55 protein-coding genes and 1 pseudogene (1 of these 56 only partly in view) are annotated in these 57,522 nt (G+C 58.7%); 26 read left to right on the top strand and 30 right to left on the bottom strand.

The genetic code is table 11. The features are described from left to right. From PH558_RS32305 to PH558_RS32290, 4 genes are all read left to right on the top strand, one after another. Nucleotides 1-480, top strand: the 3' portion of a protein-coding gene (locus PH558_RS32305) for an ornithine carbamoyltransferase (RefSeq protein WP_285208321.1). Its footprint begins 393 nt before the window's first position; 480 of the gene's 873 nt are visible here — the last part of the coding sequence; its start codon lies beyond the left edge, outside the window; its stop codon occupies nt 478-480. A 72-nt stretch (nt 481-552) separates the two neighbouring features. Then, nucleotides 553-993 (top strand): hypothetical protein, encoded by a 441-nt coding sequence (locus PH558_RS32300; RefSeq protein ID WP_285208320.1) that lies wholly within the window; start codon nt 553-555, stop codon nt 991-993. A 77-nt stretch (nt 994-1,070) separates the two neighbouring features. Further along, complete coding sequence (locus tag PH558_RS32295) at nt 1,071-1,496, top strand: DoxX family protein (protein WP_174718636.1); 426 nt, start codon at nt 1,071-1,073, stop codon at nt 1,494-1,496. A 743-nt stretch (nt 1,497-2,239) separates the two neighbouring features. Then, on the top strand, nt 2,240-2,755 hold the full coding sequence (locus PH558_RS32290) for an HIT family protein (RefSeq protein ID WP_285208319.1): 516 nt from the start codon (nt 2,240-2,242) through the stop codon (nt 2,753-2,755). A 459-nt stretch (nt 2,756-3,214) separates the two neighbouring features. On the opposite strand, the gene PH558_RS32285 is transcribed toward PH558_RS32290, so the two are convergent. Then, nucleotides 3,215-3,751, bottom strand: coding sequence for a hypothetical protein (locus PH558_RS32285; RefSeq protein WP_285208318.1), 537 nt, complete (start codon nt 3,749-3,751; stop codon nt 3,215-3,217). Nucleotides 3,752-4,672: 921 nt separating this feature from the next. Here PH558_RS32285 and PH558_RS32280 point away from each other — a divergent pair. The 4 genes from PH558_RS32280 to repC all read left to right on the top strand — a co-directional run bounded on the left by PH558_RS32280 (nt 4,673) and on the right by repC (nt 9,283). Next, the gene (locus tag PH558_RS32280; RefSeq protein WP_095437216.1) at nt 4,673-5,149 is read left to right on the top strand and encodes a ProQ/FINO family protein; all 477 of its coding nucleotides are present in this window, start codon (nt 4,673-4,675) and stop codon (nt 5,147-5,149) included. Nucleotides 5,150-5,620: 471 nt separating this feature from the next. After that, nucleotides 5,621-6,814 carry a plasmid partitioning protein RepA gene (gene repA / locus PH558_RS32275; RefSeq protein WP_069610191.1) on the top strand — a complete coding sequence of 398 codons (1,194 nt, stop codon included), beginning with the start codon at nt 5,621-5,623 and terminating at the stop codon, nt 6,812-6,814. A 4-nt stretch (nt 6,815-6,818) separates the two neighbouring features. After that, nucleotides 6,819-7,820 carry a plasmid partitioning protein RepB gene (repB, locus tag PH558_RS32270; protein WP_095437215.1) on the top strand — a complete coding sequence of 334 codons (1,002 nt, stop codon included), beginning with the start codon at nt 6,819-6,821 and terminating at the stop codon, nt 7,818-7,820. Between the two features lie 155 nt (nt 7,821-7,975). After that, nucleotides 7,976-9,283, top strand: coding sequence for a plasmid replication protein RepC (gene repC / locus PH558_RS32265; protein WP_285208317.1), 1,308 nt, complete (start codon nt 7,976-7,978; stop codon nt 9,281-9,283). A gap of 481 nt (nt 9,284-9,764) precedes the next feature. Here the strand turns inward: repC and PH558_RS32260 are convergent, their stop codons facing one another. From PH558_RS32260 to PH558_RS32230, 7 genes are all read right to left on the bottom strand, one after another. Continuing rightward, nucleotides 9,765-10,772 (bottom strand): hypothetical protein, encoded by a 1,008-nt coding sequence (locus PH558_RS32260; protein WP_095437213.1) that lies wholly within the window; start codon nt 10,770-10,772, stop codon nt 9,765-9,767. 361 nt (nt 10,773-11,133) lie between these two features. Beyond that, on the bottom strand, nt 11,134-11,850 hold the full coding sequence (locus PH558_RS32255) for a hypothetical protein (RefSeq protein ID WP_095437212.1): 717 nt from the start codon (nt 11,848-11,850) through the stop codon (nt 11,134-11,136). Between the two features lie 175 nt (nt 11,851-12,025). After that, entirely contained in the window at nt 12,026-12,655 is a 630-nt protein-coding gene (locus PH558_RS32250) for an exopolysaccharide biosynthesis protein (protein WP_095437211.1), read from the bottom strand. A 48-nt stretch (nt 12,656-12,703) separates the two neighbouring features. Beyond that, the gene (locus PH558_RS32245) at nt 12,704-13,015 is read right to left on the bottom strand and encodes a hypothetical protein (protein WP_095437210.1); all 312 of its coding nucleotides are present in this window, start codon (nt 13,013-13,015) and stop codon (nt 12,704-12,706) included. A gap of 68 nt (nt 13,016-13,083) precedes the next feature. Next, nucleotides 13,084-14,067, bottom strand: a complete 984-nt coding sequence (locus PH558_RS32240) for a TerC family protein (RefSeq protein WP_095437209.1) — start codon at nt 14,065-14,067, stop codon at nt 13,084-13,086. A gap of 172 nt (nt 14,068-14,239) precedes the next feature. Then, the gene (locus tag PH558_RS32235) at nt 14,240-14,956 is read right to left on the bottom strand and encodes an SAM-dependent methyltransferase (RefSeq protein ID WP_095437208.1); all 717 of its coding nucleotides are present in this window, start codon (nt 14,954-14,956) and stop codon (nt 14,240-14,242) included. Nucleotides 14,957-15,095: 139 nt separating this feature from the next. Continuing rightward, entirely contained in the window at nt 15,096-15,575 is a 480-nt protein-coding gene (locus tag PH558_RS32230; protein WP_095437207.1) for an Lrp/AsnC family transcriptional regulator, read from the bottom strand. Between the two features lie 324 nt (nt 15,576-15,899). Between PH558_RS32230 and PH558_RS32225 the strand changes: the two genes are divergently transcribed. From PH558_RS32225 to PH558_RS32210, 4 genes are all read left to right on the top strand, one after another. Further along, complete coding sequence (locus PH558_RS32225) at nt 15,900-17,654, top strand: alkaline phosphatase (protein ID WP_095437206.1); 1,755 nt, start codon at nt 15,900-15,902, stop codon at nt 17,652-17,654. Nucleotides 17,655-17,728: 74 nt separating this feature from the next. After that, nucleotides 17,729-18,193 carry a hypothetical protein gene (locus tag PH558_RS32220; RefSeq protein ID WP_113228464.1) on the top strand — a complete coding sequence of 155 codons (465 nt, stop codon included), beginning with the start codon at nt 17,729-17,731 and terminating at the stop codon, nt 18,191-18,193. 4 nt (nt 18,194-18,197) lie between these two features. Further along, complete coding sequence (locus tag PH558_RS32215) at nt 18,198-18,884, top strand: ABC transporter ATP-binding protein (protein ID WP_095437204.1); 687 nt, start codon at nt 18,198-18,200, stop codon at nt 18,882-18,884. Then, nucleotides 18,881-20,167: an ABC transporter permease gene (locus tag PH558_RS32210; RefSeq protein ID WP_285208316.1), complete on the top strand. Its 1,287-nt coding sequence runs from the start codon at nt 18,881-18,883 to the stop codon at nt 20,165-20,167. Before PH558_RS32215 ends, PH558_RS32210 begins: the two co-directional genes overlap by 4 nt. Nucleotides 20,168-20,173: 6 nt before the next feature. On the opposite strand, the gene PH558_RS32205 is transcribed toward PH558_RS32210, so the two are convergent. After that, nucleotides 20,174-20,731 carry a winged helix DNA-binding protein gene (locus PH558_RS32205; RefSeq protein WP_095437202.1) on the bottom strand — a complete coding sequence of 186 codons (558 nt, stop codon included), beginning with the start codon at nt 20,729-20,731 and terminating at the stop codon, nt 20,174-20,176. A gap of 112 nt (nt 20,732-20,843) precedes the next feature. Here PH558_RS32205 and PH558_RS32200 point away from each other — a divergent pair, with 112 nt between their 5' ends. Further along, nucleotides 20,844-21,962 carry an LLM class flavin-dependent oxidoreductase gene (locus tag PH558_RS32200; RefSeq protein ID WP_095437201.1) on the top strand — a complete coding sequence of 373 codons (1,119 nt, stop codon included), beginning with the start codon at nt 20,844-20,846 and terminating at the stop codon, nt 21,960-21,962. 65 nt (nt 21,963-22,027) lie between these two features. Here PH558_RS32200 and PH558_RS32195 read toward each other — a convergent pair whose 3' ends face one another. From PH558_RS32195 to PH558_RS32170, 6 genes are all read right to left on the bottom strand, one after another. After that, a complete protein-coding gene (locus PH558_RS32195) occupies nt 22,028-23,095 on the bottom strand; it encodes an ABC transporter ATP-binding protein (RefSeq protein WP_095437200.1) in 1,068 nt (355 codons plus the stop codon). 32 nt (nt 23,096-23,127) lie between these two features. After that, nucleotides 23,128-23,982: a carbohydrate ABC transporter permease gene (locus PH558_RS32190; protein ID WP_285208315.1), complete on the bottom strand. Its 855-nt coding sequence runs from the start codon at nt 23,980-23,982 to the stop codon at nt 23,128-23,130. After that, on the bottom strand, nt 23,972-24,898 hold the full coding sequence (locus tag PH558_RS32185; RefSeq protein ID WP_113409554.1) for a carbohydrate ABC transporter permease: 927 nt from the start codon (nt 24,896-24,898) through the stop codon (nt 23,972-23,974). The genes PH558_RS32190 and PH558_RS32185 overlap by 11 nt, the downstream gene beginning before the upstream one ends. Before the next feature lie 76 nt (nt 24,899-24,974). Further along, the gene (locus tag PH558_RS32180; protein ID WP_285208314.1) at nt 24,975-26,189 is read right to left on the bottom strand and encodes an ABC transporter substrate-binding protein; all 1,215 of its coding nucleotides are present in this window, start codon (nt 26,187-26,189) and stop codon (nt 24,975-24,977) included. An 86-nt stretch (nt 26,190-26,275) separates the two neighbouring features. Continuing rightward, entirely contained in the window at nt 26,276-27,061 is a 786-nt protein-coding gene (locus PH558_RS32175) for a DUF4037 domain-containing protein (protein WP_113409404.1), read from the bottom strand. A gap of 46 nt (nt 27,062-27,107) precedes the next feature. Next, on the bottom strand, nt 27,108-28,427 hold the full coding sequence (locus tag PH558_RS32170; RefSeq protein ID WP_113409403.1) for an alpha-L-fucosidase: 1,320 nt from the start codon (nt 28,425-28,427) through the stop codon (nt 27,108-27,110). Between the two features lie 203 nt (nt 28,428-28,630). On the opposite strand from PH558_RS32170, the gene PH558_RS32165 reads away from it, so the two are divergent. Further along, a complete protein-coding gene (locus tag PH558_RS32165) occupies nt 28,631-29,638 on the top strand; it encodes a LacI family DNA-binding transcriptional regulator (protein WP_113409402.1) in 1,008 nt (335 codons plus the stop codon). Between the two features lie 242 nt (nt 29,639-29,880). After that, on the top strand, nt 29,881-32,085 hold the full coding sequence (locus PH558_RS32160) for a DUF1217 domain-containing protein (protein ID WP_285208313.1): 2,205 nt from the start codon (nt 29,881-29,883) through the stop codon (nt 32,083-32,085). A 17-nt stretch (nt 32,086-32,102) separates the two neighbouring features. Here PH558_RS32160 and PH558_RS32155 read toward each other — a convergent pair whose 3' ends face one another. Together PH558_RS32155 and PH558_RS32150 are read right to left on the bottom strand one after the other, a co-directional pair. Continuing rightward, nucleotides 32,103-32,879 carry an SDR family oxidoreductase gene (locus PH558_RS32155; protein WP_285208312.1) on the bottom strand — a complete coding sequence of 259 codons (777 nt, stop codon included), beginning with the start codon at nt 32,877-32,879 and terminating at the stop codon, nt 32,103-32,105. Between the two features lie 52 nt (nt 32,880-32,931). Continuing rightward, on the bottom strand, nt 32,932-33,825 hold the full coding sequence (locus PH558_RS32150; protein ID WP_285208311.1) for an aldose 1-epimerase: 894 nt from the start codon (nt 33,823-33,825) through the stop codon (nt 32,932-32,934). Between the two features lie 378 nt (nt 33,826-34,203). On the opposite strand from PH558_RS32150, the gene PH558_RS32145 reads away from it, so the two are divergent. From PH558_RS32145 to PH558_RS32125, 5 genes are all read left to right on the top strand, one after another. Next, a complete protein-coding gene (locus tag PH558_RS32145) occupies nt 34,204-35,187 on the top strand; it encodes an arabinose ABC transporter substrate-binding protein (protein ID WP_069610212.1) in 984 nt (327 codons plus the stop codon). Between the two features lie 71 nt (nt 35,188-35,258). Next, nucleotides 35,259-36,764 (top strand): L-arabinose ABC transporter ATP-binding protein AraG, encoded by a 1,506-nt coding sequence (araG, locus tag PH558_RS32140; protein ID WP_285208310.1) that lies wholly within the window; start codon nt 35,259-35,261, stop codon nt 36,762-36,764. 16 nt (nt 36,765-36,780) lie between these two features. Continuing rightward, nucleotides 36,781-37,737: an L-arabinose ABC transporter permease AraH gene (gene araH / locus PH558_RS32135; RefSeq protein ID WP_069610214.1), complete on the top strand. Its 957-nt coding sequence runs from the start codon at nt 36,781-36,783 to the stop codon at nt 37,735-37,737. Between the two features lie 119 nt (nt 37,738-37,856). Next, complete coding sequence (locus PH558_RS32130; RefSeq protein ID WP_285208309.1) at nt 37,857-38,627, top strand: FadR/GntR family transcriptional regulator; 771 nt, start codon at nt 37,857-37,859, stop codon at nt 38,625-38,627. Nucleotides 38,628-38,833: 206 nt separating this feature from the next. Further along, nucleotides 38,834-39,217 carry a YybH family protein gene (locus tag PH558_RS32125; protein WP_285208308.1) on the top strand — a complete coding sequence of 128 codons (384 nt, stop codon included), beginning with the start codon at nt 38,834-38,836 and terminating at the stop codon, nt 39,215-39,217. 38 nt (nt 39,218-39,255) lie between these two features. On the opposite strand, the gene PH558_RS32120 is transcribed toward PH558_RS32125, so the two are convergent. Beyond that, a complete protein-coding gene (locus PH558_RS32120) occupies nt 39,256-40,539 on the bottom strand; it encodes a cystathionine gamma-synthase family protein (protein ID WP_095437194.1) in 1,284 nt (427 codons plus the stop codon). A 331-nt stretch (nt 40,540-40,870) separates the two neighbouring features. Here PH558_RS32120 and PH558_RS32115 point away from each other — a divergent pair, with 331 nt between their 5' ends. Further along, complete coding sequence (locus PH558_RS32115; RefSeq protein ID WP_095437193.1) at nt 40,871-41,650, top strand: class I SAM-dependent methyltransferase; 780 nt, start codon at nt 40,871-40,873, stop codon at nt 41,648-41,650. Nucleotides 41,651-41,751: 101 nt separating this feature from the next. Here the strand turns inward: PH558_RS32115 and ppk2 are convergent, their stop codons facing one another. Then, nucleotides 41,752-42,666, bottom strand: a complete 915-nt coding sequence (ppk2, locus tag PH558_RS32110; protein ID WP_095437192.1) for a polyphosphate kinase 2 — start codon at nt 42,664-42,666, stop codon at nt 41,752-41,754. A 97-nt stretch (nt 42,667-42,763) separates the two neighbouring features. Continuing rightward, nucleotides 42,764-43,552: a 3-hydroxybutyrate dehydrogenase gene (locus PH558_RS32105; RefSeq protein ID WP_095437191.1), complete on the bottom strand. Its 789-nt coding sequence runs from the start codon at nt 43,550-43,552 to the stop codon at nt 42,764-42,766. Nucleotides 43,553-43,757: 205 nt separating this feature from the next. Here PH558_RS32105 and PH558_RS32100 point away from each other — a divergent pair, with 205 nt between their 5' ends. Beyond that, nucleotides 43,758-44,504 (top strand): acetoacetate decarboxylase, encoded by a 747-nt coding sequence (locus tag PH558_RS32100; RefSeq protein ID WP_015343520.1) that lies wholly within the window; start codon nt 43,758-43,760, stop codon nt 44,502-44,504. Nucleotides 44,505-44,540: 36 nt separating this feature from the next. Continuing rightward, the gene (locus PH558_RS32095) at nt 44,541-45,698 is read left to right on the top strand and encodes a patatin-like phospholipase family protein (protein ID WP_095437190.1); all 1,158 of its coding nucleotides are present in this window, start codon (nt 44,541-44,543) and stop codon (nt 45,696-45,698) included. Nucleotides 45,699-45,812: 114 nt separating this feature from the next. Here PH558_RS32095 and PH558_RS32090 read toward each other — a convergent pair whose 3' ends face one another. After that, nucleotides 45,813-46,430 carry a CGNR zinc finger domain-containing protein gene (locus PH558_RS32090; protein WP_095437189.1) on the bottom strand — a complete coding sequence of 206 codons (618 nt, stop codon included), beginning with the start codon at nt 46,428-46,430 and terminating at the stop codon, nt 45,813-45,815. A gap of 164 nt (nt 46,431-46,594) precedes the next feature. Here PH558_RS32090 and PH558_RS32085 point away from each other — a divergent pair, with 164 nt between their 5' ends. The 3 genes from PH558_RS32085 to PH558_RS32075 all read left to right on the top strand — a co-directional run bounded on the left by PH558_RS32085 (nt 46,595) and on the right by PH558_RS32075 (nt 49,026). Beyond that, entirely contained in the window at nt 46,595-47,281 is a 687-nt protein-coding gene (locus PH558_RS32085; RefSeq protein ID WP_285208307.1) for an alpha/beta fold hydrolase, read from the top strand. A gap of 56 nt (nt 47,282-47,337) precedes the next feature. Further along, complete coding sequence (locus PH558_RS32080) at nt 47,338-48,180, top strand: alpha/beta fold hydrolase (protein WP_095437187.1); 843 nt, start codon at nt 47,338-47,340, stop codon at nt 48,178-48,180. Between the two features lie 75 nt (nt 48,181-48,255). After that, nucleotides 48,256-49,026 (top strand): SDR family oxidoreductase, encoded by a 771-nt coding sequence (locus PH558_RS32075; RefSeq protein ID WP_285208306.1) that lies wholly within the window; start codon nt 48,256-48,258, stop codon nt 49,024-49,026. Nucleotides 49,027-49,046: 20 nt separating this feature from the next. Here PH558_RS32075 and PH558_RS32070 read toward each other — a convergent pair whose 3' ends face one another. From PH558_RS32070 to PH558_RS32030, 9 genes and pseudogenes are all read right to left on the bottom strand, one after another. Then, nucleotides 49,047-49,946, bottom strand: a complete 900-nt coding sequence (locus tag PH558_RS32070; protein WP_285208305.1) for a hypothetical protein — start codon at nt 49,944-49,946, stop codon at nt 49,047-49,049. A gap of 135 nt (nt 49,947-50,081) precedes the next feature. Continuing rightward, a complete protein-coding gene (locus tag PH558_RS32065) occupies nt 50,082-51,779 on the bottom strand; it encodes a GMC family oxidoreductase (protein WP_095437184.1) in 1,698 nt (565 codons plus the stop codon). Between the two features lie 3 nt (nt 51,780-51,782). Next, nucleotides 51,783-52,511 (bottom strand): SDR family oxidoreductase, encoded by a 729-nt coding sequence (locus tag PH558_RS32060; protein WP_285208304.1) that lies wholly within the window; start codon nt 52,509-52,511, stop codon nt 51,783-51,785. A gap of 143 nt (nt 52,512-52,654) precedes the next feature. Beyond that, entirely contained in the window at nt 52,655-53,377 is a 723-nt protein-coding gene (locus PH558_RS32055) for a ParA family protein (protein WP_285208303.1), read from the bottom strand. 299 nt (nt 53,378-53,676) lie between these two features. Continuing rightward, entirely contained in the window at nt 53,677-54,558 is an 882-nt protein-coding gene (locus PH558_RS32050) for a hypothetical protein (protein ID WP_285208302.1), read from the bottom strand. 189 nt (nt 54,559-54,747) lie between these two features. Next, nucleotides 54,748-55,830, bottom strand: a complete 1,083-nt coding sequence (locus PH558_RS32045) for a protein-glutamate methylesterase/protein-glutamine glutaminase (protein ID WP_285208301.1) — start codon at nt 55,828-55,830, stop codon at nt 54,748-54,750. A gap of 5 nt (nt 55,831-55,835) precedes the next feature. Beyond that, the gene (locus PH558_RS32040; RefSeq protein WP_285208300.1) at nt 55,836-56,687 is read right to left on the bottom strand and encodes a CheR family methyltransferase; all 852 of its coding nucleotides are present in this window, start codon (nt 56,685-56,687) and stop codon (nt 55,836-55,838) included. Nucleotides 56,688-56,699: 12 nt separating this feature from the next. Beyond that, complete coding sequence (locus PH558_RS32035) at nt 56,700-57,209, bottom strand: chemotaxis protein CheW (protein ID WP_095437180.1); 510 nt, start codon at nt 57,207-57,209, stop codon at nt 56,700-56,702. Next, a pseudogene (locus tag PH558_RS32030) lies at nt 57,210-57,522 on the bottom strand (methyl-accepting chemotaxis protein); the annotation flags it as partial.

Below are 57,522 nucleotides of genomic sequence, written 5' to 3'. Positions count from 1 at the left end.
CCTTGCGAAACGCTTGGGGATCTTGCCTACATCAAGAGGGTAAGAGGAACGCTTGATGGCCTCAAGGTTGTCGGAATTGCGCCAGACGCCAATATATTGAGATCATGGGTCGAGGCATCACGATCGATGCCGATGCAGGTCGTTCAGGTCTATCCAGAGCGCTGGCACCTCACTGACCCGGACCTTCTGAACTCGAATTTTGAAAGCAGCACGGACATTCACCATCTGCTCGATGCGGACGTCATCATTACCGATTCATGGCCAACGGACACAGAGGAAGATGCGTTGGCCGAGTATCGGGTGTCGGCTTCGCTTCTCAACGAAGGAAAGCAGGGCGCTATCTTTTTGCCGTGCCCGCCAGTCACGAGAGGTCAGGAACTGACGGTGGATGCGATGCTGCATCCAGCCTGCCAAAGCCGAGTGGCCAAGGCATTTTTGCTTCACGCGCAGAATGCCTTGATGGAGTGGATGACTTCGTAATTGCCGATGCGGCATGTCTGGCGATACGATGCAGCTGTGTAACCCAAATCCTGAAAATCGGAACCGCGGACAATGATCTGGTTTGATGCCGCTCTTGAAAAGCATGCGGACGATGATTTTCTGCGGCGTTCCATCGCGGCCGTCCTCGGTATCGATACTGACAGCGTGGACGTAATCCACGACATAGCACAAATCGCGGATATGCCGGCAACATGCCTCGTGACGTCGGGATCTTTCGATGACTATTCGCAGATCATCAGCATCTATCACTCCAATGACCTGCCCCCGCCGCCCCTTCTGGACGCTGCCAGCCAACTAGCACGACTGCTCCAGAGATCGCTCCTGGTTGCCAACGACGAGACAACGAACCCCTATTCTTTCATTCTGATATCCGGCACCGGAGAACCTTCCGTCGTTCTGGTGGATCCGGACGCACTGGACGAGAACGATCGCTATGTCATCACTAGCTATACTTCTGGCACGAGTGGACGATCGCCGGAGGCAGGCAAATAATTTCCATTCTCCTTGTCGGAATCACCCTCGGTTGGCCGTCCTTGGACTATCAACCGCGTCAACCTGGAGGGAATATCGTGGAAAACGCTCAATCAATTTGGCAGACTGCCGCCGTTCTCGTCGCACGCCTCATCTTTGCCGCCGTCTTCGTTATGGCGGTCTCGTTCAAGTTTATGGATATGGGCGCGACCGCGAGCTACATCGCCGCCGCCGGCTTCCCGTTTCCATTATTCCTGGCTTGGTGTGCCGCAATCCTTGAAGTGCTGCTTGCCGTTGCTTTCTTGACCGGTGCTTTGTTCGTCCCGGCGACGCTCGTTGCAGCCGTTTATGTCATCTTCCTTGGTTTCTCATTCCATGGTCCGGCCCGCTGGGCCGGCAACCAAGCTGAATTCGGCTTCTTCGTGGATCACTTTGTTTTTGTAGCCGGACTACTCTTCGCCGCCGTAAATGGGCCGGGCAGCGTGCTTGCCATAAGATGGGCGCCCTGGTCGGACAGGATATGACGTAGCTTCAGCATGATCTGAAGCTTGCCGCACCATTTCCTTTTGAGGGCAGACGGGTAAGTACGCTAGCGCAAACTTGCAGCACTGCGGTTGCATAACGAGGCACTAGCAGCTTAGAACTCTGCTCGACGAACCGATGCTGTGATAGGTGGAGCAGATTTGGAGGCATAAATACGCTTTCCAGATTATCCCACATAATTCGCGAGATGGCGCCACCCCGCGCACTTTGAGGCCTCGTCCCGTTTAGCAAGCCTACCTTTTAGGCGAAGCGAACTATCCACACGATGAGGAGCATGTCGATTAGCAATGCAATCACCAAAAGGAGGCTTATGAGCTTTCGTCGCTCTATCGTCTCCCTGGATTCAATTTTGAAAGCCGCTTTGTAAGCGTTTTCGGTGTCTCGGTCACTCACTGGTCTAATAGAATTTCGAGGGCGCGTCATATTGACGAGGCCGCATGTGACGAAGATGAAAAATAATAGTAGATAAGGGGCCATCTCTAACACAGCCTTCTGCTGTTCAGCCACCTGCAATTTCTCATTAGATAAACAGGTTTCACTATCCATCGCAATTGAAAGCCGCCTGCACAAAGCGAGGCGTTCTGCATTGTCAGAAATTTGCCCCACTTACGTTGCTGCGTACGTTGAGCAGAATGGGTGGCATTGCCGGCGCAACTTCATAACCTGAATTGATGCGCTAGATTGAAAACCGATACGCTGCCGAGCAACAGGGCGGAGGTTCGGAATGAACGACCGACAACCATTTGATCTGAAGGCCTATGTGCACGACAGCGAAACAAAACCATGCTTCATCTGCGGCTTGGTCAGGAATGATCCCTCTTGCTTTCATCACCGCGTTTTTGATGACCGCGAGACGATTATCTTTTTGAGCAAGTACCCAACACTGCCTGGTTACTGCCTTGTCTGCCCGAAAGAGCACCGCGAGGATTTGGCTCAAGATCTGTCGACGGAAGAATATCTCCGATTACAGGAAAAGGTGCACCTGTTGTCTCGCGCTCTGAAAAAGACGTTTGACGCCGAGCGAATTTACGTACTTTCACTCGGCAGCCGACAGGCCAACAGCCACTTACATTTTCATGTCGTCCCCTTGCCTGCAGGTGTGCCGCTCCAGGAGCAGCAATACCATGCTTTGATGGCGGAGCACGGGGTTCTGCGTATAGCTGATGACCAAATGGAGCAAATGGCGCTGCGGATCGCGGAAGCCTACCATTCTGAGCTGACCGCCATAGTTCGACTTTAGGCTTCCTATGGAACTTGCGGTTCAAAGAGATAATAGCGGTTTCCTGTGACATATCTGCGATGCAGGGTGGGAAATCTTGGCCTTAAAGGATGATCGTCAGATTGGCCCAGCCACCAATTCGGTCAGCGGTGGTATTTTGGGTCCGTCGGCTTCCAAGCCGAAACGATCACCCTTTCTGCTCCACATAATGATGCTGCGGCCCAGAAGCTTCACACGACAGGTTTCACAATAGCTTGAGATTATGGTTAATACTTCGCCTAGCCGAAGCTATATAAGATTTTGCTTCCGCCACACGCCAGCATCCCTGCAATCGGGTTTGAGCGGAGACCGAATACTGAGATATCGAACCAAAGGCCGCTTCGGAGCAGCAGATTGCAGCTCTCATGGCTCCTCTTCCGCGAAAGACCACATGCCGCTTCCAACCGCGGGCAAAGCAGCGGCGCCATGCCCTGGCGCGCACTACTTCGGCAGTGATTGCATGCTCTTCATGGCTTCGAGGTCTTCATGCGAGACGAACTCGCAGGCCAGCAGGGTCTTGCCTGGGAAGGCCGCGGATTCGCGGGCGACCACGGACACCACTCCCATCTCGGCCGCGGGCTGCTCAGCCTTGCGCAAAGCGCGCCCATATGACTTCGTTGCGGTGCCGAGGAGATTGCCAAGCCCATCCGGTGTCAGGTGATAGGTCTTGGCCAGATCGTCCGCCCGCAAGCCCTCGACTAGAATGCCGAAGCTCGTTCCGGCGAAGACGATTTCATTCGTCTTGAAGCCTTGGCGACCGAAGTCCGCAGACATTTTGTAAACGGCAGCCGTCATGAGCGAGGTATCCGCCTTCGCGAACTTTTCAGCCTCATCATACATCTTTGTCGCGCTGGCAGTCGAGTAAGGCGGCTTGCAAAGGGCGGCATCGAAGAAGGAAGCTTTGTCGAAAGCAAACGCACTCGAACCGAGCGTAAATGAAACAACGACGCCCAGTGAAAGGGATGTTGCTATGTTCAAGAAGACCTCCCCCCAATGACTGACGAGCCGTTCGAACTTGGATCGTGTCGGCCGTGCTGCTGTATCTACCGCTACGATCGCCGCCAGCCAAGCCGCCCCTAGCAACTATCTCCAGATTTTTTAGCGGGCTCACAGATTACATGACGACGGTCGCGGAATGTGCTTCCACCTGCGAAAGCCGCACCTTGATGTAGAGCAGCTCTCTTCAATGTGCTGAAGGGCGCCGGTTTGGCTTAACGACCCAAGACGAGATTTGCCGCGTTCCCGCTCGATACCCGCCCCTGCCCTCGATGGCTTCATTCTCGCAACCGCTTCTCCATCTGCAGCATCCCTCAAATACGAATGCACCCTCGCTGCCTTGCCGATGAAGGATGCTACTGGGCGCCAGAGAATGGCAATGGAGAGCCTAGGACATTTGAAGCCAACAGCTGGTGTGGAGCAGCGAAGGCCAACCTATGCAATACTCTGTTACACCACGCTGTGCGGACCATTCGAAGGACGCAGCTTCAGCAGGCAGCCTGAACAACCGCAAATATAAGGAGTACTGTCGACCCGCCGCCGGTTGGCCGCCACTAGCTCCGCTAGCATTTGGTTTGCAGCCGCCCGGATAAAGGCCCCTCCCCCGTGAGACACAACAGCCCGCGCAAACCAGAGCCCTGCGACATTTTCGCAGGCAGCTTGTTACAAATTCGGGATTGAGGGAAGATGCGCCGCGTACGCGCTACCTATCGCGGCTTCGCGAAAGCTAGCCGTCCAACTATAAAAATCTCGTTAACCAAAAACTTGCTGCAGGCTGCACCATCTCATATATGAACGTCGGCTTGGCGTGAGGGCGAACAAGCGGGACAGATTTCTTTGCCATCCCGTCAAAATCACTTCACAATCAGCCCGTAATGGAATTGCACGCAGAGGAACGATTTGATGGAAGAACCTTGGACAACCAATCGCGAGCCGATCGTGGCGACCGAACTCGATGTCAAAAAGGCAGCCGCGATCAACACGCTCTTGCTTCGCCCCATCGCTATCCTACCCGTCAAAGCTGGCGATCCTATCCGTCCTTTTGCGCTTGGCCTCTGGAATGAAATCCGTCCGCTTTTGAAACCTGACGTGCCGGTCATGTCTCTGCGTCGCTCCACCAGCGCGTTTCTGCACTCAAAACGATATTATCATGCCTGCGCCCAGCCGGATTCCATGCGGCACGATCTCGCCGGCAATCCCGTTGAGCCGCTTTCGGCCGAAGACAGGCTTGCCGCACAGCAGCGCCTGATCACACTGCGCCAAACGCAGGCCAAGGCTACGGCCCAACGCGAAGAGCCGCCACCACCGCCAGCTTTGAGCAAAGCAGAACTCATTCGAGCCTCCCTCCTCGGCCGACGCTCCGATCGCGCCGCCCGCTGATGCGCCTGGGCGCATCACCTCATACCCCTCCCTGCCTCCATTGTAACGACCGTAATGGAAACGCTGCACCCTTGGCGTGGTAGTGCGGCGATGCGATTGCCGGCAATTCCGGCTGCGTCCGGGTAGTCCGCGGACTACCGATCTATCAAGCTTCATTCACGAAGTGACACTTTTGGACGCGATCATTCCAGAATCCTAGCCGGTCTTCAGCAAAAAGTGGTCCGCGGACCACTCGCCGTTCGTCCATGACCCTCGGGATGCGAATCGCTATCCAGATCGGCCCTACCTAAATCGCCGGAACAGTAAAGCGGCATCGGATCAAATGTCGCTGCACGCTGTTGATGCGTAAAAACGCATCAAAAACTGCCTTTTATCTAAGCATTTGTAAAACGGACACGAATCGGAGCATATTGTAACTGCGTAGTTCAGTAGCATTCTGTCACAATTGCGCAGTTAATTGGGAAAATAACCATGCAGCCGAGTCTCGTGCTACAAGAAGATCAAGAACACCTTCCAACGCTTCTGGCGACAGATGCGCAGGAATTGTCTTATCAGCTCCAGCAACATCAGGCAAAGATCTTCCCGCCTCAGTCACAGAAAACTATGCGGATGTTTTCGCCGGCCGAAGCTGCAGCTTTCATCGGCATCGGTGAGGGCTATCTTCGCCAGATCGCAGCCGAAGGCCATGGACCAGACCCGCTTTCCAATGGACGCCGCCTTTATGCTGCCGAAGATATGGACCGCATCCGCAAGGTACTGGATGAGCGTAACGGGACACCCAAATATGTTCCCTGGCGCAGAGGATCGGAAAAGCTCCAGATCATCTCGGTCATGAATTTCAAGGGCGGTTCAGGCAAGACCACCACTGCCGCCCACCTCGCCCAATATCTGGCGCTGAGGGGCTATCGCGTGCTGGCCATCGATCTCGATCCACAGGCCTCCTTGTCTGCCCTCTTCGGTCATCAGCCGGAACTCGATGTCGGTGAAAATGAAACCCTCTATGGCGCCATCCGCTATGAAGAGCCGCGTCCAATCGCCGATATCGTCCGCTCGACCTATACGCCGAATCTGCATCTGATCCCCGGCAATCTCGAGCTCATGGAGTTCGAGCACGAAACGCCGCGCGCAATGGCGGCAGGTCGCGCGGAGACCATGTTCTTTGCTCGCATTGGTGAGGTCCTGACCGAGATCGAGAGTTTCTACGATGTCGTGGTCATCGATTGCCCACCGCAGCTGGGTTTCCTAACGATGTCTGCGCTCTGCGCCGCGACGTCGATCCTCATCACCGTTCATCCGCAGATGCTCGACGTCATGTCGATGTCGCAGTTCCTGACGATGACGAGCGAGCTCATGTCCGTGGTCGAGAATGCAGGCGGGCGCACCAGCTACGACTGGATGCGCTATCTCGTCACCCGTTTCGAGCCGAACGACGGGCCGCAAAGCCAGATGACAGGCTTCATGCGAGCCATCTTCGGCAATCGCATGCTGCAGAATGCCATGGTCAAGTCCACGGCCGTTGCCGATGCCGGTGTCACCAAACAAACGCTTTATGAGGTCGATCGTGCCCAATTCACCAGGGGTACCTACGACCGCGCTCTGGATTCGCTCAATCTCGTCAACAGCGAGATCGAGATGCATCTCCGCCTGACCTGGGGAAGGAAATAAGTAGATGGCGCGCAAAAACCTTCTTGAAATCTCGGCGCCGAACACGGCGCGCACGGATGCGCCAGCGGCGAAGGACAATCGTCCGATTGCGGGTTTCCTGCCGCAGGCGAGGGGCGGCGGTCCGGTGGGGGGCATTACGAGGACACTCGGAAACATCACAGAGAAAATGGAGCGCGCCAGCGACCTTGAACGGCAGCTGGCGGAAGGACAGACGGTCGTCGATATCGATACCGATGTTATCGACGGATCCTTCGTTACCGATCGCCTCGAAATAGACCCGATTGAGCTCGGCCAATTGGTTGAGCAGATACGCGAGCACGGCCAGCAGGTTCCGATCCTCGTGCGGCCGCATCCAGAGTCCAAGGGGCGTTTCCAGGTCGCCTATGGTCATCGCCGCCTGGCGGCCGCCAAGGAACTCGGCATCAAGGTGCGCGCGGTCGTGCGTCAGCTCACGGATGACCAGCTGGTGGTCAGCCAGGGCCAAGAAAACAGCGCACGCACCAATCTCTCCTATGTCGAGCGAGCATTGTTTGCATTGCGCCTCGAGCAACGTGGTTTCGGCCGCGATATCATCATGGCTGCACTCGGCGTGGACAAGGCGGCGCTTTCCAAGATGCTGATCGTCACGAGACAGGTGCCTCTGCCGCTTATCAGCGCGATCGGGCCCGCCCCCGAAATCGGCCGTAGACGATGGCTTGAGTTGGGAGAGCGTCTTGAGAGCATCGCTTCCGAGCCGATCATTGCCGAGTTGTCCGCGGACAACTATCGGAAGATGTCTAGCGATGAGCGCTTCCAGCACGCCCTCGCTCTGGCGACAGGAAAGCCCGCTTCTGCCAAGAGCACCGCAGCTCCCTCATCCATAACCGGAGTTCCGGTAACCTTTAAGCGAACGCCGGCGCGCGCCACTTTTGTTTTCGACAGCAAGGCTGCACCTGGTTTCGACGAGTTCGTGCAGGAGAGACTGCAATCTCTCTTCAACGAGTTTCAGCAAGGAAAGGAAACGTAACCCGCAAAAGAAAAAGGCCCCCAAACGACGTCGTCGTGGAAGCCCTTCTCTGATCTTAAGCAAATCGAGAATCGCATTTCCCCGAATCACAGTCAAGAGTCTTTGACGCCGTTTTGGTGAGCTGTCTTCTTTTGCCACAACGTAGGTGAAGGAAAATGGAAGCCGAATATGTGACGACGCCTTTTGGGCGGCGGCCGATGACGCTTGCCATGTTGATGGCTCAAAGACGAGCCGAGCATGGGAAGCCCATCAGGTCCGTCGACAAATGGAAGATTTATCGTGCGCTCTGTGAAGCCAAGCCTCTTCTCGGGGTGACGGATCGTGCGCTTGCAGTTCTCAATGCGCTCTTGAGCTTCTATCCGAAGAATGAACTATCGGATGACGCCAACCTGATCGTGTTTCCCTCGAACGCGCAGCTCTCGCTACGCGCCCATGGGATGGCCGAGCAGACCATTCGTCGCCACTTGGCCGCGTTGATCGCTGCCGGGCTTCTGGTACGCAGAGATAGCCCCAACGGCAAGCGTTATGCTCGCCGGAGCAGGGCAGGGGACCTCAATGAGGCCTATGGCTTCTCATTGGCGCCTCTTCTCGCACGCGCCGAAGAGATCGAACATCTCGCAGCCCAGGTAGCGGCAGAGCGGCTCCATATCCAGAGCCTGCGCGAGCGTATCAGCCTCCACAGACGCGATATCGCCAAACTGATCGAAACCGCCCTTACCGAGGCCGTGGAAGGCCCTTGGGAAGCCGTCTACGTCGCTTTCCGTGCGTTGATCGACGGTGTTTCGCGATCTCCGACCGCAATGGAGCTGGACGTTCTTCTGGATAAACTCAGCCGCCTGCACGACCAAATCATCAACCAATTGGAAACACATGTAAAAGCCACGAAACTAAGCGGCAATCCCTATCAAAATGAGCGGCACATACAGAATTCAGACTCCGAATCTCTAGTTGAATCTGAAACCGAAGCCGCACAGCAAGAAGTGCCGGTGGACAAGACCGTATTTCCACGGATAACTGCCGAGACGTCGGAAGCGGCAACATCTCCGGGGACTATCGGACCAACATCCTCAACAATGCGCAGCTTTCACATTGAAGCTCGCAACGAGACTCCGACGGAGTTGAAGTCTTTCCCACTGGATCTCATTCTACGCGCTTGCCCGGACATCATGGCTTACGGACCAGCAGGGACTATCAACAACTGGCGTGATCTGCTTGCAGCTTCAATCATCGTCAAATCAACACTCGATATCAGCCCTGGAGCCTATCAGGAGGCCTGCAGGATCATGGGGACAGAAAATGCTGCCACCGTCATCGCCTGCATCCTCCAACGCGCCCCATACATCAATTCAGCCGGCGGCTATCTTCGCGATCTGACCCGGCGAACGGAGAAAGGAGAGTTTGCGATCGGTCCCATGCTTATGAGCCTTCTGCGGGCGAATACGACCGCGCCAAAGGTGGCCTAGCCGGTTCCAATTTCAATGTGGAAAGATTCCTGTTCCGCCTAGGCCGCGCTACGGAGCGCTGGTTCAACGCAGACCTGATCAAGTCTGCTGAGACGCATCGACCACGGTTTTCGTTGATGCGAAAGATGGCGTACGACCCTCCTATAGGGCTAACGGCAGGAAAGAAAGGGATAGCTTCTGATTGAGGCTTTATCTCAACGAAATCAATCGGCTAGAGATTGTGTAAAAATTCAGCCAGGTCAGCCGAATAAGTCATAGGAGACATTCTCATCGCCCGCCGACCTCAAGTTTTTATGCCGTTTTTACCGGCAAATGTCCATATATTTTCGCGTCGATCCAGCGCTCTGATGTCCACTGGCAAGCTTATCGCGCAGGCATATGGACGGCGACAGGAGAAATTGCCTCTCGGCTCGCTTAAACAGGCGCGGCAAGGATACCGGCCGTCACCCGTCAAATTTCCTGATTTAGCTCTCGGCCACCGTCATGGCTGGTCGCAGATCGGAATCGGCTTGGTAGGCGGTGCCGGATGGTCCTTCTTGTATTGCGCGATGACCGGTTCGAGGGTTTCCTTGGGCCAGAACTTGGGCGTGCCGATCTCCTTCAGGCAGGAGTCGTTCCAATACAATCCGGATTGGGCCGGAGAGCGCCCCGCCGCAACGGCCTTGGCAATCGCCTTGATGTCCGAGGACTCCGGATAGATGTAGAGCGTCGTCGGATTGTCCTTCACCATGGAGATGATCTGGTTGGCATCCGATGCCGCCCAGCTGGTGCAGCCGTCGCTACGGCCGCCGGCATATTCCACCAGCTTTCCGAGCGGAACATATCCGTCCCGGTTGGCATAGGGGCTCTGCGGATCCTTCTTCATGCAGATGCCCGCAACCTTGGCAGCCGCATGTCCGCCGATCGCCCTTTCGCGAGCATTCGCAGTCTCACCTTCGCCATCGAACTGGAGGAACGTGCGAAGATAGGCAGCTTCCTTGGTTTGTGAGAGCTTGTAGTAACCCTTGAAGGTCGTCTTCGTCTCCTCCGTCACATAGGAACCGCCCGTCGTCAGGTTCGAGTCCATCGCATTGCCGAAGTTCTTGGCGCACATGCGGCCGTTGCCGAAATCGGCGACACCCTTGAGATCGCGACCGCTGCCGTGGCCGGATGAAACGACACGGAACGTCTGTGTCGCCTCGCAAACGATGTAGAAGCGGCCTGCGGACTTGCCATCATTTGGAGTGTTTGGACGGGTTGCATCCATGGCGAAATAGCAGGGATTTTTGACCGTGCCTTCGCTCACTTTTCGCATGTAGAGCGCGCGGGCTCTTTGCAGGACCGGTTGGGCAATCTGCCCTTCACCGGTACCGACATAGGCTCCGAGCCAGGCCGGAATGTCCGGCTGCCGGGCCGCGGCCAGCGATTGCGATGTTACGGGAATGACGAGGGCGAGGGAGCAAAGGCTGAGCATCTGGGGGACGCTTCGAAGGGCATATCTCAACCGCACGGAATTAGTTCTCCTATCAAATATTCTGGGTCCGCATGAGCGGTTGCCGTCAAAGGCAATGTTGACAGCCTGCCTGCCCCACAAGCTCGCCTGCCACACGCTTTGATCCAGAACTCATACTTGTGCGCTGCTTTGCTGAACGAGACCCTAACGGATGCGGGAAATCCTGGCTGACAAGGAAAATTGCTCGCCTGTCATTGATCGACTCCATCCGTTTTGCGCCAGCATTCTTCAGCGATCGCGGCGCAAATATGGCGGAGTTCAGGCGAGCACGGCGCCAAGAAAGTCCTGTGCGCTTACGTTGCGTCATCAAGTCGAGATGCGACCTTGCTTCCGCAAGCGCGACAAGGTGGTCGACCACTTACTGTGACGACAGATGCGGGGCCGGAAAATCCAGCACTCGGCTGGTATAGCTTTCAATCAGTGCGCTGAACGGTGTTCCATCCGGCAGCTTCAGCACGGCATGGTGTTCGAGAAGAAACGAAGGGAGAGCGAGAGATCCGTTCCCGGATGGCGGCAGATCGGCGCCCGTTTCCCATCCTTGCGGAAGAGGCGACCAGAGCAGCTTTGCCGACAGGTTCGTGCGGGTGAAATTGAGGGCTTGAACGGCGCGACCGAAAGCGACATCGCTCGTATCGAGCGCCTTGTTCATCTCGGCTGTGAGCTTTGCCGGCACGTACCAATTATCCGCCTCGGACAGAATACGATCCCCGCAAGCCAGGCGAACGCGGCGATAGGCGACAGGTTCGTCAGATCCGACGGCAAGCAGCTTCCGGATTGAAGCGTCCGCCGGCTTATCCTGACCGCGCACGCGCTGTGCAATGATTTTCGAGCCTTCCGGTGCAAGCCTATGCGCAGCACACCAGCGATCGAGCGTCAGCGTGGCGCTGGCATTGCTGAGGAGATCGGCATTCAAGGTCTGCAGGATTGCCAGTGCTTCCAGACGCGAGGTCGGCGTGTCGGGCCACTGAGAGGCAGCCGACATTTCCTGCGCCGTCGCCGTCTGCGCGCCAAGCGCGATGGCGACGGAGCTGCCGAGGGCAATCATGCGGACGAATGACGGGGGCTTTGATGGCATGCGATGAAATCCTCTGCACTGATGATTTTACAGGCCGGAACCTAATGGCTGGGAAATGCGCCGCTGGCATAGATGGCAGGCTTGCCGCTATTGGCAAGACCTGAAAAGGCTGTTGCGGACAAGCGCGGCAACTGGCCGCAAAATCATCCGCTGTCTTCCTCACCGGATAAGGTGCTTACGATCCGATTACATTCAGGCCGGTGAAAGCCAACTGGATGAGACCAGCCGTGGCGACGAAGGCCAGTGCTGAGACGAACAGCGCCGCCAGGATCAGCAATCCATCCCGTGCCATCAGGGCGACCGAGATCGCCACGAGGGCAATGACCGGCATATAGTTGCCGAGCGGGATCGGAAGGACAATGGCGATCGCCAGCAGGAAGATCGGAAAGGACAGCAACCATTGCATGGCGCCGCCCGTGAAAGCGGCTAGACGGCCCGGACGGACGACGGCTTCGACCCTGGTGAGGATCGGCGCGCTGTAGCGTACGATGAGATCAATGACCGCCGGTGAAAGCCGACGCCGGCTGAGGAAGGCCGGTAGCCATATGGTCCGGCGGCCCAGTGCGATCTGCACCGCCACCAGCGCGAGAGCGCTTCCGAAAACGACGCCGAACGGTCCTGGGATCGGAATCAGCGCCGGCAGCGAGAGAAAGAGGATGGTAAAGGCCATGCTCGTGTGCCCGAGGCCGCTGAGCACCTCGCCGATGGAGATGCCGCCCTGCTCATGGGCGAGCCTGGCGAGATGGTGCAGGCGAGTGGATGCCTTGTCATCATGCCCAGTTGCGCCGGCAGCCTGTTCTGTCATCGGATATCACCAGATGAGGTCACCGGAATTTCTTGCTTGCACAAAGCGTCAGGCTTCATCAGCACTTTCGCCCTTTCCCTGGATAAGCCTGATGACGGGCGCGCAGTCCGGATTGCTTTTGTCGAGCAGATCGGCAGGGCTGCTCCACCCCGTCGATAGGCCGATGACGGTGGAAATCGTCCAGAAAGTGTCTTCGGAGGCGCGTTGCGCCAGCGCCGGGACCTCGGACGAGAGACATGCCTGCGATTGCCTGATGATCCCGGCTGGCTGGCTGGCGGCAGCGGCATGCCGCTCGATTTCGGCTTGAAGCGGACCAAGGGCGAAAGTTGCAAAAAGGGCTGCGAGGAGATTGGAGATCATGTCTGTACCTTGTCGGAAATCTGTTTGAAGCGGGGAGGGAAGTGCCCCGAGTGGGGCACCTCGCGGCATCAGGCGCTTTCGGTCTTGTTGCGTGTCTTCAGCAGGCTCCAGCCGACGCCGCTTGCGATGATGGCGAAGGTGATCCCGAGCGAGAGGGCGGCCGGGAATTTTTCCAGACCCAGCATATCGGCGACAAAGATCTTCGAACCAATGAAGACGAGCACGATGGCAAGTGCGGGCTTCAGATACTGGAAGCGGTGGATCATGGCGGCGAGTGCGAAGTAAAGGGCGCGCAGGCCGAGGATCGCGAAGATATTCGACGTGTAGACGATGAAGGGGTCGGTCGTGATGGCGAAGATCGCGGGAACCGAATCCACGGCAAAGATCACGTCAGCGACCTCGATCAGCACGAGTGCCATGAAAAGCGGCGTGATGAACCAGACCATCTTCCCGGTCTGCGGATGCGGCTGCTTGACGAAGAAGCGCTCGCCATGATGATGGTCGGTGACGTTGAAGCGGCTGCGCATGAAGCGCACCAGCGGGTTCTTCGACACATCCGGCTCGGCATCCTTCACGACCAGCATCTTGATGCCGGTGATGATGAGGAAGGCGGCGAAGACGTAGAGAAGCCACGAGAATTCGGCCACGAGCGTCGCGCCGACGCCGATCATGATCGCGCGCAGCACGATGACGCCGAGAATACCCCAGAAGAGCACGCGGTGCTGATAGAGACGCGGGACGGCAAAGAAGGCGAAGATGAGGGCGATGACGAAGACGTTGTCGAGAGCCAGCGTCTTTTCGACGACGAAACCCGTCATGTAGGCAAGGCCGGAATCGGCACCGAGATACCACCATACCCAGCCGCCGAAGGCGAGGCCAAGGGTGATATAGAGCACGGAGAGCTTGATGCTCTCGCCGACGCCGATCTCCTTGTTTTCCTTATGCAGGACGCCAAGATCGAAAGAGAGAATGGCGATGACGAGCGCAAGGAAGCTCATCCACATCCAAAGCGGCTTTCCCAACCACTCCACGAAGAGCAAAGACGTTTCCATGACGGAGAACCTCTGTCGGCGCGATGTCGGAAGAGGTCCGACATCATGAGAGCGCCGACGGCTCTCACCAGAGGGGCCCGGACCAGCGGGTTGGCCAATAGCTGGGAAGCGGACGTTTGCGTTTCAAGAGCTGCACGCACTTTTCAAAGGAGCAGAGGTTTAGCTTGCTCCTTTAAGCTGCGGTCCGGCCAATGTGGATGCTGTGAACGCTTGCTCTCTTCTGCGCGACGAAATCCGTCAGCGCGGATGGAATGTCAACATGGGCGCTGCGCCGTGCAAGAATACGGAACCCTTTGGGAAGACAGGCGGCGATGCGGTCGATAATCGTCTCATAATCGACAATGAGCATCTCCCGACCGGCCATGAGGTCGAAGAGAAGGGGATCGGCGAGCACGCGCTCATTTTCGCAGAACCAGTAAGAGGAAATTGTCAGATCGGGGAGGTAACCGATCTGCGCCGGCAGATTTCTTTGCTCGAACTGGAAATCGCCGGGCAACCCCGCGGCAGCCATCAATTCTCTGGCGAGGGACAGCTGGTGTTCGGATAAATCCAGCCCCCGAAGCTCCAGCTCGGGATTGTGGGCGAGATAGGCAAAGGCAAGGCTGAAGGCGCCGGAGCCGCAGCCGAGATCGCATACCCTTCTATATCTGTGGACGGCGTCTTCGAGGCTGGTAAGCGCCTGCAGGCATTTCAGAGAGTTTCGCATGCCGAATGCACGGGTGAAGGCATCGGCGGAGAGGTTATAGTCGAATATCTCGATCTGGCGCCGGCTTTCGACAGCATTGCGCAAAGCAATACTGTCGTTGCTTGGATGGTACAGGTGGTTACACCTTAGCAGGACCTCGGAAAATTCTTCGAGATTTCGTGTCTGTACGGCCGCGTATGTCATGAAGCCTGTCCTCGCCAAGGGTGTAGTCTTTGGCGTGATTGGAAAGGCTGCATGCGCCGAAAGCAAGCCCTCAAAAATTGCCCTTGACGCTCGATAGGGCAGGGCCGCGCAACGACGACCATCGAACGCCGAAGCCATGTCAGCCTTGTGGTAGCGCGATTGGAAATCCTTCGAAGGTCTTGAGGGTATCGAGGACGATCGCCGTCTTCACGTGCTGAACGGATTCATGCGGCAGCAGCACGTCGTTGACGAAGCGGGAGAGATCGGTAAGCCCGCGGGTGGCGACCTTAAGGTGATAGTCCATTTCGCCTGTCAGCGCATAGGCTTCCAACACCTCCGGCAGTCCGTTGATGAGCTGCGAAAAACGGCGGGCATTGTCTCTGTTATGGGTGGCAAGCGTCACCGAAATGACAACGAGCATATCCAGCCCCAGTCGCTGCCGGTCGAGATTGGCCTGGTAGCTGCGAATATAGCCTTCCGCCTCCAGTCTGGTGCGGCGGCGCGAGCATTGCGACGGCGAAAGGGCAATGCGCTCGCCGAGTTCGTTGTTCGTCAATCTGCCGTCTTTCTGAAGTTCCTCCAGCAGGCGCAGATCCAATTTGTCGAGCTGTTCATCCATTGCGCAAAACTCTCAAAATGCTCACGAAGCCTGTATGAGTTTTGCCTTTTCCTGAGAAAGTTACAAGCTTTCGGGGTAAGCCCACGCCAAGTCTTGCGTAGTTGAACGCGATGGTTTTCGAGGCTTTTGGACCAAGTGAAACGGAAAGGGACTGCGCAGCCACCCCGTTCGCGCCATCTCTTTAGATGCCGCGCATACAATCAGCCTCCCTTAGCGTTTGTCCCTTTAGAATTTCCGGTTGCAGAAAGTCGACTCCTTTTTACATGATTGTCATCTGGCTTTTATAAGTGGGAGGCGGGAAGCAACCAAACGCAGGGGGTATAAATGCGTAAATTTCTTCTCGCCATGATGTCTGCGACCGTAATGTCCGGCGCAGCCCATGCAGCGACAGTCTATCCGTTGGACCGGGCAACGGTACTCGCCGGCTCGCCATTCGATTTTAAGGTGGAATTCAGCAAGGTTGTGAAGCCGGAAGACGTGAAAGTCACGGTCAACGGCGAAAGCTACGATGCGGTTTTCGGCAAGGCGGCTGATTTCGTCGCAGAAGAAAAGGGCGCTGAAGACAAGGTTCTTGGGTCCGCCCTGATCCTGCGTGGCGTCAAGCTCGCAAAGCCCGGCCAGTACAAGGTCGAGGTTTTGGCCGGCGACGAGAAGAAGTCCGTCAACTGGGATGTCTATGGCACATCGGCCATGCCGAAGGCCAAGAACATCATCTTCCTGCTCGGCGACGGCCTTTCGGTTGCACACCGCACCGGCGCCCGCCTCATGTCCAAAGGCATGACCGAAGGCAAGGCCAATGGCCGCCTCGCCATGGACGACATCCCGCCGGTTGCCTTCATCGGCACGTCCTCGACCTCGGCCATCGCAACCGACAGTGCCAACACCATGTCGGCCTACATGACCGGCCACAAGTCGGCGGTAAACGCACTCGGCGTCTATGCCGACCGCACGCCGGCAAGCCTAGACGACCCGAAGGTCGAAACGATCGGTGAAGCACTGCGCCGCACGGGCAAGAAGTCGCTCGGGATCGTCACCACGGCCGAAGTCGAAGATGCGACGCCGGCAGCGCTCGTTTCCCATACGCGCAAGCGTGGCGACAAGGCTGAGATCGTCGGCATGATGTACGACGTCAAGCCGGATGTCCTGCTCGGCGGCGGCTCGGCCTATTTCCTGGCGAAGAGCGTTCCGGGCTCCAAGCGCAAGGACGACAAGGACTATATCGCGCTCTTCAAGGATGCCGGCTATGCCGTTGCCACCGACAAGAGCGAACTGGCCACCGCTGCCGGCTCCAACCAGGACAAGCTGCTCGGTCTCTTCCACACCGGCAACCTCGATGTCGCGCTCGATCGCGAATTCCTCAAGAAGGGCACCGTCGACAAGTTCCCGAACCAGCCCGGTCTGGTCGACATGACCAAGGTCGCGCTCGACAAGCTCGCCAAGAACCCGGACGGTTTCTTCCTCGTGGTTGAAGGTGCCTCCATCGATAAGATGAGCCATCCGCTCGACTGGGATCGTGCACTGGTCGACACGATCGAGTTCGACAAGGCCGTGGCCGTTGCCCACGCATTCCAGGAAAAGAACCCGGATACGCTTATTGTCGTCACCGGCGACCACACGCATGGCGTCTCGATCATCGGCACCGTCGACGATAACAAGCCGGGTACCGAAATGCGCGAAAAGGTCGGCACCTATGCCGCTGCCGGCTTCCCGAACTACGAAGACAAGGATGGCGACGGCTATCCGGATCGCGTCGACGTTTCGCGTCGCCTGTTCATGGCCGCCAATAACGGCCCTGATCACTACGAGACCTTCCGTCCAAAGCTCGATGGTCCTTTTGTTCCGGCTGTTCAAAACGAGAAGAAGGAATATGTTGCCAACGAAGCCTACAAGGACGTGCCCGGCGCCGTCTTCGTGCAGGGCAATATTCCGCGGGACGAGGATAGCGGTGTCCACGCCGTTGACGATGTCGTGCTCCAGGCAGCCGGCCCGGGTGCCGAGGGTTTCCGCGGCTACATGGAACAGAGCGACGTCTATCGCGTGCTGGCCGATACCTTCGCGCTCGGCACCGAAAAGATGTAAGTTGTTACAGATCGTATACCATGGACAAGCGGCTTCGAGGCCGCCTGTCTCTTCATCTTTCATGGGGGTACGCGATGTCCGGGGACAGGATCGCCACCATCAATCGTCGGGGCTTTTTGGCCGCTGCCGCGGTTTTGCCTGTCATGGGCATTGCGGCACGCGCGAATGCCTCAGATGCACTGGGTTTTGACGAGCTCTACAAGAGCTTCGGCCCGCTCGGGCTCGAATTTTCCGACAAGGTGAAGCAGCTGAGCGGCAAGGAAGTTGCCATCAATGGATTTATGGCGCCGCCATTGAAGGCGGAGGCCGCTTTCTTCGTCCTCACGGAAATCCCGATGTCGCTCTGCCCGTTCTGCTCTTCCGATGCCGATTGGCCCGACAATATCATGGTCGTCTATCTCTCTTCCAAGCAGACATTCGTTCAGTACAACGCGCCGATCGCGGTGCGGGGTGTGCTGGAATTCGGCTCCTGGACCGATCCGGAAACCGGCTTCATCAGCCAGCTGCGTCTCCGCAACGCATCGTTCAGGACTGTTTGAGCACATGCTTGCGCTCGATATCTCCGGTCTTGAAAAGCAGTTCCCCGGCCTGGCCGCGCCGGTTCTCGCCATCGACCGCTTCCATCTGCCGGCGGGCGGCAGGCTTGCGATCACCGGTGCCTCGGGTTCCGGCAAAAGCACATTCGTCAATGCCATTACCGGCTTGGAAGATGTCGGGAATGGCAGGGTATCCTGGAGCGGTACGGAGATCACGCGCCTGTCGTCCGGCCGGCGCGATGCGTTCCGCGCCCGCAATATCGGCCTCGTCATGCAGGACTTTCATCTGTTTCCCGGCTTGTCCGCCTTCGAGAATGTCGTGTTGCCGATCAAGCTGACACGGCGTCTTGCCTCCAACGAACGGGAACGTGCGCTTTATCTGCTGTCTGTCACCGGTATCGCCCGACCGCAACAGAAGGTCGAAACCTTGTCGCGCGGCGAGATGCAGCGCGTTGCCGTTGCCCGCGCATTGCTGTCGCGCCCCGGCGTCATCGTCGCCGACGAGCCGACCGCCAGCCTCGATCGTCAGGCGGGCCATGAGGTTGCGGAACTTCTGCTGCAGCTTTCGGCCGAGGAGGGGACGACGCTTGTCGTCGTCACGCATGACGCCACACTCGCCGAGCGCCTCGGCCGCCGCATCAATCTGGTAAACGGGCGGATCGAGGAAGACAGCCAAGAGGTTGCCGCGCAATGATCACCTTCATCCTTGCCGACCTCAGGCGCTTCTGGAGCGGTGCGCTGGCCGTCGTGGTGCTGATTGCCCTGTCGGTCGCGCTGAGCGTGACGGTGACGCTGCAGGAACGAGCTGTCCGGCTCGGCAGCGCGCGCGCCGCGGAAAAATTCGATCTGCTCGTGGGTGCCGCCGGCAGCGAGACGCAGCTGGCGCTTTCCGCCGTCTTCCTGCAGCCAGCGCCGTTGCCGCTGATGGAGGGTGCTGTTCTGTCCCGCCTTGCCAGTGATCCGCGTGTCGAACTGGCGGCACCGGTCGGCTTCGGCGATTCCGCATATGGGCATCCGATCGTCGGCACGACCACGGGCCTCATTTCGTCCCTCTCGCCCTCGCTCTCGCAGGGCGCGATGTTCGCGCGCCTCGGCGAAGCGGTGGTCGGCTCCGATGTCGCCTTGTCGACCGGCGCGGAAGTCAAGCCGATGCATGGCACGGCCGAGACCGGTGGCGAAACCCATACGGCCATCGCCTACAAGGTCACCGGCCGCATGGCGCCGACGGGAACAGCTTGGGATCGCGCCATCCTGGTGCCGATCCGTGCCGTCTGGCAGTTGCACGGCATGCATGGCGCGGACCATCACGACGATGATGGCGACGAAGCCAGTGTGCATGACGCAGCCGAGCCGCATCAGCATCCCGACGGCCGCGAAGAAGGCCATGAGCATGGGCATGTCGATGCCGACGCGCCGCTCGACGAGCAATTCGACGCGCAGACGCCCGGCATTCCGGCCGTTCTCGTCAAGCCGAAGACGATTGCCGATGCCTATCGCTTGCGGCAGGAATACCGCACGGGCACGACGCTCGGCATTTTCCCGGCCGAGGTGCTGACCAGGCTCTATGCGACACTCGGCGATGCCCGCAGCCTGCTTCTGGCGATCGCGCTCGGCACGCAGGCGATCGTGATTGCCGCGATCGTGCTGGTCACTATCATGCATGTCGGCTCGCGACGCCGGCAGATCGGCGCCCTGCGGGCGCTTGGAACACCGGTCCGCTCGATCGTCACGCTCGTCTGGGGCGAGCTCTTCGTCCTGTTCGCCGCCGGCATCCTGCTCGGTATCGCGCTCGGCTACACGGCAGCGCTGGTTATCTCCGTCAAGCTGGCGGCAGCGACCGCCGTGCGCCTGCCCGTCGGTTTCTCTTTCGATGATCTCTGGCTTGTCGGAGGCTTTGCAGGCGTTGCCGCGATCATCTCCATCGTGCCGGCGTTCAGCGCGCTACGCTCCAGCCCGGCTGCCGCACTGCGCGCCTAAGCAAGTCTAATCGTCTGTAAATCGGCGATGCGTCGCTGCGCTTCTGGCCACGTGCTCATAAATCCCCGTCATCAAGTCCAGTGTGCTGGACGCTTCCTCCAAACGGCGGCCCATGTTCGGGACGCCTTGCACAGCTTTTACCAGAAGGGCCGAGCGGACTGCGGCGTATTCGTCTGTGATGTCTCGACCTTTTTCTGTCACCGAATATGTGACCCCCGAACGGCCGCTGCCCCTTCTTTCCACCAGTCCTGCACCGACTAGCTTTCTCAAGCTGTACTGCATGTTCGGGATGTCTTCTCGATTGGACAGGCGCGCAAGATCCTTGATGGATTTAGGCCTATCATGCATGCGAATTATATGGAGCATAGCATTCTCAGGGCCGCTCGCTGCCAGTCCAATGACCGAAGCCAGGCACTCGGTTTGCCAGCGCCCGAAGGCCTCGAACGCGCGCATGAGGGCAAATTCCAATTCGGTCAGGTCCACTTGCAGCGGTGTTTGCGCCAGATGCCAGCTTCGATCCAAGCCGCGTGGATGGCCCTTCTGGTCTTCGGTTTCGGTGCTCATAGGCTTCCTTTGCGGGATATTGCGGTGACGCCAAGATGGCGAGTGTTGACAAGTTTCAAGTTTCAAATAAAATTTCTATCGTAAATTATATCAAAAAATAAAGGGAACGAAAATGTCGGAGAACTCCATGTTCGACGCAGGGCAATTTTTGCTCGGCACCTTCGCCAGCAATTGCTCCAGCGGCATGAGCGTTACCAAAGTGCCGGAACGCTGGGTCAATTCCTGGGACAACAATCTGAAATTGGCCCAGCAGCTGGATGAGGCAGGTATCGATTTCATGTTGCCGATCGCCCGATGGATCGGATATGGCGGCGACACCAATTTTCACGGCAATGTGCTGGAAACGATGACGTGGGCGGCGAGCTTGCTCGCCAGCACGAACAACATCAACGTCTTTGCCACCATTCACACGGCCGCGAACCATCCGGTGGTCGTTGCCAAGCAAATCGCGACGATCGATCAGATCAGCCGAGGACGGATCGGCCTCAACATAGTTGCCGGTTGGAACCAGCCGGAATACGAAGCATTGGGACTTGACCTGCCCGCTGACCATGAAAGCCGCTATGCCTATGCGGAGGAATGGTTCGATATCGTCAAAAGCCTATGGGAGCGAGATCAGGCCTTTGACTATGATGGCCAGTTCTTTCATCTCAGAAATGTACTTGGCGATCCTCGACCCGGGCATCGCGCACCTATCCTCAACGCTGCAGGTTCCGGCCAAGGCCGCTCCTTTGCCGTGCGGAATGCAGACTTTCTGTTTACTCCGGCCATAGATCTGAGCCGTTCGACGACTGAAATCGCGGAGTTGAAACAGCAGGGCAAAGCCGCCGGTCGCAATTTGGGTGTCCTCACCTTTGCCCATGTGGTCTGCCGACCGACGGAGGGAGAAGCGCGAGACTATCTTCAGCATTTCGGAAAGGACAATGCGGATTGGGAGGCGGTAGACAATCTAGTGCGCCTGCAATTCGCGCATGCGCAATCCTTTCCGCATGACCTTCTGGCATTGATCCGGGACCGGATGGCTGCTGGACATGGCGGTTTCCCGCTCATCGGGACGCCCGAACAGGTGGCGGAAGGTATTCTTGCCCTTCACAAGGCCGGCTTCAGCGGAACGACCATTTCATTTGTCGATTACAATGCCGAATTCCCGTATTTCCGTGATCGGGTTCTTCCATTGCTCGAACAGGCCGGTATTCGCAGGCCGGTTTCAATGCCGCATGTGACGATCTAAATCCATCGTGGATATCAGGAGAGAAGGTTGCTGCGGGACCTTCCGCCACAAGCTGAGAAGTATTCTCAATGCAAGCGCTGGCCGTCTGCTGGATCGAACAGATGTGTCTTTGCCGGGTCGATCCTCAGTTGGATCGGCTGGCCGGGAGACACCGAAGGACGGTCCCTGATGGCTGCGACGAGGGATTGCGCGCCAGCCTGCAGTTGCAGATGCGTGTCCGAGCCCGTCGGCTCGATGATGATGACCTTGGCCTGCACGCCGTCCGTATCGACGGCAATATGTTCCGGGCGGATGCCGAGCTGGACGGATCGGCCGAGATGGCGACGGGCGTTTTCCGGCAGCGGCCAATGCAGATCTTGCGCGTCCTGCAGGCCCAACGTCCCGTTTCGGTCGGTGACGAGGCCATCGATAAAATTCATCGACGGCGATCCGATAAAGCCGGCGACGAAGCTATTGGCAGGCGCATCGTAGATCTCAAGCGGTGAGCCGATCTGTTCGATATGGCCGCCGCGCATGACGACGATGCGGTCGGCCATGGTCATGGCCTCCATCTGGTCGTGCGTCACGTAGACCATGGTGGTGCCAAGCCGCTGGTGCAGCGTCTTGATCTCGGTGCGCATCTGCACGCGCAGCTTGGCGTCGAGATTGGACAGCGGTTCGTCGAAGAGGAAGACGGCGGGGTTGCGCACGATGGCGCGTCCCATTGCCACGCGCTGTCGCTGCCCACCGGACAATTGTCGGGGATAGCGATCGAGGAGCGCGGCAAGGTCGAGGATCGCTGCGGCATCGTTCACCTTTTGCTCGATTTCCTGGCGGCTGCGGCGCGCGAGCTTCAGCGAAAAGGCCATGTTGTCGCGCACGGTCATGTGCGGATAGAGCGCATAGGACTGGAACACCATGGCGATATCCCGCTCATTGGGTTCGAGATCGTTGACGATGCGGTCACCGATTTCGATCTCGCCGTCGCTGATGCCTTCCAGCCCGGCGATCATCCGCAGCAGGGTGGATTTGCCGCAGCCCGAGGGTCCGACAAGCACCACGAATTCTCCATCCTGTGCGGCGACGGAGACGCCGTGCAGCACTTCAAGCGCGCCGTAGCGTTTGATGGCGTTGCGAATGGTCAGTTTCGCCATGGATTTTTCTCCCGAAAATCTAGGCCGGCGCTTCAGCGCCCGCCCATGCCCGCATTGAGGGCAATGCTGTTGTAGATGAGCTTCTGCAGGATGATCGCGAGGAAGACGCCTGGAAGCATGGAAAGCGTGGCACCCGCCATCAGATAGTTCCACTGCGTACCTTGCTGCGTCTGGAACAGGGTGAGGCCGACCGGCAGGGTAGCATTGTCGGCACCGGTCATGACGATCAGCGGCCAGAGGAAGTTATTCCATTGCCCGATGAAGGTGAAGAGCGACAGAAGCCCGATGGCCGGCATCGACAGCGGCACGATGATGCTGACGAGGATGCGCAGGCGGGAAGCGCCGTCGATCCTGGCGGCTTCCTCGAGTTCCATGGGAATGGAGAGGAAGAACTGCCGCATCAGGAATGCGCCGAAGGTGCCGAAGGAGATCGGCAGGATCACGCCGGGGAAGGTGTTGACCAGACCGAGCTTGTTGACGATCAGAAACAGCGGAATGATGAGCATCAGCGGTGGCACCATCAGCGTGCCGATATAACCGAGCAGCAGCGTTTCGCGCGCCCTGAATTTCAGCCGCGCGAAGGCATAGCCGGAAAGGCAGGAGACGATGACGGTGATCGCTGTCACGCAGATCGCGATGATGGCGCTGTTGAGGAAGAAGCGGCCAAAGGGCAGCTGAGTCCAGGCGGCGCCAAAATTACCCCATTCGAAGATATCGGGCAGGATGCGCGGGGGTATCGCTGTCACCTCAGCATTTGAGCGCACCGCATTCGATACCATCCAGAAGAAGGGAAAGAGAAAGGCAATGGCGACGAGCGTGATTGCCAGGTGGTTGACGACATCGAGCACCAGCTTCCGGCGCGCTTTGGCTTTGGATTTAAGCGTCATAATGCACCCATTTGCGCTGGAACCAGAATTGAAGGGCCGTTAGCGCCATGATCAGCGCGAACATCACCCAGGCGATGGCCGAGGCGTAGCCCATCTGGAAGTTCTGAAAACCCCGTTGGTATATGGCATAGCCGAGCGTCGCGGTCGATGATCCCGGCCCGCCCTTGGTCATGACGAAAATCTGGTCGAAGACCTGCAGCGAGGTGATCGCCGTCATGACGGTGCCGAAGAACAGCGTCGGCGAGATCAGCGGCAGCCGGATTTTCCAGAAGCGGTCCCAGGCCGTTGCGCCATCGATGCGGGCTGCTTCAAGGTAGCTTGCCGGCACCATGTCGAGCGCGGCGTTGAAGAGAACGGTATTGTAGCCAACGCCGGCCCAGATCGAGGTGAGGACGACCGCCTGCATGGCAAGCGTGCGATCGTTCAGCACGCCCGACAATGGCAGCGATAGTGAGGCCATCAGGCTGTCGAAAAGCCCGCCGCTGGTGAAGATCAGCATCCAGACCATGGCGACCGCAATCAGCGGGGTAAAGGTCGGGAGAAAGAAGATCACCCGGAACCAGCGCTGCCCCATCTTCAGGCTCGAAATCCACGTTGCCAGCCCGAGCGAGATGATGATGTTCAGTACAAGATATTCGACGGTAAAGAAGAGGGTGTTGCGCAAGACCGTCCAGAATTGCGGGTCGGTCGTAAACAGGCGCACATAGTTGGAAATGCCGACGAAACGCGGCGTACCGAGCAGCTGCCAATTGGTGAAGCTGAGCGCGATCGAGGCAAGGATCGGCAGGACGAGAAACAGGACGATGCCGATCAGGCCCGGCAGCAGGAAGAACAGGGCCGTCCATCCTTCGCCTCTGAACCATCTGCGCGAGCGTGGCCTTGGTCTTGCGATCATGTCTGTATGCTTGCCCAGCATCATGGGCCTCTCCTTTCCGGTGATGGCGCTGCGGTCGAGCGGGTGGGCTCTGCCGCAGGCCGACGAGACGCCCGGTCTATGGCAGCTGGCTCTGAATGTCGCTCAATACGCCTTCGGGTTTCGAGTCTCCCGTCAGCGCGAGCGGCACATATTGCATCACCAGATTCTCGAACTGGTTCCATTTCTCGTTGATGCGGAACGGTGTGGTGTGGGCAAATATATATTGCAGCGTATCGCGGGTGCCGCTGACATTCTTGGCGGCGCCGTCATACCAGGCGGTCTGCTGTGCAAGCCGAGCCGGCAGTGCGCGTCCGGCCGCGCCAAGGATTTCCGCGGCCTTGGGGCCTGTCAGCACCTGCAGCGCCTTGAAGGCGGCATCCTTGTGCTGGCTGGTGGCGGAGATACCCCAGCCTGAGCCGGCCGTAATGAAGCGCGAGGAGCCGCTGCCGCGCGGCAGCGGTGCGATGCCGATCTTGAAATTGACATTGGCCTGCCCGGTAATCAATGACCAGGGACCGTCGATATACATGGCGACATTGCCCGAAGCGAAGCGGCCGCTTGCGGCCGAAGCATCGGCCGCGGAGGCAAAGACCGGCGAGAGTTTGTCCTTGGCTGTGAGATCGGCGTATTTGCCGAACGCATCGACAAAGCCGGCATTGGTGAGGTCGAATTCATTGTCGGCATTGAAATAATCCGCGCCGAGCGCGACGGGGCCGGCGATGAAATCGAAAGCCTGGGTGCCATAGCCGTATGCTCCGTCCTTGGTCAGTACCTTGGCGTCGGCCTTGAAGTCGTCGAACGTCCAGTCTTTGGCGGGCTCCTTCAAGCCGGCGGCTGCGAACTTGTCGCGATTGTAGAAGACCATCCACGGGCCGACATCGTAGGGCAGCGCATAGAGTTTGCCGTCCTGCGAAAGACCGGACATGATCGATGTTTCGAAGTCAGCCACCTTCACGTCGCTGCCTTTCACATAATCATCAAGCGGCGTCAGGATCGAAGAGAAATTCGGCAGGCGCATCGATTGCATTGAGACGATATCGGCGACCTGACCCGATGCTGCCAGAACCGGCAGGCGCGTCCAGTAGTCCGTCCAGCCCGAAAGCTGCAGCTTGACCTTGATATCGGGATATTGCTTGTTGACGAGATCGGCCAGCTGCTGCCAGAGCTCCGCATCGTTCGGCGCCCCCCACATCTGCCAGGTAAGGGTCACGGCGGCATCCTGCGCTTGCGCGCCGATGCCGGGTAGTGAGCTCGCCGCAAGGGCGGCGGCAAAGATCAATGAACGCTTCATGATTGTTCCTCCTCCTTAATGATTTTCGTTGCAGTGACGTTGATCACTATCCGGACGCTCCCCTCCGGCTTGGTCTTGCGGCTCGTTCACGCCGCGATCATGGCCTCCAGGTCGGCGATCAGGCCGATCAGTTCGCTTCGTTGACGCTGCCACGTGTCCGGGCCTTGCTCCGGCTCCAGAATGGCCGTCATCCGCTGGAGAAAGTCAGGCGGCAGCCGTTCGAGTTCGGCCGCCATGGGCAGGTTCCAGCCGTCGCCCGGGAAATAGACCCGGTTGAAGGCAAAGACGGTCTGCAGAATGGCGTTGGCAAGCTTGCCTGTGAGACCGACGAGAAAGACGAGGTCGCGGCGAACGACCTTGCTCTCATAGTGATAATCTCGGGCCCAATAGCGCAGGATTTCCATGTACTGACTGAGCACGGACGCCCTGAGCGCTTCCGGATATTGCGCCAGCTGCTGCCTCCAACCGGTCAGCAAACCCCTGGGATCGGCGATGATCTGCTGGTTGGCAAGATCGGTCGGCAGGTGATAGCCCCAGATCGTCCATTCGAAGCTCTTCGGCACGACCACTCCGGCAAGCCAGGAATCCAGGTCGCGCTGGACGCCGGCATACCGCCGCATCCAGACGCCATCCATGCGGATGCCTTCGGCCTGCCAGTCTCGCAGCGCGGCATCGAAACGCCGCCACGCCGCGGTTTGCCGGACCTCCGGTCCGCGATAGGCATCGGCATAGACCCTGAAGTCGAAATCCGATTGCGCATCCGACCGCCCCTTGCCGCGCGATCCGGCGAGTGCGACGGCACCATTGCCGTCTTCTGCCAGATCGGCGATCAGGGGGGTCATCGCGGCTATGAGTTCGGTTTCGCGGCTCACGACGGCACAGGGCGGCTGGGCTTCGCTATCTCCCTTAATCTTTGACTTAATCCTTGAGGATCAGTTCGATGACGGGCGTCACGACGTCAGGCTTGAGCACCGGCAATTCCAGGGTCAAAATGCCTTCTCCGACGGCGACGCCGACATTGGAGTCGACGTCGGCATCCGGGTCGAGCCAATGAAGCTCGCTGGCATCGTGCAGGAACTGTGCATATTTGACCTTGCGCCCCAGTCCTTCGATATGGATGTGGCGGAAGGGCCAGGTCTGTATATGCAGGTAGAGCCGATTGCCCTTCTGGGTGAAGCGGCATCCGTTTGGCGCCTTGTAGGTCGAAGGTCCTGCGCCATAGATCGCACGCCCGTTCAGACGCAGCCATTCGCCATAGGTATCGAGCGCCTTGATGGCGCGGGCGTCGAAGGTGCCGCGGCCGGTCGGGCCGACATTCATCAGCAGATTGCCGCCGAGCGAGACCGTGTCGACCAGGATGTTGATGAGCTGGCCGGCATCCTTCCAGCTGGTCTCGTCGCGATAATAGCCCCAGGAGCCGCTGAAGGTGTGGCAAGCTTCCCATCGCACCGGCAGGCCAGCAACGGTCGGTGCGACTCGCGGCGTATATTGCTCCGGCGTGACGAGTTCGGGCATGTGATCCGCATCGCGCGGCAAGTCGAGGCGGTCGCCGACGATGATATCGGGCTGTAGCTGGCGCACCAGCTTCATCAGGTCGTCGCTCTCCCAATCGGCACGGCCCTTGCCGGGCAGGCCCTTGTAGACGCGCTGGGGATAGCTGAAATCGAACCAGATCACATCGATCTTGCCAAAATTCGTCAAAAGCTCGGTCACCTGATCGCGCATGTATTTGGCGTAACGCTTGACGTCGCGGCCCTCGTTGAGCTTGGCGGCGTCGGGATGGTTTCGCTGCGGGTGATGTCCGTCGATCGGGAAGTCGGGGTGGTGCCAGTCGAGCAGCGAATAATAGAAGCCGACCTTGAGCCCCTCAGCGCGAAGCGCTTCGACATAGGGGCCGATCAGGTCCTTGCCATAGGGGGTGTTGGTGACTTTGTAGTCGGTGACCTTGCTGTCCCACAGGCAGAAGCCTTCATGGTGCTTCGCGGTCAGAACGACATATTTCATGCCGGCTTCGCGAGCGCGGCGTGCCCATTCGCGGGCATCGTAAAGGTCGGGGTCGAAATTGTCGAAATACTTCTGATAGGCCTCGGTGGTGAACTCCTCGCGGTTCTTCAGCCATTCGTGACGTGCGCCGAGGGCGTAAAGTCCGAAGTGGATGAACATGCCGAAGCGGTCGTGTCCAAACCATGCCTTGCCGTCGGCCACATTCTGGCCGCCACTGATCGCTGCGTCGCTCACACTATCCTCCCAAGTGTTAAGGCTTAATCGAACCGGTTCGATTTGATAATTGATCCTCATGCCCGGTATGTCAAGCGCACTGTTGAAATCTCTTTCCGCATATTGCTTCATGGCCCGCAAATGTTAGATTTGTGACAAAGATTCAGGGAAGGGAGTCCTTTCGATCGGAAGGCTTGAGGCGATAGAAACGGTTCGAAAAATTCATGGCCACCATTCGTGACGTCGCCAAACTCGCTGACGTATCCGTCTCCACGGTGTCGCTGGCCCTGAGCAATCCGGCGCGCGTCAGCCAGAAAACGCTGGAGAAAATCCGTCAGGCAATCGCCGCGGTCGGCTTCGTTGCCGATCCGCTTGCCCAGAGCCTAGCGCGTGGACGCAGCCGCATGATCGGCTTCATCGTCGGCAATGTCGGCAACCCGTTTTTCGGGGATATCCGGCGCGAGCTGGAAAATTATGCGCTCGATCACCAACACTTCGTCGTCGTCACCGATTCCTCAGGCAAAACGGATCGCGAGAGGGCGATGGTCGAGCACCTGATCGGCCTGAAGACCGCAGGCCTCGCACTTGCGCCGTCAGGCCATGATCAGGATTATATCGACTTCATTGCCGGCCTGAACCTGCCGATCGTCTGTTTCGACCAGAAGGTTACGGGCATCGAGCGGGATTTCGTCGGCTCCGACAATTATCTGGCCGGGGCGATGCTGACGGAACATCTCCTGCAGCTCGGCCACAGGCGCATCGCCGTCATTACTGGCCCGAGCCATATGCATACCGCGACGGAGAGATATCGCGGCTTTGCGGATACGATGGCCAATGCCGGCGTGGACATCAACCCGAATTTCGTCGTCGACGGCCAGTTCACGCGCACAGCCGGCTACGAGGCGGCCATGCGTTTGCTGATCCAGCCCGAACGCCCTACCGCGATCCTCGGCACCAATAACGCAGTTGCCCTCTCGGCGCTGCAAGCCATGCAGGAGCTGGGCTTCCGCTGTCCCGACGACATCTCGCTCGCCATGATCGACAATGTGCAATGGAGCTCGGTCATCACGCCGCGCATCACCATGGTGGTCCAGGATACGCTGGCGCTCGGCGGCATCATCGCAAGACGCCTGATGCACCGTATCACCCATCCGCAAGGTGCGGTCGAGCCGCCGCAGGATTTCGTGCTAACGCCGAAATTCGTTCCGGGCAATTCCTGCCGGAGAGTTTAGAGCTCTGTACACCATGCATTGGGGCGCCGAAGGCCTCTTGCGCCTTGACGGCGGACGCTTTCGGGATTGTCTCAGAACTGGTTGCCGGATGCGATATTTCCGACAGAAACGTCTGCCTTGCCGGACATGGATACGATTCTGGGAAATTAGGCCCATAGATTGCCGATCTAGTCTCGCGCAAGGTCTGGTTGCGATAGTCCATGCGGGGCGAATATCGATGAACTGCGCTGTGGGGGCGATCTATGATTTCGACGTATCTCGGCTACGTGTCCGCGACAAGGGACATGGCATCGACGCTTGCGCGCATCGCCAAACAGGCGACGGTCAAAAGTGACCAGCAATATTACGATGCGCATATCGGCAAGATTAAGAATGTCGATGAATTTCTGAGCGACTACAAGCTGTATAGCTATGCGATGAAGGCCTATGGCCTCGAGGACATGACCTACGCCAAGGCCTTCATGAAAAAGGTCCTGACCAGCGACCTGAGCGACACGAGCAGCTTTGCAAACAAACTGACGGATAGCCGTTACCGGCAATTCGCTGCCGCTTTCAATTTCGGCGGCACATCAAAAAATCAATCGGCCCAGAGCGATTCACAGAAGAGCGATACGATCGGGCTCTATGAGCAATCCTTCGCCAATGAAACGGCTTTGGCCAAGAAGGAAAGCAAGTTCTACGATAGCTGGATCGATAAGGTGTCGAACGTCGACGACATCGTCAACAGCAGCAGAATGACGGACTATATCCTGCGGGCGCACGGTTTAAACCCGGACAATATTTCGAAGGCGTTCCTGAAGTCGGTTCTGACCAGCGATGTCAACGACCCGAACAGCTTCGTCAACACGGCGAGCAATTTCTCGACGGCATCGCTGCAGCCGACATACAAGCTGATCGCGTCGCAGTTCAGCTTCAATGCCGACGGAACGCTTTCCGGCGCGACCGCGCAGACCGCTGAGCAGAAGGAGGCCATGATCTCGCGGTATGACAGCATGGTCCCGAGCCTGTTGAGCCCGGCTGCGGCCGCCAACAATGACGATTACTATCGTCAGACGATCACGAAAGTTCAGTCGCTCAGCGACATAACCGGCGACAACAGGCTGTTTTCCTACATAAAGACCGCATTCAACCTGAATCCCAAGCTCACTCCCGTCCAGTTCAACCTCGCTTTTACGAATTCCGATTATGCCGCCGTGACTGGAATGGCGGATATGGTTTCGCACTTTCAGTTTGCATCCGATGGTACGCTGCCCGCCAGTCAGCCGGCGCAGACGCCGCAAGCCATTGCCGACATCTCGGCCAAATATTTGAACCAGGCGAAAGATGCCAAACAGAACCTGTTCGACGATGCGGAAAAACACTACAAGGGCGCGGTCGGCGAGATAAAGACGATCGCGGACTTTTTTGCCGCCAACGATACCAAGAACAAGAATCTTCCAACCGTGGAGGACATGGCGCTTCGCGCCTTTGGGATTGGCAAGAATGAGGTCTCCAGAGATCAGTTGCGCAAGATCCTGGAAAGCGATCCCTATGACAGCAAGAGCTATGTCAATTCGCTGAAAGACGACAGATTCGTCGGGCTTGCCAAGGCTTTCAATTTCGACAGTGAGGGCAATCTGCGAGCGCCGGTCGCGGCCTTGTCCCAGACCTCGATCAACAGCCTGATTTCCGCTTATTCGAAGTCGAAGACCTTCGGATTGACCGGCGAGATGCGAGACAAGGCGGTCAAGGATGCGAAGGACGCAGCGACCGAATTCAGCAAGTCGATCGCCAAGATCAAGACGGTCGACGAACTCCTGGCTGACAAAAAGCTGACGGAATTTATCCTCGTTGCGAACAATATCGATCCCAAGTCGGTCGACAAGAATACCTTGAAGAAGGCCTTCACTGCGGATCCCGAGGATGCCAAGGGCTTTCTGAACACGCAGGCAGGCCAGCAGTTCAAGGCGATGGTGAATGCCTTCAATTTCGACGCCAAGGGAAATCTGACCACAGCCAAGATCGAGCCAGGACAGAACAAGGGCGCGCGTCTCGCCACCAACGATCTCTATCTTCATCAGACCCTGGAGACGCAGCAGGGAAGCTCCAACGAAGGCGTCCGTCTCGCTCTCTATTTCCAGCGCAAGGCGCCGCAGGTCAATTCCGTCTACGATATCATGTCGGATCCGGCGCTCTACAATGTAATCAAGACGACTTATTCGCTGCCCGCGTCCATGTCGAACATGGATGTGACCCGCCAGGCGGCGATGCTTGAAAAGCTATTCCCGGTCAAGGACTTGCATGATGTCAGCAAGGTGAGCAACCTGCTCAAGCGCTTCTCGGCCGTCTATGATGCGGCAAATGGCGGGAATACGACCTCCGCCGCATCCGCCATCCTGACGCGCGGATCGGGGATTGGCATGAGCGCGGATCTGATGCTCTCGATTGCCCAGCTCAGATCGCGATAGCGTCTTCGTTTGCGATACTATTGATGCTGCAACACGCTCAGGCCCCCGTCCACTGTCAGGCAGGCGGCATTCATGAAGGAACACTCGTCCGAGACCATGAAGACCGCTGCCATGGCGATCTCGTGAGGGGTGGCGATACGGCCGCCCGGATGCAGTTTCATCGTCTCGGCCTTCGCCTTTTCCGGATCGGGAAAACTGTTCCAATAATCGATGGCCTTCTGCGTTGCGACATAGCCGGGCGCGAGCGCGTTCACGCGCACGTTCTTCGAGGCATATTCGATCCCCAGAGATTTGGTCATGCCGAGAAGCGCATGCTTGGCAAGCGGGTAGGGGAAGGTATGCGGAATGATCGTGAAGGCGTGGGTCGAGGCGATGTTGAGTATGACGCCACCGCCACGGGCGATCATCCCGGACAGCACGGACCGGCAGCAATTCCAGGCGCCTTTGAGATTGATGTCAAAGCAACGTTCCCATTCCTCATCTGTCGTCTGCAACGGCTCGGCAAAGACGTTGATCCCGGCATTGTTGACGAGCGCATTGATGCCGCCGATTTCGCCGGATGCTCTGGCCACGGCTGCGCGCACGGCTTCGGCATCGGTGATGTCGGCCGCCTGATAGCCAAGATTGGCGCCAGCTTCCTTCAGCCTATTCGCAGCCTGTTCCAGCAGAGCTTCGTCGCGATCGATCAGGAAGATACTAGCATCTTCGGCCACGCATGCCTCGGCTATGGCCAGCCCTATCCCCTGCGCGGCTCCGGTAATGAAGATTCGTTTTCCCGAAAGGCGATTTGACATCCAGTATTCCTCTTTGTGCTGGGGCGGAAATCCGCGGTCAGTCGGCCGCGGGCTACCGCGAATATTCCTGTGGCTGCAAGCGGATCGATCCTGCAAATGTCTCTCCCGGCTGCAGGATTTTCAAATCTCCGAGGTCGGCGAGATTGTGACCGTTGGCGATGTGGGACATCGGCTCGAAGCAGAAATAATCATGGCGAAAGGCCGGATTGAAGTTCGTATCTGGAATGAAGATGAATGCGTGTCTGACTGAAGCGTCGGCGGTCAGCCGCAGGCCTACATGTCTCTCCGGCCAGACGATCTCCGCCTCGCCGCTCCATCCCTCGAAGCCGTTGTTGACCCAGCGGCGGGGCAGGGGGGAGGGTGCGGAGAAATCGAGATCGGCCGGAATCTCGGTAGGTTCTCCCGGAAGCCAGCCTTCGGTTTCCGTCCAAAATCGCTGCGCCGGCGCAAAGAGCGTCGTCTCGGGGGTCATCGGGAAGTATGGATGCCAGCCAAGCCCGAAGGGCAGCGCCTCCTTGCCGATGTTCTCAACGCTCATGTGAAGCATCAGCCCTTCGGATGACAGCGCGATGATCTGCCTCGCTGCGTAACTGTAGGGCGTATCGCCCTCCCGATGATGAAAGCCGATCTGCACTTCGTTGCCGCTGTGGGAGAGGACGGACCATTTGGCCTGCCAACCGTCGCCATGAAGGTAGTGAGGATCCGAAGCCGTGTTCGGCCTCAGCCGATAGCCGCGCCCCGCGAACGCGAAACGATTGTTTCGCACGCGGTTGCCGAAGGGAACGAGGGGGTAGCAGGCGGAGGCGGACGCATGCGCATCGTCCCGAGCGGGTCTCAATAGCGCAATCCTGTGCCCCTCCACCGTCCAGGCATAATCGAGCAATGTGCCGCCGAAGGTTGAAACGCGAGCAGAAAGCGAACCGTCTCGCAAATCGATGATGGTCATTAAGCGGTTGCCTTCTCCTCACAACAAGGCCGGTGCCGAACGGATGGCACCTATCTTTGCCTCGTTCCAAGTCAACAGATATATATGATTTATTTTCGGATTATCTCTGAGACTTTTGCCGTCAAATCTCGTAATTTTATCTCTGTTTGGCATTTCGAGCAAGCTTCTGGCAATCATCCAACGCCGCAATGGCATAAATAATCATACACAAATATTGACTGGTATGATGTTTTTTCATATTCAAGGTCTCGGGTCCGTTGGGCTGTAAACGCAGCTTAATTGTTATACAAATAATTGACTCATATTACAATATAACTTACGGAAATCGAGCGGTTCCCGGGAGATGGATGGGGGCGCGCAAACAAAGGGAGAGAGATCATGCGCTTTTTCAAAGCGGCAATCCTTGCCGGCACCTTTGCCGTTCTGGCGGCCGGCTCTGCTTTCGCGGAGGACGTCAAGATCGGCTTCATCGTGAAACAGCCCGAAGAACCCTGGTTCCAGGACGAATGGAAATTCGCCGACCAGGCGGCCAAGGAGAAGGGCTTTACCCTCGTCAAGATCGGCGCTGAGGATGGCGAGAAGGTTCAGTCGGCGATCGACAATCTCGGCGCGCAGGGGGCGCAGGGCTTCATCATCTGCACGCCGGACGTGAAGCTCGGCCCCGGTATCGTTGCCAAGGCTGCCGCCAATCAGCTGAAGCTGATGACCGTCGACGACCGTCTGGTGAATGCCGAGGGCAAGCCGCTCGAAGATGTGCCGCATATGGGCATTTCCGCAACGAAGATCGGCGAGACCGTGGGCCAAGCGATCGTCGACGAAATCAAGAAGCGCGGCTGGGACATGAAGAATGTCGGCGCGATCCGCGTGTCCTACGATCAGCTGCCGACCGCCGTCGACCGCGTCGAAGGCGCGATCTCTGTTTTGAAGGCAGCGGGCTTCCCGGCCGCGAACATCTACGACGCGCCCCAGGCCAAGACCGATACGGAAGCAGCGCTCAACGCTGCGACAACGGTTCTCAACAAGCATGCCGATATCAAATACTGGGTTGCCTTCGGCCTCAACGACGAAGCCGTGCTCGGTGCCGTCCGTGCCTCGGAATCGGTCGGCATTCCCGCAACGAACATGATCGGCGTCGGCATCGGCGGCGCGGATTCGGCGATCAACGAGTTCAAGAAGCCCGCTGCGACCGGCTTCTTCGGAACTGTCATCATCTCGCCGAAGCGTCATGGCTATGAAACGGCGCTCAACATGTATGACTGGATCGCCAACAGCAAGGAGCCGCCGAAGCTGACGCTCACCTCCGGTTCCCTTGCGCTGCGCGGCGATTACGAAAAGGTTCGCAAGGATCTCGGCATCGAATGATCATCCAGGCAGGATGATGTCCGTCCGGCGGCCTCATAAATGCCGCCGGACCTTCTCTCGATGGAGCAAGCATGGCTTTCCTTGAATTCAAGGGCATTTCCAAGGGCTATCCCGGTGTCCAGGCGCTGTCCGACGTCTCCTTCAACGTCGAAAGAGGCGCCGTGCATGGGCTGATGGGCGAAAACGGCGCCGGCAAATCGACGTTGATCCGGGTTCTCTCAGGTGATCAGGCGGCGGATGCCGGCAGCATCGTCATCGATGGCGTGGAGCAACACTACAGCTCGGTCCGCGATGCTTTTCATGTCGGCGTCATCGTCATCCATCAGGAACTGCAGCTGGTGCCGGAACTGACGGTTGCCGAGAACCTCTGGCTCGGCCGTTTTCCCGGCAAGGCCGGCGTGATCGACGGCAAGAGGCTGATCGAGACCGTTCGCACCAAGCTCAAGCAAATCGGCATCGATGTCGATCCCGCGGCAAAGGTTTCCTCGCTGTCGATCGGCGCGCGCCAGATGGTGGAGATCGCCAAGGCCGTCATGGTCGATGCGCGGGTGATCGCGCTCGATGAGCCGACCTCCTCGCTCTCGTCACGTGAAAGCGAAATCCTGTTTTCCCTGATCGACCGGCTGAAAGCCAACGGCACCGTCATTCTTTATGTCTCGCATCGCCTGGATGAGATCTTCCGGCTCTGCGACAGCCTCACCGTGCTACGTGACGGCAAGCTTGCGGCCCATCATCCTGACATTGCCAATACGACGCGCGAACAGATCATCTCGCAAATGGTCGGCCGCGAAATCAGCAATATCTGGGGCTGGCGCGAACGTCCGCTCGGCGAGGTGCGTCTGGAAGTCAAGGGTCTCTCCGGTTCGAAGTTGCGTAATCCCGTCAGCTTCTCGGTTCGCAGGGGCGAAATCCTAGGCTTTTTCGGCCTCATCGGCGCCGGCCGAAGCGAAATGGCTCGGCTTCTTTATGGTGCGGATCATCGTCATCAGGGCAGCGTCTCGATAGACGGCGTCGCCGTCGCGCCGAACAATCCGAAGGCCGGCATCAGTGCCGGCATGGTTCTGTGTCCGGAGGACCGCAAGTTCGACGGTATCATTCAGGGGCGGTCGATCGAGGAAAATATCGCCATTTCCTCGCGGCGGCATTTCTCGCCCTTCGGCATCCTCAATCCGAAGAAGGAAGCCTCGGTCGCCGATCAGTTCATCACCAAGCTCAGGGTCCGTACGCCCTCGCGCAAGCAGGATATCGTCAATCTCTCGGGCGGCAACCAGCAGAAGGTCATTCTTGGCCGCTGGCTTTCGGAGCAGGGTGTCAAGGTTCTCGTCATCGATGAGCCGACGCGCGGCATCGATGTCGGCGCCAAATCGGAAATCTATGAAATTCTCTACGAGCTTGCGGCTGGTGGCATGGCGATCGTCGTCATCTCCAGCGAGCTTCCCGAGGTGATGGGCATTTCCGATCGCATCATGGTCATGTGCCAGGGACGCGTCGCCGCCGATGTCGCCCGCGCCGATTTTGACGAACGGGCCATTCTGACCGCAGCTTTGCCCGACAAGAATGCCGCCGGCACGATCTAATTCAGGAATAGTAGTGATGAATTCGTTGAAAAAAATCCTTCTCGGCGAACAGGGCCTCGTGGTGATCTTCGCGATCGCCTTCGTGATCGTATCGCTCTTTGTGCCGAGCTTCCTGACGGAGCGCAACATGCTCGGTCTGCTGCAGTCGGTGGTGACGATCGGCATCGTCGCCTGCACGATGATGTTCTGCCTGGCCTCGCGCGACTTCGATCTCTCGGTCGGCTCGACGGTCGCCTTTTCGGGCATGATCGCCGTCATGGTGTCGAACTCCACCGGCTCCATTCCGCTCGGCCTGCTCGCCGCACTGATCTGCGGCAGCGTCGTCGGCGTCGTCAATGGCGTCGTCATCGCCAAGTTCCGCATCAACGCGCTAATCACTACGCTCGCGACGATGCAGATCGTGCGCGGCCTTGCGCTAATCGCGTCTGATGGCCGCGCCGTTGGCATCAACGATCCGGCCTTCTATCAGCTCGCGCTGTCGCGCTTCCTGACGGTGCCGACACCGATCTGGATCATGGTGCTGCTTTTCATCATCTTCGGCTTCACGCTCAACCGCACTGTTTTCGGCAAAAACACACTTGCGATCGGCGGCAATCCCGAGGCGTCGCGTCTTGCCGGTGTCAATGTCGTCAACATGCGGATCTGGATCTTTGCCTTGCAAGGCCTCGTCTGCGCCATTGCCGGCATCCTGCTTGCCTCGCGCATCACCTCGGGCCAGCCGAACGCGGCAACCGGGCTCGAGCTCTCCGTCATCTCGGCATGCGTGCTTGGCGGCGTGTCGCTTGCGGGCGGCCGCGCAGCGATGACCGGCGTGATCGTCGGCGTCCTCATCATGGGCATTGCCGAGAACGTCATGAACCTGCTCAATATCCAGGCCTTCTATCAATATCTCGTGCGCGGCTGCATTCTGCTGCTTGCCGTTCTATTGGACAATCTGCGGTCGTCGGCGGCAGGACGTGGCAGTCGCTTGTAACGGTCGGATTTTCCAGGAGAAGTTTGGGGAGAAGTTTGTCGGGCTTGCAGTTGCACATTGATGCCGGGGCGTAGTGCCGCTCATGATCGCTGACAGGCCAGCGGAAGGGAGTGCTAGGGATGAGTACGCGTTTGAGGTCTTTACGGACGACGCAGGCCGCGCCTGAGCAGGGAAGGCGTACCGTGCGCGAGGAGCTGTTGAAGAAGCTCATCGGCCAGATCGTCTCGGGCTCTCTCGCCGAGGGCTCGGTTCTTCCCAATGAGGCTGAACTTTCGGAGGTTTACGGCGTCAGCCGCACCAGCCTGCGCGAAGCCATGCAATATTTGTCGGCGCTGGGAATGGTCCGTTCACGCACTCGCGCCGGCACCACGGTCCTGCCACGAGAGAACTGGAATTATCTGGACCCGCTGGTTCTCGATGCGACCCTGGCACTCAGCAACGACCGCAGCTTCTACGATTCCCTGCTCGATGCGCGGCAGGTGCTAGAACCAGCCGCTGCCGCACAGGCGGCTGCCAATGCCACGGCTAAGCAGCTTGCACAGATTGCCGAGGCGTTCGAGGACATGGTCGCTGCCAATGCCCGCGACAACGAGGCATGGAGCCAGGCGGATCTGGAATTTCATACCGCGATCATCAATGCCAGCGGCAATTGGGTTTTCCGCCAGTTCGCCACGGCGATCCGCGCCGCTTTGCTCGCGAGTTTTCGCCTGACCAATCGGGCCAGCCAGTCGCATGATTACGCGATCGCGCGCCATCAGGATGTGCTGGATGCGATCCGCATGCGCCGGCCCGATGCTGCACGTTTTGCCATGGAGCAGCTGATCGGAACGGCCAGAATGGAGCTTAGTGACGCCCTGCGTGCCGCTAAGCTGAAGGAAGGATCGGAATAGGCCGGTTTGTCTGCGGCAAGGAAGGTCCACTATCTGCTATATGTCCGGCATGACGGAGCGCGCTATATCGTTAATCTGGATATTGAAACCTGTCCGGATGATTGAGTTTAGGCAACGGCGACTTTCTCCGTCCAATAACTCTCGCCTCACAAGTTGAAACGCAGCCGCTGTTGCAATGCGGCGCTGTCTACGGAGGAGATGTCGCAGTGACCGACGATGAAAAGGCAATCCGGAACGTCGTGGAAACCTGGATTGCCGCGAGCAAGGCGGGCGATACGGCGACCGTCCTCGGACTGATGACGGACGATGTCATCTTCATGGTTCCCGGCCAGGAACCCTTCGGCAAGGCGGCATTTGCTGCGGCTTCCAAAGGCATGGAGGGCATGAAGATGGAGGGTGCGAGCGAGATCGTCGAACTGCAGGTGCTCGGTGACTGGGCCTATATCCGCAATCACATCGACATGACAGTGACACCGCCTGATGGCGACGCCGTTCATCGATCGGGCTATACGCTCACGCTTCTGCGCAGGGAGGCTGACGGGGAGTGGCGCCTCGCGCGCGATGCCAACCTTCTGGCCGTGCGGCCCTGATCTATCTCGCTCCCAGCCTTTCGGCCACGTAGACTTTATCAGGCGGCGTCGAGGGCAGCGGCGAGGTCGGCGATCAGATCGTCGGGATGTTCGATCCCGATAGACAGGCGGATCGTCGACTCCAGCACGCCGATGCGGTGGCGTACATCCATAGGTACGCCGGAATGCGTCGTCGTTGCCGGATGGGAAGCGAGCGATTCCGTGCCGCCGAGGCTGACGGCGAGCTTGAAGATCTGCAGCGCGTTCAGGAATTTGAATGATGCCGGCTGGCCACCCTTGATGTCGAAGGAGAAGGTGGAGCCCGCGCCGCTGCACTGGGCAGCGAAGGTACGGCCCGTTGCCGAGGACGGATCCGTGTAGGGCAGATAGTGGATCTGCTCGACCTTCGGATGGTCCCGCAGGAAATCGGCGACCGCCCGGGCATTGCTGTTTGCCCGCTCCATGCGGATCTGCAGCGTTTCCAGCGACCGGCCGAGCATCCAGCAGGAATGCGGATCGAGCTGAGTGCCGATCGCTCCGCGCAGCGCCTTCACCTGTTTGATGATGGCTCTGGAGCCGAGGGCGGCGCCCGCGATCAGATCGGAATGGCCGCCGACATATTTGGTCAGCGAGTAGAGGGAAATATCCGCGCCATGTTCGATCGGCCGCTGGAAGACAGGGCCGAGCAGGGTATTGTCGCAGGCGATGATCGGCGTGTGTCCCTGCTTCCTGCCGATCGCATCGGCAATGCGGCGGATCATGGCGATATCGACGAGGCTGTTCGTGGGGTTGGCAGGCGTTTCCACGAGAATGACCGAGACACGACCTTTGGCCATGGCCTCCTCGGTAGCTGCTGTCACCGAGTTTTCGTTGACGCCATCGGCGAAGCCGACGGCGGTTACTCCGAGATTGAGGAATGTCTTGGCGACCAACGTTTCCGTGCCGCCATAAAGCGGCTGCGAATGCAGTATCGCATCGCCCGGGCGTGTAAAGGTGAGAAGGGCGGTCGCGATGGCCGACATGCCGGAGGAAAACAGGGCGCCGCTTTCTGCCTTTTCATAAACGGCAAGGCGATCCTCGACGATTTCGCTGTTCGGGTGGTTGAAGCGTGAATAGACGAGACCCACCCCCGTGCCCGCCGGCGGCTCGGTGCGGCCGGAGATGTAATTGAAGAAATCGCGCCCGTCCTCTGCCGATTTGAAGACGAAGGTCGAGGTCAGGAAAACAGGCGGCTTAACCGCGCCCTCGGATAGCTCCGGATCGTAGCCGTAATTCAGCATCTGTGTTTCGGGATGGAGGGGGTGGTTGCCGATATGCGTTTTGGACGGATGCGGCGCAGTCATGACGGTCTCCTCGGCCGATGATGTGAATTTTAGACTCACATTATACATCACTTAGGATGCCGGCTCGCAATTCGTCATCATCTGCGATGCGGTTCGGTACTGGCCCAATATAGGTCGGACTATCCAACTAGCGCATGACTATCCGGAATACGACAGAAAGGTCGCTATATCCGTGAGTGGCGCTCGCCGTGACGCCCTACCACCCCAATTTTCGAGAGCTTCCGGCTTCGCTGTCGCGGTCATGCAGAAATGGGGCGTTTCTTGATCGACCGGTTCTAACCGATGAGCAGGCGGAGGCGAAATGCATGAAGAAAACCAATGAGGTTTACATTTGAAATCGGGCGTTCGAAAATTTGTGTTTCGCGATCTTCAGAAAATCGATGGTTACATCGACCCACCGGATGCGCTTGTCTTCCTGTCTTTGATCGAAAAGCAAAGACAGGAGAAACTTTACGGCGGTCTCGCCGAAATCGGGGTCTATTACGGGCGGTCCTATTTTTTGTTGCGCAAGATCAGTGCACCTGACGACAATGTGCTTGCGATCGACCTTTTCGACATAGAAGCGGATGGTGCGCAATATCAACGCTTCCTTGACAACGGAAGATCACTGGGCATTCCCGTTGATGAGGACCTTGTCATAACAGGCGATAGCACCGGGCTCGATCCGCAGGCCATCATCGATAGGGTTGGGCAGGTTCGTTTTTTCAGTATCGATGGAGGACATTTGCTTCGCCACATCGTTGCCGACAGCCGGTTGGCGAAGAGCGTACTGGCCGATCACGGCATCATCGCCTTCGACGATACGTTCAATCCCGCCTGGCCGGAGGTCACGGTGGGCGTTTCGGATTTTCTGCGCAGAAACAGCGATACCTTTGCCGCCTTCTGCATGACGAAGTATAAGACCTATGTCTGCCGACGCGACTTTCATGAGCTCTATCGAGCCGCGCTTGACCAGGCACGGCATCTTCTGCCGTTCGAGCACGCGGAGATGGATTTTCTCGGCTCGAAAGTCCTCAGGCTGCACAATCCCATCAACCGGAGGGTTGCCTATGAGCTTCTACAGCGGCTGGGCTTGGGAGCGATATCCGAATGGGCCTATCGCTCAGCCTGACCTTGAGCCGGCCCGGCTTGCCGGTTGGCGGAATTAGCGCGATTTCGTTTTTCAAGTAATTCGAGGGGCCCGCCGGAGGCGGACCCCTCATCGGTCCCTGATCAGTAGATTTCGGGCACATACATCTCCGGCGGGACCGGCGTACGGTGATAGTCTGCATTGCGCATACGTTCCGGCAGCACGATTTCCGGCTTCGGTACGCTTTCGTAGGGGATCTGGCCCAGAAGATGGGCGATGCAGTTGAGGCGCGCCTTCTTCTTGTCGACGGCATGGACGACCCACCACGGCGCTTCCGGAATATGGGTGCGCTCCAGCATCTCTTCCTTGGCCTTGGTGTACTCTTCCCAGTGCACGCGGCTTTGCAGGTCCATCGGTGAAAGCTTCCACTGCTTCAGCGGGTCCTGGATGCGCATGTTGAAGCGGAATTCCTGTTCCTCATCGGTGATCGAGAACCAGTATTTCAGGAGAATGATGCCGGAGCGAACCAGCATGCGCTCGAAATCCGGTACGGAGCGGAAGAACTCTTCCAGCTCCTCAGGCGAGCAGAAGCCCATGACGCGTTCGACACCGGCGCGGTTATACCAGCTGCGATCGAACAGCACCATTTCGCCTGCCGTCGGCAGGTGTGCGGCATAGCGCTGGAAATACCACTGGTGCCGCTCGCGTTCGGTCGGAGCGGGGAGTGCGACCACGCGGCAGACGCGCGGGTTGAGGCGCTGGGTGACACGCTTGATGGCGCCGCCCTTGCCGGCGGAATCGCGGCCCTCGAACAGCACGACGACCTTGAGTTTCTTGTATTGCACCCAATCCTGCAGGCGCACGAGCTCATGCTGGAGGCGGAAAAGCTCGCGGAAATAGACCCGCCGGTCAAGCGTCGCCTCGCTCTCGCTGATGAGGCCCTCGGCGACCAGCTCGTCGAGCCGATCCTCTTCGAGCTGCATCTCCAGCTCTTCGTCGAAGCTGTCGACGATCTCATCCTTGATGCGGCTGAACGGGTCCTGGTTCTCTTCGGTCATTGTGTGCCTCCTGCGCTATTTTCATCTTGTCTCCGCAATCCTGGGGCTGCAGAGAGCCGGCACCCGGCTCAAGCATGTGCCGGCCGTGGCTTCGGTATTATTCGGCAGTCCAGCCGCCGTCGACGGAAAGCGTCGTGCCGGTAATCTGCTTGGCGGCATCGCCGCAGAGAAAGACAGCAATGGCAGCCACTTCGTCGACGGTCACGAATTCCTTCGTCGGCTGGGCGGCCAAAAGCACGTCATGCTTGACCTGCTCTTCCGTCATGTTGCGTGCCTTCATGGTCTCGGGGATCTGCTTCTCGACGAGCGGCGTCCAGACATAGCCGGGCGCGATGGAGTTGACGGTCACGCCGTTCTGAGCGGCTTCCAGTGCGATCGTTTTGGTGAGACCGGTAATGCCGTGCTTGGCCGAAACATATGCAGACTTGAAAGGCGAGGCGACGAGGGCATGCGCCGAGGACGTATTGATGATGCGGCCCCATTTGCGCGCCTTCATGCCGGGGATGGCGGCCTTGATGGCGTAGAAGGCGGCAAGCAGGTTGATGCGGATGATCGCTTCCCACTTGTCGTCGGGAAATTCCTCGATCGGAGCGACGAACTGGATGCCGGCGTTGTTGACGAGAATATCGAGGCTACCGAAGGCTTCCTCGGCTTCACGCACCATGGCAGTGACTTCTTCGCCATTCATCATATTGGCGGCGGAGTAGCGGCACTTCACGCCGAAATCGGCTTCGATGCCAGCGCGTTCCTTTTCGATCGCATCGGCATCGCCAAGGCCGTTGATCGTCACGTTCGCGCCCTCGGCGGCAAAGGCACGGGCGATCGCAAGCCCGATGCCGCTCGTCGAACCGGTGACCAGCGCATTCTTCGAAGTCAACGAACCCATGATGCAACTCCTGCAATGTCTATGACATGGTTGAGTAAATGGAAAAGGCTGAGATGAGCGCACACTGCCAGCCTCGTATGTCGCTTTGATAACAGTGCGGTTTCGCCTCTCGCCGCAACCCTTCGACAGCTGACACTTCACTGTCATGCAACCATGCAAGTTTTCGCTCCGGTACCGGCGATTTCCTCCAACGACGGAATATACGATGAAGGTCGAAGACATTCTCAAGCATGCCTATGCGATGCCGCTGACCAACCCCTCCTATCCTCCCGGGCCCTATCGGTTCTTCGATCGCGAATACATCATCATCACCTACCGGACCTCGCGCGAAGCGCTTGAGGCGGTCGTGCCCGCGCCGCTCGAAATCGACGAGCCGCTGGTGAAATACGAATTCATCCGCATGCCGGATTCCACTGGCTTCGGCGATTATACCGAGACCGGGCAGGTCATCCCGGTTACCTATCGCGGGCAGAAGGGCGGCTATGTTCACTCCATGTATCTCGATGACGATGCGCCGATCACCGGTGGCCGCGAGATCTGGGGCTTTCCGAAGAAGCTCGCCAGCCCGAAGATCGTCAACGAGGGCGAGGTCATCGTCGGCACGCTGCATTACGGCAGCGTTCTCTGTGCTACGGGGACGATGGGTTACAAGCACAAGCCGATCGACCAGGGACCGCTTCTATCCGCTCTCTCGGAACCTAACTTCCTGATCAAGATCGTGCCGCATGTCGATGCCACCCCGCGCATCTGCGAGCTTGTGCGCTATTACTTGACCGATATCACCATCAAGGAAGCCTGGACTTCGCCGGCTGCCCTCGATCTTCGGCCGCATGTCATGGCCGACGTCGCACGGCTGCCTGTGCTGGAAGTGGTTTCCGCGGTTCATTTCACCGCCGATCTGACGCTCGGCCTCGGCGAAGTCGTTCACGACTATCTGGCAGAGCGCAGATAACCAAACCTCATTGCTATTTCATGCTGGAGACGGACCGTGCTTGAACGAAACACCAAGGCCGCAGCCCCGACCATCCCGGAAATTGCCACGCAATATGATCGCGTCGCCCTGGTTTTCCAAGGGGGCGGGGCGCTCGGCGCCTATCAGGCCGGCGTCTATCAGGCGCTTGCCGAAGCGGGTTGCGAGCCGACCTGGCTTTCGGGTGTGTCGATCGGCGCGGTCAATGCCGCGATCATCGCCGGCAACGAGCCCAGCCGGCGCCTGCAGCGTTTGGAGCAGTTCTGGCAGATCATTTCCGGCCGCAAGATCTGGGCCTATACGCCCGAAGGTGATTTCTTCCGCGATATCCGTAATCGCACCAGTTCCTGGATGACGATGACCATGGGCCAGCCCGGCTTCTTCAAGCCGCGCTTTCCCAATCCCTGGTTCGAACTGCCGGGCGCAGAGGGCGCCACTAGCTTCTATGACTCGGCAGAGCTCAAGAAGACTCTGGAGATGCTCATCGATTTCGACGTGCTGAATGACGGCAAGAAGCGTTTCAGTGTCGGCGCGGTGAATGTGCGCACCGGCAACTTTGTCTATTTCGACACCGACAACATTCGCATCGGCCCTGAGCACATCATGGCGAGCGGCGCCCTGCCACCCGCCTTGCCGTCCATCCGCATCGAGGGCGAATATTACTGGGACGGCGGCATCGTCTCCAACACGCCGCTGCAATATCTGCTCGATCAGGAAGAAGACCGCAGTTCGCTGGTCTTCCAGGTGGATCTCTTCAGCGCCCGCGGCGTCCTGCCGCGCAGCATGCCGGATGTCCTGTCGCGTCACAAGGACATCATGTATTCGAGCCGCACGCGGCAGAACACCGACAACTTCAAGCGAATTCACGGGCTGAAGATGAAGCTCCTGGGTGCGTTGAAGCGTGTTCCGAAGGATCAGCTGACACCGGAAGAAGAAGAGCTGATTGCGGATTATTCCGATGCCGGCGTCGTCAACATCGTGCATCTGATCTATCAGCACAAGAATTACGAAGGTCACGCCAAGGATTACGAGTTCTCGGGCACATCGATGCGCGAGCATTGGGACATGGGCCTCGAAGATACCAAGCGCACGCTGCGCCATACCGACTGGCTGCTGCCACCCTTCAGCGACGATGCCGTCGCCATTCACGATCTTCACAGGGAAGACCCGGCCTGAGCCGATAGTTGCCCTTCGGCCCGACTTTAGCGATGATCAGGCCGGAGCGAGCTGCGCCTAGCTCCGGCTGATTTCATGGTTCCTGCAAAACCCCTATCTTTTGCAGGACTGGTGTCAGCTCTGCTTGAGCCGGTGCCGATGCGCCGCCTGTTTGGCGCGATTGCCGCACATCGCCATGCTGCACCAGCGTCTGCGGTGACCGCGCGTGTGGTCGACGAAGAGCAAGGTGCATGCGTGGCCTTCGCAGGCTTTCACATCGGAGAAATCCTCGGTGCAGACAAAACGCCCCAGCGCTTCGCCGATCGGCAATAGCAGCGATTCCGGTGACCGCCATTTCCGCATCGGCTGAAAACCGAGCCCTTCTCCGCCGGATGGTCTTGCGACGATCCGACCAAAACCTTCGTCGCGTTCCAGCAGGCGATTCAGTGGCTCCAGATCGCTCAAAGCATCCGATGTGAGCGGTTTTCCCTTGTGGGAGTTTACGAAAGCCCTGAACCATTCGCGCAGGTTTCTTGCCTGATCGGCGACCTTGTCGAGTTCGCCGGGCAGCGCCCGTTCGCGCATGACATCGAGCGTCTCACGAGGCACTAGGCCCGCCTGTTCCAGCCAGCGAAGCAAGCCCTCCCCATCGTCAATCCAGTCGATCGGCACATCCACCGGCGTTGCGACCGAATTGAGGAAATCCAGTCCCAGCGTATCGCCGACGAAGATGGCGGGCGAGTGGTTGTCCATGGACTACTCCCTTTCCGGCCGTCGACAAGAATGTCGGATGGCCATTCGAAAACACGATCGACATATAACCCGTCAAAGGCCTCTTGACAAGTTACGCATGTCGAGCGTAACCCTATTGCCGTCATTTGAATGGTTACGGATTTCGGGCCACAGGGAGAAAGCTGATGTCGTCGCAAAATGCAGATATTGTTCTTGTCCATGGTGCCTGGGCGGATGGGTCGGGTTGGGCAAAAGTGATCGCGCCGCTGGCCGCCACCGGCTTTTCGGTAACTGCCGCTCCATTGCCGTTGACTTCCTTTGACGAGGATGTCGCCGCGCTCGAACGCACCCTGGAGCGGACGACGAGACCGGTGATCCTGGTCGGCCACGCCTATGCCGGCGCGGTTATCTCAGCTGTTCGCGGCGAAAAAGTAACGGCCCTGGTCTATATTGCTGCACTTGCGCCGGATGAGGGCGAGACGGTCGCCGACGTCTTCCATCGCGGCGAGCCGCACGCGCAGGCGCCGAAACTGGCGCCCGACAGCCACGGGCTGATCTACCTTCCGCGTGGCGCATTCGCGGCCGCCTTTGCACAGAATGCCAGGGCCGATGAACTCGCGGTATTGGCTGCCTCGCAACGGCCGATCTCGCCGGCATGCATCACCGTCCCCGTCGCCCGCCCGCTCTGGAAGGACCGCCCCAGCTGGTTCCTGATCGCCGAGGAGGACCGAATGATCCGGGTCGACAATCAGCGCTTCATGGCAGCCCGCATGAAGGCGAAGCAGCGCTCCGTCCCGGCCGATCATATGCCGATGGTCACGGCGCCGGGCGCCATTGTCGACATTATCCAAGACGCCGCCGCCACTGTCTGAATCCTCGATTTGTAACTCTATAAGTGTAATTAGAAAGGTTATGAAAGGGCCTTATCATGACTGATATCAGCTATCGCACCGTCAATGTCGAAGGCGTCAAGGTCTTCTACCGCGAGGCCGGCTCTCCAGGGTCGGACAAGCTGCTGCTCCTGCACGGCTTTCCGACTTCCAGCCACATGTTCCGCGATCTCATCCCGCTGCTGGCCGATCGTTATCACATCATCGCGCCGGATCTTCCGGGCTTCGGGCATTCCGATGCGCCGAAAGGCAGCAACACGTTCGACAGCATCGCCGAGACGATCGACCGCTTCACCGAAATCGTCGGTTTCGACCGCTATGCCATCTATGTCTTCGATTATGGCGCTCCGACCGGCTTCCGCCTGGCTGTGAAGCATCCGAAGCGGATCACGGCGATCATCTCGCAAAACGGCAATGCCTATGAGGAGGGTCTGAGTGAGGAGTGGAATCCGATCCAGGCCTACTGGCGCGAAGCCTCCGAGGAAAACCGAAATGCACTGAAGGCGGCGCTCACGCCGGAGGCGACGGCGTGGCAATACACGCATGGCGTTCCGGATGCGAACAAGGTTTCTCCGGACGGTTACACGCTCGACAGCTATTATTTGGCCCGCCCGGGCGCGGAAAACGTACAGCTCGATCTTTTCGGCGACTACAAGAGCAACGTCGCGCTCTATCCGACCTTCCAGAATTACTTCCGGACCCATAAGCCCCGTCTGCTGGCGATTTGGGGCAAGCATGATCCGTTCTTCCTGCCGCCCGGTGCCGAGGCTTACAGCCGGGACATTCCCGAGGCGATCGTCAAGCTTCTCGACACCGGCCACTTTGCCCTTGAAACGCACGCGGCTGAGATCGCAGTCGAAATTCGCGCTTTCCTTGGCTAACGCCAAGTTCTGCCGCGCCGGCGATGGATCGTCGCGGCAGAGTGCCTGCTTACTTTCAATGTTAGGAGGAACATCATGCCCGACACCGTCGCCATCATCACCGGTGCAAGCCAGGGAATTGGGCGGGCGACCGCTATCCGTCTTGCACGAGATTTCGGTGCATTGGTTCTTGTCGCCCGTAATAAGGACAAACTGGAGGATACGGCCAAGGCCGCCGAGGCGGCTGGCAGCAGAGTGCTTGTCATCGACGCCGATCTTGCCGAACCGGCAGCCACCCAAAGCGTCGTTGATGAGACTTTGTCCGCCTTCGGCCGGATCGATGCGCTTCTGAACATTGCCGGTGCGGTCCCACAGATCGACCTTTTCGACATGACGGATCAGCAATGGGACGATGGCTTGGCTTTGAAGCTGCACGGCGCACGCCGGCTGACGATTGCCGCCTGGCCGGCACTGAAGAAGACGCGCGGTTCGGTGGTGCTGATGTCAGGCAATTCGGCCATCTTTCCCAAGGCAGCTTATGCAGCCGTCGGCACGATCAATGCCGCAATCATCGCCCTGGCAAAAGCCTTCTCCGATCGCGGCATTGCCGATGGCGTTCAGGTCAACAGCGTCCTGCTCGGCCCGGTCATGACCGGGAGGCGACGGTCCTATCTCGAACATTGGGCGCCTCTGCACGATATGACCGTCGAAGAAGCGACCGCCAAGTTCCCGCGGGAAGCGGGAATTGCCCGCTATGGCGAGCCGGAAGAGATCGCAGAGCTGATGGCTTTCCTGGTCTCGCCAGGAGCGCGCTGGATGACCGGCTCGGCCCTGCGTATGGACGGCGGCGAGGTGAAGTCGGTTTGACCGACGCCGGGTGCCAGACGTCAGCGAGCCTTGTAGCTGACGGAGATCTTCGCGCTCGCCAGCGCTGTTTGCGCGAGTTGTGCCGTGTCCAGACCGAGGGTGCCGATCGGCAGCGGCTTGTCAAAAGCAAGGTCGAGCGTGAAGAAGCCTGTCGGGTGCGGCAGATCCTGTACGAAACGCAGCAGCGCCTTTTTCGATTCGGCATCGATACGGCTGTCGGGCAGAGCCTGCAGCGCGGTGGCCGTCGTATCACGCAACTGGTTCATGCCTTGGGCGGGATCTTCCAAACCTGTCATCTGCTGCAGAAAGACAGCCAGTGACGGCACGGCCATGCCCTCGAACAGTCCTATATTATCGAGCCGGAAGCGCAGATGGGTGAGACCGGCCGATCCATTTTGCATCAGAGCCGGCATGCCTGCATTTTTGGGCAAGCTCAGCTCGGCCGAGAGCGAAGCTTTGCCGAGGCGCAGATTGGTGAGCTCCAGCTCCTGAATATCCAGGTAACCATCCTTGGGATCGAAACGGAAGGCGCCGGACATCTCCATCGGCCATTGCTGGACCGTCGTAATGTAATTCGCCATGGCGTTGTCGAGCATCGGCGTGAAACGCACGCCCTCGACCGAGAATCGCCCCCAGGTTGGCAGATGGTCGGGCTTGCTTGCGATGGACTTGAGGAAGTCGGCTAATCCGTCTCCCTTGAACTCGGCGCGTTCGAAGGTCCATCCCACTCTGCTGCCGGATTTGAACAGGCCATTCGTAACCGCGCAGCCATCATGCAGGTCGGAAATGGCAAAGCCGTCGGCATGCTGGATCACCGCACTCCCCTCAATGAGATCGGTACATGGCGTCCCGGCCGCGGCCGCGGCGGCGGTGAGGGGCGTGAGGGAGGCGAGCAATGGGAGCAGGAGGGAGAAGCGCATCTTTCAGAACTACCTGTTTGAGTCGATCGGCAAATAGCAGCCGCGCCATGTTTGCGGCCATGCCGTGCATGTCAAGGCGTGAGATTTCCGCACGCCGCGCGCCGGCAATGTGGGTCGGTAAGACGGCGGTGTTTCCTAAGTGGGAATGCGATTAGCATCGGTCGCGCGGATCAGGTCTGCGGCCTTTTCGGCAAGGCAATAGGTGGCCGCGACCGTGTTGGCCGAAACGATGCTCGGCATGATCGAGGCGTCGACGACGCGCAGGCCCTCGACACCATGCACCCGCATGGAAGCGGGGTCGACGACCGATCGTTCTCCGCGTCCCATGGCGCAGGTGCCGACGGGATGAAACAGCGTGCCGACCCGCTCGCGGATGAAGGCGTCGAGCGCGCCATCGCTTTCGATATCTGGCCCTGGGTCTATCTCGGCGTCCAGATGTGATGTGAACGGAGCCTGCGCCGTGATCTGGCGTGCTAGCCGGATACCCTTGCGCAGCACGTCCATGGTGCTGTTACCGCGGAAGAAATTATAGAGAATCGAGGGCTTCTCGTTGGGATCGGCGCTCTTCAGGGCGACGCGACCGATGCTCCCGGGCCGCAGCTGACAGACATGCATGAGGAAGCCATGGCCGGTGAAGCCCGATGCGGCCTGCGTATTGGCCCGGCCGGTGCAGAAGAAGAGCTGGATATCGGGCCGGTCGCTTTCAGGATCTGTCGAGATGAAGCCCCCGCCTTCGCCTGTGGTCGAGGAGAAGAGGCCGCGTTTGGTAAAAACCCAGTTAAGGACATGGCCGACATTGCGAGGCAAGGCGCGCCAGGAGACGCCGTAGGGCGCGATGGATTTCGCGCGATATTCGATGGTGACGTCGAGATGATCCTGCAGGTTCTCACCGACCCCGGGCAGGTCGGCGATGACAGGAATGCCATGGCGAGCAAGCTCCTTGGCGCTGCCGATGCCCGATAGCATCAGCAGATGCGGCGACACGAAGGAGCCGGAAGATAAGATGATTTCGCGGCCGTCGAGCCTGCCGTTCTCCCCATTTCTTCGAAAGGCAATGCCGGATGCCTTTCGGCCATCGAACACGACGCGCGTTACCTCGGTTTCGCCCATCACGGTGAGGTTCGGCCGATGTCGCACCGGGTCGAGATAGGCGCCTTCTGCAGTGACGCGCTCACCGTTCTTTTGTGTGAACGTATAGAGGCCGACACCATTCTGTCGCGCGCCGTTGAAATCTGCGTTGAGGGGATGGCCAGCCTCTTGCGCGGCCTTCAGAAACACTTCCGCCATCGGATTGACGCTGCGCAGCGGCGCGATGTTCAGCGGTCCGTTCGTGCCGTGATAGGCTGGGTCGATCTGCTTCTCGAGCGGCTTGTTGCCGAAGCGAATGTGCTTTGCGGAGCCAGGCTCGGCCAGGATCTCGAAGCGCTCCAGTTTACGGAAATAGGGCAGCAGGTCGTCATAACCCCAGCCCGGATTGCCGAGGTCGCGCCAATGGTCGAAATCCTCGCGCTGGCCGCGGATGAAGATCTGACCGTTGACATTCGTCGAACCTCCGGTGCCCTTGCCACGCGGCAGAGCGATCGAGCGGCCCTGCAGACCGGGTTCGGGTTCGGTTTCGAACCATGACATGAATTTCGGCCCGCCGAGAAAGGCGAGCGCCGGCGCCATGAAGGTGACCATCGCGAGCGGAATGCGCACAATGGGTTTCCGTGCATTGCGGTCCATGCCCGCCTCGACCAGGCAGACGCGTATGGCTGGATCTTCGCTCAGGCGATTAGCCAGCACGCAACCCGCCGCACCGCCACCGACGATGATATAGTCGAATTCGGGCAAGGTTCAGATATCCTGGGTCTGCGGCAGGATCACCAGATCGCGGATGGTGACATTGGCGGGTCGCGTCAGCATGAAGAGCACGGCATCAGCCACATCTTCCGACCTCAAGCCCTCGCGCGCCGCAACCTTGGCATCGATAGCGGCAGGATCGGTATAGCCCCAGAGCTCGTTCAGCACGACGCCGGGCGCCACGGAGCCAACGCGGATATTGTGCTTCATGGTTTGCCGTCGCAGCCCGTGTACGAAAGCCTGAATCGCATGCTTGGATGCCGAATAGATCGGCTCCCAATGGATGGCCTGGTGCCCGGACACCGAGGAGGTGACGACGATCTGGCCGCCGCCCTGGGCAATCATGCCTGGCAGCACGGCGCGAGCCAGCCGGAAGACTGAATTGACGTTGATGGAAATGAGCTCATCCCAGGCGTCGGGATCGCCTTCGGCAACATCGCCCGGAATGTAGAGGCCAGCATTGGGCAGGAGAATATCGATCCGGCCGAAATGCTCTGTCGCTGCATCGACGACCTTCTTGACGGTATCCGGTTCGGTGAGATCCGCCGGCAGCACCAGCGCGTCACCGTCAGCCTTGTCTGCGACCGCCTGCAGCCTTTCGGCGGAACGGCCGACGAGTGCGAGCTTCGCTCCCTCTTCACCAAGCGCCAATGCGATTGCGCGCCCGATACCGGAGCTTGCGCCGGTGACCAGCGCGACCTTGCCTTCAAGCTTCTGTCCCAAGATATCCTCCCCATTGGCGGGGTCTTGGAAACTCTCCGCCAAATGGGGAGCCTAGGTAGGCTAGTTCTACCCGTCAATGAAAAATCTTTTCTCACGTAAATTTTGTGGCCAATGCAGCAGGCAGTATCAGCGGATCGGACTTGTCAGGCCGACAGCTTGTATCCGTCTGTTTTCGCCTGTGTGGTTACGCGGCCGCTATAGGGCAGGATGCGGCGCAGAACTTCCTGGGCAAGTGTTTGGGCATTCTGCTGCGCCTTGTCGAGATTGCTCACCGTTTCGGGATCGATCGAATAAAGGGTCTGGCCATAGCCGAAGACTTCCCGATAAGCGGCGCGCTCGATGATCGGCGTGGACATCACATGGACGCGGCGGCTCGACAGCAGCTCCTTTACCGATTGCAGCGCGCGTGTGGTGACCATTGGGTTGACGCGCGTCAAAACCACCGAATACGGGATGCGGATATCAGCCCGATCCTCCAGATACTGCAGCAGCTCGATGACGTTGGTAGCGCCTTCCGCATCCATGGCGGAGCCTTGCACGGGAATGAGCACATAGTTCGAATAGCCGAGTGCCTGCGCCAGCAGCGGGCTGCGGGCGCCGGGCAGGTCTATGAGCAGGAAATCGACCTCGCCGCGAAGCTTGCGCGCATGCTGACCGAGATTGGCCGCTGTCACGTAGGGCACCACGGAAAGCGAAGGAGGTGCCCTTTCGCCCAGCCGCTCGTGCCATTTGGAGATCCACAATTGCGGATCCGCATCGAGGACGGCCACCGAAAAGCCCATTCGGGCGAGTTCGCAGGCAATGATGACGACGGCAGTGGTCTTGCCGGCGCCGCCCTTGGTGTTGGCAAAGGTCAAAACGGCCACGTGAACTCCCTGGACTGATGGGTTGAGCAACTCAATGGGGCGGGCGAGGAGCTGTCATGGCTTAGCTGATCGTTACGCATTTATGGTTAACAAACCCTTTTGGATGAGGCCCAATCCGTCAACTCCTTCTACCGGATCAAGCGGCTGTAAGCGCTTCGAGGCGTCGCTTCCGCCGTATTTTTCCGATTAGACAATTTGCTATATTCTGTCGTCGATCACTGGGAGTTGCCGCGTCATATAGCTTGGCTATGGAAGAAGGCTCGCAAATGCGAGCCCTCCATTTCGGAATGAACGAAGGATTAGTTATTCAAGAAATCCGGTGTAATACGATCAAGTTGCTGCAGCTGCATGATGCCGCGATTGCGATCAACTGCTGACTCCGGAACCCTTCTCGGCCCGACAGGAGTCGACTTATCGGTACCGTTCTTTGATGGCAGATTTAGAATATTTGGCGCTTTAAGAATATAAGGAGAAGTGCCCTGAAGCTCTTTTCCTGGCGGTAGGGTGTGGCTTTCTGGAATGGGGGCGACCACGATGACCCTTGTTGGTTTCGGCGTTTTCGGCAGCTCTGAAAAGGTGAAATCAATCGTCTCTATGGTCGTTCTGGCATGAGATATGCCACCGGTCGCGATCCATTTCCCGTCGCCAAAGTCAGCGCCCACACCCGCGCCTGTGGTGACTGTTACTCTCACGGAATAGCTGAAACTATTCATTTGGCGCTCTGTGTGATGCGAAACTTGAGATACCCAATCACGCAATCTGAAGTCTTTCACGTCGACGTATATATCTTTGTAGGCCTCTTTTCTCGCGCATGCCTTTGAACGTTTCTCAAGCACGAAGACGCTATATTCGACCTTACCGTTTCGATAGGCTTCACGCGAAGCGCTGGCATTTGCAGAGTACAGAAGCTTGTCGACGCCTGCCGGTGCTATCCATTTCAATGGATCGACGTTGGCGTCGTCGTTTGCTGTCACATTTTGAGTAATCGCATAAGTCGATGTCCAATTGGAGAAATCAAACCCGCCCCGGCTCTTGTTCTCTTTAAATACGGTCAGAATCTCGCACTCAACGATGTCAGCCAGCTTGTTTATACTTTCCGGCTGAGCGTCGGGCATGCGGGGTAATGTGTTGCATCCGGCTAGGCTGACTAAGGTGGAAAGAATTATTACTTTGATCTTCATTAGATTCCCCTCTGTTTGTTACAAACTGAGCGTCGTCGCACAAAGATATTCTGTCCAGTAAATAATAAACCTTATCGTGTTTTTTGCTGAGTGCAGATAAACGCATGCGTTGCTAGAAGGCGGATGTTCCGCAAGATCCCTTCTGCCGGTTCGAGATAGGAACAGCCGAAGAGATAGCAGGCAACATCATCAATGCCGTTTATCGGCCGCCAGGATTTCGCGAGCGATCTGATCCAGCCCGACGGTTCTGTCGACACCGCCATGAGCGATCGCTTCCTTGGGCATGCCGAAGACGATGGAGCTTTCCTCATCCTGTGCCACCGTGAAGGCGCCGGCATCGTGCATTTCCTTCATACCGCGCGCGCCATCGTCACCCATGCCGGTCATGATGACACCCATCGCGTTTCCCGCTGCCGAGCGTGCGGCCGAGCGGAAGAGCACATCGACGGAGGGCCGATGCCTGGAGACGAGGGGGCCATCCTTGATCGCCACGACATAGCGCGCGCCCTGGCGCTCCAAGAGCATGTGCTTGCCGCCGGGGGCGATCAGCACATGGCCGCGCAGCACCGCATCGCCGTGTTCGGCTTCCTTCACTTCCACCTCGCAAAGGCTGTTCAGGCGCTTGGCGAAGGCGGCGGTGAATTTTTCCGGCATATGCTGCACGATGACCATGCCGGGCGTATTGGCCGGCAGTGCCGTGAGCATTTCGCGAAGCGCCTCGGTGCCGCCCGTGGAGGCTCCAACGCAGACGATCATCTCCGTCGTCTTGGCCATGGCCCGGCCACTCGGCGGCGGCAGAACGGCATCGGCCGTCAGCTTGGCCGTCGGCTCGGCCGCGGTGACAATGCGACGGCGAGTACTGCCGAGCCGTGCTGCGGCGGCACCCTTGACCGCTTCCCGGATCATCGACGCGGTTTCCGCCAGATGGTCGGCGGCGGCGATCTTGGGTTTGAGGATGATATCGACGGCGCCTGCCTCCAGCGCCTGCATCAGGGTTTCCGAACCTGCCTCGGTGAGCGAAGAGCACATGACGACCGGAATCGGCCGCTGCGCCATCAGCTTGCGCAGGAAGGTGATGCCATCCATACGCGGCATTTCGACATCGAGGGTGATGACGTCGGGGATTTCTTCCTGGATCTTCTTTGCGGCCATGAAGGGGTCGGAGGCGGCGCCCATGACCTCGATGTCAGGGTCAGCAGACAAGACCTGCGTCATCACCTGCCGGACGCTGGCAGAATCGTCGACGATGAGCACACGGATCTTCCTGGCCATGCGCGTCAGACCTTTCTGAAGACCGTATTGGCGACCTGCTTGACCGGCAGATTGAGGCCGCTGATCGTCTCGGAATGGCCGACATAGAGGAAGCCGCCCGTCACCAGCTTCTCGCAAAGCCTGGAAAGAACCTTCTCCTGTGTCGGCTTGTCAAAATAGATCAGAACGTTGCGGCAGAAGACGATATGAACCTTGTCGCCGATTTCATAGGCGCGGTCCATGAGATTGAGACGGCCGAAGCCGATCCTCGCGCGCAGTTTGGGGTGAATGCGAACTTCGCCGCGCTCCGGATCGCGCGCTTCCATGACATAGCGCAGACGCCGCGGCCGATCGACGGGCTCGATCATCCCGGCGGGATAGACGCCCCTGCGCGCCGCCCGAAGAACATCGGTCGACAGATCGGTCGCAAGGATGCTGTATTCGGGTGTGCCGTGGGCTTCGCGATAGTCCTCAAGCACCATTGCGATCGTGTAGGGCTCCGCGCCAATGGAGCAGGCCGCACTCCAGATCCTCAGGCGGCTGTGTCCCGCTGCAAGCAGCTCGGGAACGGCGGCACTTTCGAGATGCTCGAAATGCTTCGGTTCCCGGAAGAAGTCCGTCTTGTTGGTCGTGACCGCATCGATCAGATGGATCGCTTCGCGATCGATGCCGCCGCGCTTGAATAGATAGTCGCAATAATCGTCGAGGTCGCCGATTCCGGTTGCCCGCAGCCGACGACGCAATCGTCCTTCCAGCATCGTGCGCTTGCCCGGCGGCATCTTGATGCCGCTATAGTCGTAGATATAGCGGGCGAGCTGGTCGAAGTTCCGCCGGCTCAGCCCCTGGTCTCCGTAGTCTCTTACATCCTGCAACGCCACTTTACGTCCTACTCAAACAGCGGCCAGTTCGGAGGCTCTCTGGCCCATCCCCACACCCATCAGCGACACCTTGTCGGTCGATGAGAAGAGCTTTGCGAGATCGATGATGACAACGAAACCGCCATCGCGGCGCACGACGCCGGCAATATATTCGGATGGCCAGCGCACTCCGATATCGGGGGCGCTTTCGATTGCCTCATGCTTGAAGGCCGTGACCTCGAAGACGCGATCGGCGACGAGCCCGAGCGTCAGGATCTTCTCTGCGATCGGGATGTCGATCACGAGGATGCGTGTGTGCGGCGTCTTCGTGGTGGGCGACATGCCGAGCCGCATGCGCAGGTCGATGACCGGCACGCCCTGACCCCGCACGTCGCGGAGGCCGAGCAGATAGTCCGGCCCATGCGGAATGCGAAAAGCATCCTGATGGTCCAGGATTTCCCTGACCACCGTGACAGGCACGGCGAAGCACTCGTCGCCGAGACCGAACGTCACATATTGCGCTTCGGTGCTGGTCGCAGCCATTTATGCGCTCTCCCTGAAGTCGTTATCATCCGCATCCGGCCCGCCCATGGACATGTCGAGGGTAAAGCCCTTGAGCCGAGCCTGCTGCGCGGCGACGCTGTTGTCGGTGCGTGCGGCCGGCGCTCTGGCAGCCGGTGCCTTGACGACAGGTTTGGCCTTGGATGCCACGGATGTATGATGGACCGGAGCGTGGACAGGAGCCTGGGCCTTGCGGGCATTGGCCTGATCGACCTTGAAAAAGGCGATGGAGGCCTGCAGCTCCTCCGCCTGGGCGGCGAGCTCCTCCGACGTTGCCGACATTTCTTCCGATGCA

Origin of the sequence: Rhizobium pantanalense (genome assembly GCF_030182525.1) — a bacterium.
GTDB lineage: Bacteria > Pseudomonadota > Alphaproteobacteria > Rhizobiales > Rhizobiaceae > Rhizobium.
The sequence above is the reverse complement of the archived record's forward strand: the minus strand, read 5'-3'. Positions and strand labels throughout refer to the sequence as shown.

What these genes read in the sequence shown, in the direction of transcription:
- PH558_RS32080 (WP_095437187.1), top strand. Translation starts at nt 47,338, where the DNA reads ATGACTGATATCAGCTATCGCACCGTCAATGTCGAAGGCGTCAAGGTC.
- PH558_RS32280 (WP_095437216.1), top strand. Translation starts at nt 4,673, where the DNA reads ATGGAAGAACCTTGGACAACCAATCGCGAGCCGATCGTGGCGACCGAA.
- PH558_RS32300 (WP_285208320.1), top strand. Translation starts at nt 553, where the DNA reads ATGATCTGGTTTGATGCCGCTCTTGAAAAGCATGCGGACGATGATTTT.
- PH558_RS32210 (WP_285208316.1), top strand. Translation starts at nt 18,881, where the DNA reads ATGATCACCTTCATCCTTGCCGACCTCAGGCGCTTCTGGAGCGGTGCG.
- PH558_RS32230 (WP_095437207.1), bottom strand. Translation starts at nt 15,575, where the DNA reads ATGGATGAACAGCTCGACAAATTGGATCTGCGCCTGCTGGAGGAACTT.
- PH558_RS32225 (WP_095437206.1), top strand. Translation starts at nt 15,900, where the DNA reads ATGCGTAAATTTCTTCTCGCCATGATGTCTGCGACCGTAATGTCCGGC.
- repA (WP_069610191.1), top strand. Translation starts at nt 5,621, where the DNA reads ATGCAGCCGAGTCTCGTGCTACAAGAAGATCAAGAACACCTTCCAACG.
- PH558_RS32250 (WP_095437211.1), bottom strand. Translation starts at nt 12,655, where the DNA reads ATGACAGAACAGGCTGCCGGCGCAACTGGGCATGATGACAAGGCATCC.
- PH558_RS32145 (WP_069610212.1), top strand. Translation starts at nt 34,204, where the DNA reads ATGCGCTTTTTCAAAGCGGCAATCCTTGCCGGCACCTTTGCCGTTCTG.
- PH558_RS32240 (WP_095437209.1), bottom strand. Translation starts at nt 14,067, where the DNA reads ATGGAAACGTCTTTGCTCTTCGTGGAGTGGTTGGGAAAGCCGCTTTGG.
- PH558_RS32100 (WP_015343520.1), top strand. Translation starts at nt 43,758, where the DNA reads ATGAAGGTCGAAGACATTCTCAAGCATGCCTATGCGATGCCGCTGACC.
- PH558_RS32200 (WP_095437201.1), top strand. Translation starts at nt 20,844, where the DNA reads ATGTCGGAGAACTCCATGTTCGACGCAGGGCAATTTTTGCTCGGCACC.
- PH558_RS32245 (WP_095437210.1), bottom strand. Translation starts at nt 13,015, where the DNA reads ATGATCTCCAATCTCCTCGCAGCCCTTTTTGCAACTTTCGCCCTTGGT.
- PH558_RS32090 (WP_095437189.1), bottom strand. Translation starts at nt 46,430, where the DNA reads ATGGACAACCACTCGCCCGCCATCTTCGTCGGCGATACGCTGGGACTG.
- PH558_RS32165 (WP_113409402.1), top strand. Translation starts at nt 28,631, where the DNA reads ATGGCCACCATTCGTGACGTCGCCAAACTCGCTGACGTATCCGTCTCC.
- PH558_RS32150 (WP_285208311.1), bottom strand. Translation starts at nt 33,825, where the DNA reads ATGACCATCATCGATTTGCGAGACGGTTCGCTTTCTGCTCGCGTTTCA.
- PH558_RS32050 (WP_285208302.1), bottom strand. Translation starts at nt 54,558, where the DNA reads ATGAAGATCAAAGTAATAATTCTTTCCACCTTAGTCAGCCTAGCCGGA.
- PH558_RS32085 (WP_285208307.1), top strand. Translation starts at nt 46,595, where the DNA reads ATGTCGTCGCAAAATGCAGATATTGTTCTTGTCCATGGTGCCTGGGCG.
- araG (WP_285208310.1), top strand. Translation starts at nt 35,259, where the DNA reads ATGGCTTTCCTTGAATTCAAGGGCATTTCCAAGGGCTATCCCGGTGTC.
- PH558_RS32160 (WP_285208313.1), top strand. Translation starts at nt 29,881, where the DNA reads ATGATTTCGACGTATCTCGGCTACGTGTCCGCGACAAGGGACATGGCA.
- PH558_RS32045 (WP_285208301.1), bottom strand. Translation starts at nt 55,830, where the DNA reads ATGGCCAGGAAGATCCGTGTGCTCATCGTCGACGATTCTGCCAGCGTC.
- PH558_RS32215 (WP_095437204.1), top strand. Translation starts at nt 18,198, where the DNA reads ATGCTTGCGCTCGATATCTCCGGTCTTGAAAAGCAGTTCCCCGGCCTG.
- repC (WP_285208317.1), top strand. Translation starts at nt 7,976, where the DNA reads ATGGAAGCCGAATATGTGACGACGCCTTTTGGGCGGCGGCCGATGACG.
- PH558_RS32205 (WP_095437202.1), bottom strand. Translation starts at nt 20,731, where the DNA reads ATGAGCACCGAAACCGAAGACCAGAAGGGCCATCCACGCGGCTTGGAT.
- araH (WP_069610214.1), top strand. Translation starts at nt 36,781, where the DNA reads ATGAATTCGTTGAAAAAAATCCTTCTCGGCGAACAGGGCCTCGTGGTG.
- PH558_RS32075 (WP_285208306.1), top strand. Translation starts at nt 48,256, where the DNA reads ATGCCCGACACCGTCGCCATCATCACCGGTGCAAGCCAGGGAATTGGG.
- PH558_RS32255 (WP_095437212.1), bottom strand. Translation starts at nt 11,850, where the DNA reads ATGCCATCAAAGCCCCCGTCATTCGTCCGCATGATTGCCCTCGGCAGC.
- PH558_RS32195 (WP_095437200.1), bottom strand. Translation starts at nt 23,095, where the DNA reads ATGGCGAAACTGACCATTCGCAACGCCATCAAACGCTACGGCGCGCTT.
- PH558_RS32155 (WP_285208312.1), bottom strand. Translation starts at nt 32,879, where the DNA reads ATGTCAAATCGCCTTTCGGGAAAACGAATCTTCATTACCGGAGCCGCG.
- PH558_RS32220 (WP_113228464.1), top strand. Translation starts at nt 17,729, where the DNA reads ATGTCCGGGGACAGGATCGCCACCATCAATCGTCGGGGCTTTTTGGCC.
- PH558_RS32120 (WP_095437194.1), bottom strand. Translation starts at nt 40,539, where the DNA reads ATGACTGCGCCGCATCCGTCCAAAACGCATATCGGCAACCACCCCCTC.
- ppk2 (WP_095437192.1), bottom strand. Translation starts at nt 42,666, where the DNA reads ATGACCGAAGAGAACCAGGACCCGTTCAGCCGCATCAAGGATGAGATC.
- PH558_RS32185 (WP_113409554.1), bottom strand. Translation starts at nt 24,898, where the DNA reads ATGCTGGGCAAGCATACAGACATGATCGCAAGACCAAGGCCACGCTCG.
- repB (WP_095437215.1), top strand. Translation starts at nt 6,819, where the DNA reads ATGGCGCGCAAAAACCTTCTTGAAATCTCGGCGCCGAACACGGCGCGC.
- PH558_RS32070 (WP_285208305.1), bottom strand. Translation starts at nt 49,946, where the DNA reads ATGCGCTTCTCCCTCCTGCTCCCATTGCTCGCCTCCCTCACGCCCCTC.
- PH558_RS32290 (WP_285208319.1), top strand. Translation starts at nt 2,240, where the DNA reads ATGAACGACCGACAACCATTTGATCTGAAGGCCTATGTGCACGACAGC.
- PH558_RS32035 (WP_095437180.1), bottom strand. Translation starts at nt 57,209, where the DNA reads ATGGCTGCGACCAGCACCGAAGCGCAATATGTGACGTTCGGTCTCGGC.
- PH558_RS32130 (WP_285208309.1), top strand. Translation starts at nt 37,857, where the DNA reads ATGAGTACGCGTTTGAGGTCTTTACGGACGACGCAGGCCGCGCCTGAG.
- PH558_RS32180 (WP_285208314.1), bottom strand. Translation starts at nt 26,189, where the DNA reads ATGAAGCGTTCATTGATCTTTGCCGCCGCCCTTGCGGCGAGCTCACTA.
- PH558_RS32235 (WP_095437208.1), bottom strand. Translation starts at nt 14,956, where the DNA reads ATGACATACGCGGCCGTACAGACACGAAATCTCGAAGAATTTTCCGAG.
- PH558_RS32105 (WP_095437191.1), bottom strand. Translation starts at nt 43,552, where the DNA reads ATGGGTTCGTTGACTTCGAAGAATGCGCTGGTCACCGGTTCGACGAGC.
- PH558_RS32190 (WP_285208315.1), bottom strand. Translation starts at nt 23,982, where the DNA reads ATGACGCTTAAATCCAAAGCCAAAGCGCGCCGGAAGCTGGTGCTCGAT.